Source organism: Flavobacterium sp. 1355 (genome assembly GCF_017833415.1).
Lineage (GTDB): Bacteria > Bacteroidota > Bacteroidia > Flavobacteriales > Flavobacteriaceae > Flavobacterium.
On the sequence record NZ_JAFICC010000001.1, the window covers coordinates 403,701 to 461,371 of the forward strand.

General features: G+C 35.6%; 47 protein-coding genes and 1 pseudogene (2 of these 48 cut by a window edge). 26 read left to right on the plus strand and 22 right to left on the minus strand.

Going from position 1 to position 57,671, the window contains the following annotated elements; genetic code table 11:
* Positions 1 to 107 carry the beginning of a catalase gene (locus tag JOD96_RS01840; RefSeq protein WP_209562566.1) on the minus strand. It extends 2,035 nt beyond the left edge of the window, so the window shows 107 of its 2,142 coding nt (coding positions 1-107); its start codon is at positions 105 to 107; its stop codon lies off the left edge, out of view.
* A gap of 297 nt (positions 108 to 404) precedes the next feature.
* Between JOD96_RS01840 and JOD96_RS01845 the strand changes: the two genes are divergently transcribed.
* Positions 405 to 1,010 carry a DNA-3-methyladenine glycosylase gene (locus tag JOD96_RS01845; protein WP_209562567.1) on the plus strand — a complete coding sequence of 202 codons (606 nt, stop codon included), beginning with the start codon at positions 405 to 407 and terminating at the stop codon, positions 1,008 to 1,010.
* Here the strand turns inward: JOD96_RS01845 and JOD96_RS01850 are convergent.
* Entirely contained in the window at positions 1,007 to 1,519 is a 513-nt protein-coding gene (locus JOD96_RS01850) for a GNAT family N-acetyltransferase (RefSeq protein WP_209562568.1), read from the minus strand. The two genes, JOD96_RS01845 and JOD96_RS01850, sit on opposite strands and share 4 nt — an antisense overlap.
* Before the next feature lie 401 nt (positions 1,520 to 1,920).
* Between JOD96_RS01850 and JOD96_RS22585 the strand changes: the two are divergent.
* Positions 1,921 to 2,031: pseudogene (locus JOD96_RS22585) on the plus strand (c-type cytochrome); the annotation flags it as partial.
* Between the two features lie 255 nt (positions 2,032 to 2,286).
* Here JOD96_RS22585 and JOD96_RS01860 read toward each other — a convergent pair.
* Entirely contained in the window at positions 2,287 to 6,264 is a 3,978-nt protein-coding gene (locus JOD96_RS01860; RefSeq protein WP_245188319.1) for a hybrid sensor histidine kinase/response regulator transcription factor, read from the minus strand.
* A 383-nt stretch (positions 6,265 to 6,647) separates the two neighbouring features.
* Between JOD96_RS01860 and JOD96_RS01865 the strand changes: the two genes are divergently transcribed.
* The 10 genes from JOD96_RS01865 (at position 6,648) to JOD96_RS01910 (ending at position 28,523) form a co-directional block, all read left to right on the plus strand.
* The gene (locus tag JOD96_RS01865) at positions 6,648 to 7,697 is read left to right on the plus strand and encodes a family 43 glycosylhydrolase (protein WP_209562570.1); all 1,050 of its coding nucleotides are present in this window, start codon (positions 6,648 to 6,650) and stop codon (positions 7,695 to 7,697) included.
* A 186-nt stretch (positions 7,698 to 7,883) separates the two neighbouring features.
* Entirely contained in the window at positions 7,884 to 10,046 is a 2,163-nt protein-coding gene (locus JOD96_RS01870; protein ID WP_209562571.1) for a TIM-barrel domain-containing protein, read from the plus strand.
* A 29-nt stretch (positions 10,047 to 10,075) separates the two neighbouring features.
* Positions 10,076 to 12,433, plus strand: a complete 2,358-nt coding sequence (locus JOD96_RS01875) for a GH92 family glycosyl hydrolase (RefSeq protein WP_209562572.1) — start codon at positions 10,076 to 10,078, stop codon at positions 12,431 to 12,433.
* Between the two features lie 111 nt (positions 12,434 to 12,544).
* Positions 12,545 to 13,525, plus strand: a complete 981-nt coding sequence (locus tag JOD96_RS01880; protein WP_209562573.1) for a glycoside hydrolase family 43 protein — start codon at positions 12,545 to 12,547, stop codon at positions 13,523 to 13,525.
* A 718-nt stretch (positions 13,526 to 14,243) separates the two neighbouring features.
* On the plus strand, positions 14,244 to 17,363 hold the full coding sequence (locus JOD96_RS01885) for a SusC/RagA family TonB-linked outer membrane protein (RefSeq protein WP_245188320.1): 3,120 nt from the start codon (positions 14,244 to 14,246) through the stop codon (positions 17,361 to 17,363).
* Between the two features lie 18 nt (positions 17,364 to 17,381).
* The gene (locus JOD96_RS01890; RefSeq protein WP_209562574.1) at positions 17,382 to 19,274 is read left to right on the plus strand and encodes a RagB/SusD family nutrient uptake outer membrane protein; all 1,893 of its coding nucleotides are present in this window, start codon (positions 17,382 to 17,384) and stop codon (positions 19,272 to 19,274) included.
* Between the two features lie 15 nt (positions 19,275 to 19,289).
* Complete coding sequence (locus JOD96_RS01895; RefSeq protein WP_209562575.1) at positions 19,290 to 20,453, plus strand: SusF/SusE family outer membrane protein; 1,164 nt, start codon at positions 19,290 to 19,292, stop codon at positions 20,451 to 20,453.
* A 275-nt stretch (positions 20,454 to 20,728) separates the two neighbouring features.
* Positions 20,729 to 23,035 carry an RICIN domain-containing protein gene (locus JOD96_RS01900; RefSeq protein WP_209562576.1) on the plus strand — a complete coding sequence of 769 codons (2,307 nt, stop codon included), beginning with the start codon at positions 20,729 to 20,731 and terminating at the stop codon, positions 23,033 to 23,035.
* Between the two features lie 18 nt (positions 23,036 to 23,053).
* Entirely contained in the window at positions 23,054 to 25,180 is a 2,127-nt protein-coding gene (locus JOD96_RS01905) for an RICIN domain-containing protein (RefSeq protein WP_209562577.1), read from the plus strand.
* Positions 25,181 to 25,280: 100 nt separating this feature from the next.
* Positions 25,281 to 28,523: a TIM-barrel domain-containing protein gene (locus tag JOD96_RS01910; RefSeq protein WP_209562578.1), complete on the plus strand. Its 3,243-nt coding sequence runs from the start codon at positions 25,281 to 25,283 to the stop codon at positions 28,521 to 28,523.
* 126 nt (positions 28,524 to 28,649) lie between these two features.
* Here the strand turns inward: JOD96_RS01910 and JOD96_RS01915 are convergent, their stop codons facing one another.
* The 7 genes from JOD96_RS01915 to JOD96_RS01945 all read right to left on the minus strand — a co-directional run bounded on the left by JOD96_RS01915 (position 28,650) and on the right by JOD96_RS01945 (position 33,764).
* A complete protein-coding gene (locus JOD96_RS01915) occupies positions 28,650 to 29,138 on the minus strand; it encodes a hypothetical protein (RefSeq protein ID WP_209562579.1) in 489 nt (162 codons plus the stop codon).
* A 114-nt stretch (positions 29,139 to 29,252) separates the two neighbouring features.
* Complete coding sequence (locus tag JOD96_RS01920; RefSeq protein WP_209562580.1) at positions 29,253 to 30,449, minus strand: alginate export family protein; 1,197 nt, start codon at positions 30,447 to 30,449, stop codon at positions 29,253 to 29,255.
* A 182-nt stretch (positions 30,450 to 30,631) separates the two neighbouring features.
* A complete protein-coding gene (arsB, locus tag JOD96_RS01925; protein ID WP_209562581.1) occupies positions 30,632 to 31,711 on the minus strand; it encodes an ACR3 family arsenite efflux transporter in 1,080 nt (359 codons plus the stop codon).
* Between the two features lie 3 nt (positions 31,712 to 31,714).
* Positions 31,715 to 32,329 (minus strand): protein-tyrosine-phosphatase, encoded by a 615-nt coding sequence (locus JOD96_RS01930; RefSeq protein WP_209562582.1) that lies wholly within the window; start codon positions 32,327 to 32,329, stop codon positions 31,715 to 31,717.
* Between the two features lie 41 nt (positions 32,330 to 32,370).
* Positions 32,371 to 32,844: a DUF6428 family protein gene (locus JOD96_RS01935; RefSeq protein ID WP_209562583.1), complete on the minus strand. Its 474-nt coding sequence runs from the start codon at positions 32,842 to 32,844 to the stop codon at positions 32,371 to 32,373.
* 91 nt (positions 32,845 to 32,935) lie between these two features.
* The gene (locus tag JOD96_RS01940) at positions 32,936 to 33,421 is read right to left on the minus strand and encodes a GNAT family N-acetyltransferase (protein WP_209562584.1); all 486 of its coding nucleotides are present in this window, start codon (positions 33,419 to 33,421) and stop codon (positions 32,936 to 32,938) included.
* 10 nt (positions 33,422 to 33,431) lie between these two features.
* Entirely contained in the window at positions 33,432 to 33,764 is a 333-nt protein-coding gene (locus tag JOD96_RS01945) for an ArsR/SmtB family transcription factor (RefSeq protein ID WP_209562585.1), read from the minus strand.
* A 300-nt stretch (positions 33,765 to 34,064) separates the two neighbouring features.
* On the opposite strand from JOD96_RS01945, the gene JOD96_RS01950 reads away from it, so the two are divergent.
* Positions 34,065 to 35,561 (plus strand): DUF1254 domain-containing protein, encoded by a 1,497-nt coding sequence (locus tag JOD96_RS01950; protein WP_209562586.1) that lies wholly within the window; start codon positions 34,065 to 34,067, stop codon positions 35,559 to 35,561.
* Positions 35,562 to 35,683: 122 nt separating this feature from the next.
* Positions 35,684 to 37,135, plus strand: coding sequence for a DUF1254 domain-containing protein (locus tag JOD96_RS01955; protein ID WP_209562587.1), 1,452 nt, complete (start codon positions 35,684 to 35,686; stop codon positions 37,133 to 37,135).
* A 61-nt stretch (positions 37,136 to 37,196) separates the two neighbouring features.
* Here the strand turns inward: JOD96_RS01955 and JOD96_RS01960 are convergent, their stop codons facing one another.
* The 3 genes from JOD96_RS01960 to JOD96_RS01970 form a co-directional block, all read right to left on the minus strand.
* Positions 37,197 to 37,973 (minus strand): hypothetical protein, encoded by a 777-nt coding sequence (locus tag JOD96_RS01960; RefSeq protein ID WP_209562588.1) that lies wholly within the window; start codon positions 37,971 to 37,973, stop codon positions 37,197 to 37,199.
* Positions 37,974 to 38,078: 105 nt separating this feature from the next.
* Positions 38,079 to 38,870 (minus strand): SDR family NAD(P)-dependent oxidoreductase, encoded by a 792-nt coding sequence (locus tag JOD96_RS01965; protein WP_209562589.1) that lies wholly within the window; start codon positions 38,868 to 38,870, stop codon positions 38,079 to 38,081.
* 47 nt (positions 38,871 to 38,917) lie between these two features.
* On the minus strand, positions 38,918 to 39,499 hold the full coding sequence (locus tag JOD96_RS01970; protein WP_209562590.1) for a TetR/AcrR family transcriptional regulator: 582 nt from the start codon (positions 39,497 to 39,499) through the stop codon (positions 38,918 to 38,920).
* A gap of 187 nt (positions 39,500 to 39,686) precedes the next feature.
* Here JOD96_RS01970 and JOD96_RS01975 point away from each other — a divergent pair, with 187 nt between their 5' ends.
* From JOD96_RS01975 to JOD96_RS01985, 3 genes are all read left to right on the plus strand, one after another.
* Positions 39,687 to 40,256, plus strand: a complete 570-nt coding sequence (locus JOD96_RS01975; RefSeq protein WP_209562591.1) for a Crp/Fnr family transcriptional regulator — start codon at positions 39,687 to 39,689, stop codon at positions 40,254 to 40,256.
* 129 nt (positions 40,257 to 40,385) lie between these two features.
* Positions 40,386 to 41,180: a type 1 glutamine amidotransferase domain-containing protein gene (locus tag JOD96_RS01980; RefSeq protein WP_209562592.1), complete on the plus strand. Its 795-nt coding sequence runs from the start codon at positions 40,386 to 40,388 to the stop codon at positions 41,178 to 41,180.
* A gap of 89 nt (positions 41,181 to 41,269) precedes the next feature.
* Positions 41,270 to 41,575 carry a putative quinol monooxygenase gene (locus tag JOD96_RS01985; RefSeq protein WP_209562593.1) on the plus strand — a complete coding sequence of 102 codons (306 nt, stop codon included), beginning with the start codon at positions 41,270 to 41,272 and terminating at the stop codon, positions 41,573 to 41,575.
* A 46-nt stretch (positions 41,576 to 41,621) separates the two neighbouring features.
* Here the strand turns inward: JOD96_RS01985 and JOD96_RS01990 are convergent, their stop codons facing one another.
* From JOD96_RS01990 to JOD96_RS02025, 8 genes are all read right to left on the minus strand, one after another.
* On the minus strand, positions 41,622 to 42,020 hold the full coding sequence (locus JOD96_RS01990) for a hypothetical protein (protein ID WP_209562594.1): 399 nt from the start codon (positions 42,018 to 42,020) through the stop codon (positions 41,622 to 41,624).
* 155 nt (positions 42,021 to 42,175) lie between these two features.
* Positions 42,176 to 42,730 carry a YceI family protein gene (locus tag JOD96_RS01995; protein ID WP_209562595.1) on the minus strand — a complete coding sequence of 185 codons (555 nt, stop codon included), beginning with the start codon at positions 42,728 to 42,730 and terminating at the stop codon, positions 42,176 to 42,178.
* Positions 42,731 to 42,735: 5 nt separating this feature from the next.
* Complete coding sequence (locus tag JOD96_RS02000) at positions 42,736 to 43,110, minus strand: c-type cytochrome (RefSeq protein WP_209562596.1); 375 nt, start codon at positions 43,108 to 43,110, stop codon at positions 42,736 to 42,738.
* A gap of 21 nt (positions 43,111 to 43,131) precedes the next feature.
* Complete coding sequence (locus tag JOD96_RS02005; RefSeq protein WP_209562597.1) at positions 43,132 to 43,974, minus strand: DUF5777 family beta-barrel protein; 843 nt, start codon at positions 43,972 to 43,974, stop codon at positions 43,132 to 43,134.
* A 7-nt stretch (positions 43,975 to 43,981) separates the two neighbouring features.
* A complete protein-coding gene (locus JOD96_RS02010; RefSeq protein ID WP_209562598.1) occupies positions 43,982 to 44,389 on the minus strand; it encodes an OB-fold protein in 408 nt (135 codons plus the stop codon).
* A gap of 151 nt (positions 44,390 to 44,540) precedes the next feature.
* Positions 44,541 to 47,075 (minus strand): TonB-dependent receptor, encoded by a 2,535-nt coding sequence (locus JOD96_RS02015; protein WP_209562599.1) that lies wholly within the window; start codon positions 47,073 to 47,075, stop codon positions 44,541 to 44,543.
* Positions 47,076 to 47,975: a FecR family protein gene (locus tag JOD96_RS02020; protein ID WP_209562600.1), complete on the minus strand. Its 900-nt coding sequence runs from the start codon at positions 47,973 to 47,975 to the stop codon at positions 47,076 to 47,078.
* A gap of 49 nt (positions 47,976 to 48,024) precedes the next feature.
* Complete coding sequence (locus JOD96_RS02025; protein ID WP_209562601.1) at positions 48,025 to 48,540, minus strand: RNA polymerase sigma factor; 516 nt, start codon at positions 48,538 to 48,540, stop codon at positions 48,025 to 48,027.
* A 196-nt stretch (positions 48,541 to 48,736) separates the two neighbouring features.
* Here JOD96_RS02025 and JOD96_RS02030 point away from each other — a divergent pair, with 196 nt between their 5' ends.
* The gene (locus JOD96_RS02030) at positions 48,737 to 49,759 is read left to right on the plus strand and encodes a hypothetical protein (protein ID WP_209562602.1); all 1,023 of its coding nucleotides are present in this window, start codon (positions 48,737 to 48,739) and stop codon (positions 49,757 to 49,759) included.
* Between the two features lie 37 nt (positions 49,760 to 49,796).
* Here JOD96_RS02030 and JOD96_RS02035 read toward each other — a convergent pair whose 3' ends face one another.
* Positions 49,797 to 50,771, minus strand: a complete 975-nt coding sequence (locus tag JOD96_RS02035; protein WP_209562603.1) for an AraC family transcriptional regulator — start codon at positions 50,769 to 50,771, stop codon at positions 49,797 to 49,799.
* Between the two features lie 99 nt (positions 50,772 to 50,870).
* Here JOD96_RS02035 and JOD96_RS02040 point away from each other — a divergent pair, with 99 nt between their 5' ends.
* From JOD96_RS02040 to JOD96_RS02075, 8 genes are all read left to right on the plus strand, one after another.
* Positions 50,871 to 52,169 carry an amidohydrolase family protein gene (locus JOD96_RS02040; RefSeq protein ID WP_209562604.1) on the plus strand — a complete coding sequence of 433 codons (1,299 nt, stop codon included), beginning with the start codon at positions 50,871 to 50,873 and terminating at the stop codon, positions 52,167 to 52,169.
* A 128-nt stretch (positions 52,170 to 52,297) separates the two neighbouring features.
* Complete coding sequence (locus tag JOD96_RS02045; RefSeq protein ID WP_209562605.1) at positions 52,298 to 52,708, plus strand: cupin domain-containing protein; 411 nt, start codon at positions 52,298 to 52,300, stop codon at positions 52,706 to 52,708.
* 155 nt (positions 52,709 to 52,863) lie between these two features.
* Positions 52,864 to 53,781: an alpha/beta fold hydrolase gene (locus JOD96_RS02050; RefSeq protein ID WP_209562606.1), complete on the plus strand. Its 918-nt coding sequence runs from the start codon at positions 52,864 to 52,866 to the stop codon at positions 53,779 to 53,781.
* Positions 53,782 to 53,838: 57 nt separating this feature from the next.
* Positions 53,839 to 54,351: a RidA family protein gene (locus JOD96_RS02055; RefSeq protein WP_209562607.1), complete on the plus strand. Its 513-nt coding sequence runs from the start codon at positions 53,839 to 53,841 to the stop codon at positions 54,349 to 54,351.
* A gap of 156 nt (positions 54,352 to 54,507) precedes the next feature.
* Complete coding sequence (locus tag JOD96_RS02060; protein ID WP_209562608.1) at positions 54,508 to 55,206, plus strand: DUF1826 domain-containing protein; 699 nt, start codon at positions 54,508 to 54,510, stop codon at positions 55,204 to 55,206.
* A 112-nt stretch (positions 55,207 to 55,318) separates the two neighbouring features.
* On the plus strand, positions 55,319 to 55,801 hold the full coding sequence (locus tag JOD96_RS02065; protein WP_209562609.1) for a hypothetical protein: 483 nt from the start codon (positions 55,319 to 55,321) through the stop codon (positions 55,799 to 55,801).
* 209 nt (positions 55,802 to 56,010) lie between these two features.
* Positions 56,011 to 56,952, plus strand: coding sequence for a hypothetical protein (locus tag JOD96_RS02070; protein WP_209562610.1), 942 nt, complete (start codon positions 56,011 to 56,013; stop codon positions 56,950 to 56,952).
* Positions 56,953 to 57,102: 150 nt separating this feature from the next.
* On the plus strand, positions 57,103 to 57,671 hold the 5' portion of the coding sequence (locus tag JOD96_RS02075) for a hypothetical protein (RefSeq protein ID WP_209562611.1). Its footprint extends 1,327 nt past the window's final position; 569 of the gene's 1,896 nt are visible here — the first part of the coding sequence; the start codon lies at positions 57,103 to 57,105; the stop codon falls past the right edge of the window.

Below are 57,671 nucleotides of genomic sequence, written 5' to 3' on the forward strand. Positions count from 1 at the left end.
TTGTCGTCGTTTATTTTTACACCCTGATCGGTTGTTAAATACTTATTGGTTCCATCTGATCTGTTTAATGACAAATCACGCTGTTTACCATCCTGCAAATTTTCCATATATGTTAGTGTTAGTGATTACAAAGTTTTCCTGATAAACCGCAGAGAAGTGCCTGCAAAAGCCCAAATTATTATAGGCTCATTAAATATCAAGAATCCCAAATTTAGCCATAAGGAAAATGCTTATCTTACAAAATTAAGTGTCGATTATTATACAATTAACAGTATAGTAATGCTTTACAGGAATTGATCTTATAAAATCTATTCAATTAAAATAACTGTAAGTAAGAAAATAGTATTTTGAAAGAAAAAATTAAATTGTAATTTTGAGTAAGTGTTCCATAAAAATTACCTGATTTGAAATTACCATTCTCTTATTATCTTAATCCTGACGTCCTTTTTTTAGCAAAGGATCTTCTTGGAAAAGTTCTTTATACACAAATAAACGGAGAAATCACAGCCGGAATAATTGTCGAAACCGAAGCTTATTTTGGTATAGGTGATAAAGCATCTCATGCCTACGGTGACAGGCGTACAAACCGAACTGAAATAATGTATAGCCAGGGAGGCGTTTCTTATGTTTATTTATGTTATGGAATTCATTACATGTTTAATGTGGTAACTTCTGTTGAAAACGAGCCTCATGCAATCCTGATAAGAGCAGTTGAACCTCTGGAAGGTAAAGAGATTATGGAACGCAGACGAAATATGTCAGCTGAAAAAGCAGCAATTTCATCTGGTCCGGGTTCTGCTGCAAAAGCGTTGGGAATTACCATTTCATTAAATGCAAAAGATCTTGATGGTGAAGAAATCTGGATCGAAGACCATAACATTAGATATACCCCAGAAGACATTGCCGAAGTCCCACGTGTGGGTATCGCTTATGCAGAAGAGCATGCACTGCTCCCGTGGCGTTTTTTCGTAAAAGGGAATAAGTATGTTAGTAAACCAAATAAATTTTAAATCTTTCGCACCATAGTAATTATAGAAGCGTATTTTTCTACTATTTCAGGATAGTCAAGATTGTTTATCTGAATTTGTTCAAAACCGGCTTTCTCATAACTAAATCGTGCCGGACTGCTGTCCATTACTTTCAACCAAAGTACAGAGCGTTTTTTCTCTTTTGCCAGGGAAATTATAAAGTTCATGATAATTTTGCCAATTCCCTTACCGATATATTCTTTCAGAAGATAGAGTTTATCCAGTTCCATACATTCAGATGCAGGGTAAGAAGCAATAGCGTTTTCTCTTACTTTAAAAAAGCCTGCCGCATTGTTGTTTTCATACACCAAAAAATAATGGATGTCAGTTGCAGAAAGTTCTTTCCTGAAAGTTTCTTTTTGATAGAATTTTTCCAGGTAAGAAGTCCCGCCATCTTTCCAAAGATATTGATAGGTATCGTTATAAGATTCCACGGCGATTTTATGTAATAAATCGAGGTCGCCTGTGTCACATTTTTTTATAGTAACCAATTGAAGTTTTTATTAAAGTTTGTTAGTACAAAAATATAATAATAAGCATTTCAATACTAAATTCTTAAATAGTATATTGTAATAGCGGGACATAAATCTGTTCTAAGCTAATCATTTTGCTGTCGTGTTATAAAAGACATTTAATTCCTTATGTTTGTTTACAGAAGATTCCATAAAAGCTTCTTCAGAAAAGCAAAACTATTCCGGATGCCTGATAAAATAAATGCAAACCTTAAGAAAAGAATCAGATCAATTTTACTATACAGTACAGGATTTTTGGTTTTTACAATAGCAGTCTTTTATTTTATATATCGAAATAATAAACCTGAGCAGTTTGTTTGTCGAATACCAGTTCCACAATATTTTTGCGGTACAAATGCATTGAAGATTCTCCTAATGCTATTGAAGGAAAAGAAGTGTTTAATAGTTTTTGCGCAGCCTGTCATAAATTAGATGCAAAATCAACCGGACCTGCCTTAAGAAATATGGATTCAATTACTTATGTGAAATGGATTGTGAAAAGAAATACTAAAATTGATACCACAAAGTTTGAAAAGTTGGGAATAGATTATCATCGTCACTTGTCCCGAGAAGCGCTGGATTCCTTAGATATAAAATATCTTTTTGAGTACACTAACAGAGAGCCTGCTTATTAAAATCTGTTTATAAGAATTTTATAAGGAAAGGTTACGCAATTATTCTTTTCTAAATAATTAAGCAAAAAGTCCTGATGAAAATCAGGACTTTTTTGAAATGTATCTGAACAATTATTTTATTTCCTGATTTCCGTTATTAATGAAATCCGAAGGGGACATTGAAAAGCTTTTTTGAAAATTTCGGCTGAAGCTGGATTGCGAATTATAGCCCACGATTTCTGCAATTTCATAGACTTTGTATTTCCCTGAAAGCAATAATTCTGCTGCTTTTTTTAAACGCGCATTATTAATAAGTTCATTTGGACTCAAATTGGAGATGTCTTTTATTTTGCGGTACAAAGTGGAGCGGCTCATGTGCAGAATATCGGCCAATGATTCGACACTTAGATTGGTATCTGCCATGTTCTGGTCTATAATATCATCCAGTTTTTTAATAAACTCTTCATCAACTTTATTGTGTGCAACAGATTTTAAATGAGATAATGGAGAACTTGCATAATACTCCATAACATGGCGTCTGTTGGACAATAAGTTATCAATTTGGGCCAATATAAAATCCATCGAAAAAGGTTTGGAGATATAGGCATCGGCTCCGGATTCTAAGCCTTTAATTCGGGATTGCACCGCACTTAAGGCCGTGAGCAAAATTACCGGAATATGACTGGTTTCGATATTCGATTTAATACGATCGCATAACTCAATTCCGTCCATTACAGGCATTGTAATATCGCTGATAACAATATGTATCGTTTGATTGTGAATTACTTTTAAGGCTTCTTCGCCGTTTGCCGCTTTAAAAACTTTGTATTCTTTTCCAAGCTCCTTGCTCATAAAATTGAGCAGTTCCAGATTATCCTCAACGATAAGGATTTGTGTTTTGATATTTTTAGCAATAATTTCATTTTCAAAATCTTCGTTGCTTTCTTTTCCAGCAGCATCAGAAGCATCTTTGTAAAGATGAAACTCACTTTGCTGACGCAGTGGTAATTGCAAAACAAAAGTATTCATAGAAGCATCCAAAAACTGCAATTTTAAAGTTCCGTTATGCAATTCGGTCAGCGAATGGGCGAGGGAAAGCCCGATTCCCGTCCCGGTTTGCGTTTCAGAACCTAATATTCTAAAAAACGGCTCAAAAATTTTACTCTTAAGTCCTTTCGGAATTAAATTCCCATCATTTTTAACGATAAATTCCAAAGAGTTTTCATCTCTGAACAAGGTGATAATAATCTCACTTTTAGCATATTTTACAGCATTACTGATTAAATTGCTCAGGATTTTTCTAATAGCTTCTTCATCGACAAAAGCATAGACATTTTTTTCGCCCAGTTCCAATTCCACATGAATGTTTTTTTCTTCAATCAGAGGAGTAAACTGTGATAATAATTGCCTTACCAGTACAGAAATATTTGTTTCGACAAAAGTTAAACCCAAACCCTCTATTTCTGTTTTTCTAAAGTCAAGCAGTTCATTAACCAAATTTAAGAGGCGGGAGGTATTTTTCTCCATTATTGATAAATTGGGTATAATATCCGGAGACTCGTATGTTTTTTTGAGCAGACTTTCAAGAGGGCTTTTAATTAAAGTTAAAGGCGTTCTGATTTCATGGGCAACATTGGTAAAAAACTCAATTTTAGCATGATAGATTTCCTTTTCTTTTTCATTATTAAGATTTGCAATTTTCTGGTTGCTCTCCCTGATGTTCATATTATGATACCAGCGCAAAAGCCAGTAAAGGCATCCTGATATTAACAAAAAGTAAAAGAAAAAAGCATAGCTGCTCGCCCAGAACGGAGGCAAAATTGTAATGCCAACAACCGCTTCTTTACTCCATATTCCGCTGGCACTTAATGATTTTACCCTAAATTTATAATCACCCGACGGAAGCTCTGTAAAAAACACCTTATTGTTTTTATTCAAATAAACCCAGTCATCGCTGATGCCGTCCAGTTTATACCAATATTGAGTAAGTTCGGGAGCCGTATAGCTTAACGAAGCAAAATCGATATTAAAATTAGACTGATGATTTTTTAAAGTAATTTTTTTTATATACGAAACAGATTCATCCAGCGGAGAATCTTCATCATTAACCACTACATCCTGGTTATTTATCTGAAGGCCGGTAATAAATATTGGCGGATTGTATTTATAAGTGCTAAAGTTTTTAGGGTTAAAACTAATCATGCCATTCAGGTTTCCAAAATACATATCACCATTAGAATCCTTAAAAGCCGAACTGTAATTAAACTGGTCACTCAACAAGCCGTTTGCGGTAGTAAAAATTTTAACCGACTTTGTTTTGTAATTAAATTTAACCAGTCCCTTAGAAGTTGTAATACATAAATTTTGTTTTTCATCCTGCAGAATAGAATAAATTACATTGCTTGGAAATCCATCTTTGGTAGTAAATTTTTTGAATTCTTTTTTTCGAAGGTCAAATAAATTCAAACCGTTTTCTGTTGCTATCCACAGATTGTTTTGCTTATCCTGAAAAATGGACGTTATAAAATCATTGCTGATACTTTTCTCATTATTAAAATCGTGTCTGTAAACCGCTTTTTCCTTCGTTTTTGGATTGTAATAAAAGAGTCCGTCACGATAAGATCCTGCCCATAAATTACCGTCTTTGTCTTTAAACATACAGGTGTAATGGGTGGTTTCTGAGAAATAATCGCAAATTTTAAAATTATCATTTTCCTCATCATACAAATAGATTCCGACAGAAGTAACTACATATAATTGCTTTTCAGGAGTTTCATAAAACGTCACTATAAAATCACTTTTAAAGTTGCTCGTAGTGTGGTCGTAATGTTTTATGACATTTCCGGTATTAGCATCCATAATATCCAATCCATGCTCAAAAGTTCCGATCCAGATTTTATTGCCTCTCGGCAAAACGGCATGTATATTATAAAAAGAAAGTTTTGATTTTGTTCCGTCAGGCTGAAAATTGACAAACTTTTTTGTCTTAAGATTAAATTTATTGATTCCCGCGTCTTCGGTACCAATCCATAGATTTCCCTGATCGTCTTTGTGAATCTCACGAACAGCACTTCCGACAATAGCATTTTCACTTTTTCGGGGAAAATATTTCTTAAACTGATCGTATTGCTTCTGATGGTAATTGACCCCGCCAAAATAAGTTCCGATCCAAACCCCATTTTCCTTATCAATTGTAATGCAATATGCTGCATTGTCTGAAATGGCATAAGGATCACTAGGGCTTTTGCGTAAATTTCTGATCGTTTTATGCTGTAGATTGTAAATGTACACGCCAGTTTCACTGGCAATCCACAATTCATTTTTGTTTCTTTTAAATTGACGGACAAAAATAGGTTTTTCGGCGCCATTCATAAATGGAGTTGTTTTTCCACTGGAAACATCATATTTGTAAATGCCATGATCACGCGTTCCGATTAAAATCGAATTGGCATCCAGAGCATAAATAACAGATATCGAAAAGGTAGTATTGGGTAATTGTACCTTGATTTTATCAAAACTTTGTGTAGCTTCAGAATAACGGTAAAGATCATCATAAGAAGATACCCAGATTACACCGTTTTTGTCACAAGCTATAGAAGTGGCATAAAAAGAATTTCGGCCATCAAACATCGTGGTTTGTTTGGTGTCAACATTATATTTAATCAATGTTCCGATAGAGATAAACCACAAATTATTTTTTAAATCATTGTCGATATCATTAATACGATTATTAATCGCTTCATTTATAAAACTAAATTTTTCTAATTTTTTATCATACGAATACAGTCCTTTATCTGTTCCGACCCAAATGTAATTTTTGAATTCATGCAGTGACTGGATATAATTTATTCCTAAGGATGTTTTAGGATCTTTCCCGCTTCGAAATGTTTTGAAATGATATCCGTCAAAACGATTCAAACCATCTTTAGTGCCAAACCATAAAAATCCGTCTTTGTCCTGAATAGATGCCAAAACAGTATTGTTTGACATCCCATTTTCTACTTTGTAATGTTTGAAATAATATTCCTGACTAAAAATTGGGGTTGATAAAAACAAAAGGCAGATTAGTGCCCTTATTCTAAAAAAACTTTGCATGTAAATGTTTTTCATTAATTTTTTTTATAAAAATAACGTATTCAACTGTGTCATATGTATACATTTTGGGTTGAAATGAGTAATGACTATGCTGTAAGGTATGATTTGAACCATTTAAACATAATTGTGAAACAAAATGAGATTACAATTATGTTATCAATAGTCTACTTTGGCCGAAAATTAAATTGATATTTTTTTAGCATATAAATTTTATTATTAATAAAAAAAAATAAGATATTTAGCAAGAATCAAGGTTTTCGCCCTAAATCACTTGCAATATTACTTATATTTTTATTAATACAAATAAAATGCTAAAAAGTTGTCTTTTAGTCACAACAAAACAATCTAATCTCAAATCAAAATAAACCTGACCAACTTGACCCAAAACAATTAATTCTATGAAGAAAAATTATTACATATTAAAACAAACATTATTTCTGATTTTATTTTGCATTGCAGGTTATACAGTATCTGCACAACAAACATTTACAAATCCGCTTTTAGAATATGGAGCAGATCCATACAGCACTTATTACAATGGCTATTACTATTATACCCATACCATGCAGGATCGTTTGGTTCTTTTTAAAACCAAAAATTTGGCAGACTTAAAAAATGCAGAGAAGAAAACCATCTGGATTGCACCAAAAAACACCGAATATGCTGCTGAAATCTGGGCACCGGAATTTCATTTTATTAACGGAAAGTGGTATGTCTATTTCGCGGCAGATAATGGCTCAAATAACACACACAGAATGTATGTTTTAGAAAATAATTCAAAAAATCCGATGGAAGGCGAATGGGTTTTTAAAGGTAAAATTGCAGCAAAAACAGATAAATGGGCAATTGACGGAAACGTATTTACCTATAAAAAACAATTGTATATGATTTGGTCCGGCTGGGAAGGAGATACCAACGGACAGCAAAATATCTATATTGCCAAAATGAAATCTCCAACTGAAATTGACGGAGAAAGGGTTCGAATCTCCAGTCCGACAAATCCCTGGGAACTTCATGGAGCACTGCATGATGATGTAAACCCGGCACAGGTCAACGTAAATGAAGGGCCTCAGTTTCTGGCCAATAAAAAGAAAGCATTTATTGTATTCTCAGCTAGCGGCTGCTGGACAGATAATTATAGTTTAGGTTTATTGACCTTTACAGGGAAAGATAATCTATTAGATCCGTTGGCCTGGGCAAAATCTGAGAAACCAATTCTGCAGCAATCAGATAAAACCAAAGTGTATGCGCCGGGACACAACTCGTTTTTTAAATCTCCAAATGGCAGAGAAGACTGGATTCTGTATCATGCAAATTCAAATCCGGGAGAAGGCTGCGGTCAGCAAAGATCTCCAAGAATGCAGCAAATCAAGTGGGATAAAAATGGAAATCCGGTTATTGGAGACCCAATCTCAGAAGGAACTGTCCTGGCTATTCCGGCTATGTAGAAAAGACACTATTTAGTATGTATGATGAAGCAATAGATAACAAATTAACAGATTTATTGCCATATACAAATTAATATTAATCAACTTACAATAAAAAAATATTGAAAATTTTCAATATTTTTTATAATTATACTAAAACGTTTTAGTAGATTTGTAATTACACTTTACTAACCACACAATATAACCATGAAATTGAAAATCCTATTTTTCACTATTATTTTATTTGGAATAACCACATCCAAAGCTCAGGAAGTTCCCATACTCAAAACCTCATTGGTAGGCGACAGAATAGTAGAATTTATTCCAAAAGGTTTTGATAAAAACAAAACGCCGTCACTAATACTTAAAACCGAACCAAAACCCAAAGGGAAAGTACCATCAGACTGGTCGTTAACTCCAGAATTTACATTCAGAAATAATAAGGCTGGTGCTGTTCTCAATCTTAAAGGAGATATTAGTTTGTATGGAGGAGGAGAAGTTACAGGACCGCTTTTGCGTAACGGACAATCTATAAAATTATGGAACACTGATACCGGTGCTTATAGCGTAGAGGGCGGAAAAAGACTGTATCAGACACATCCATGGGTTATGGGCGTTCGTCCCGACGGTTCTGCTTTTGGAATTATCTTTGACAGTACCTGGAAAGCCGAGTTGATAACAAACTCAGATCAGATAATTTATAACTCAGAAGGAGCTTTGTTCAGGGTGTACATCATTGACAGAAAATCTCCGCAGGAAGTCATAAAAGGACTTTCTGAATTAACGGGAACAATAAAATTACCCCCACGCTGGGCTTTAGGATATCATCAGTGCAGATTTTCTTATGACAGCGAAAAACGCGTTATGGAAATCGCAGATACTTTTAGAGAAAAGAAAATTCCATGCGACGTTATCTGGATGGATATTGATTACATGCAGGGCTACAGAGTTTTTACTTTTGACAGTATCCGATTTAAAAGTCCAAAAGCCTTAAACGACAATTTGCATAAAAAAGGTTTTCGTGCCGTTTATATGATCGATCCCGGAGTAAAAGTAGATAACAACTACAGCGTTTATAAATCGGGGTCAAAAAATGATGTCTGGGTAAAGAAAAGCAACGGAGAAGAATATCACGGCAAAGTCTGGCCGGGTGATTGCGCTTTTCCTGACTTTACAGATTCTAAAACCAGAAATTGGTGGGCAGGACTTTACAAAGATTTTTTGAGCACAGGTATCGATGGTGTATGGAATGATATGAATGAGCCCGCTGTAAACGATAATGATTTTCCGGAAGATAAACGTCTGGGTACAATGCCTTATGATACACCTCATAAAGGAGACAAAAATTTACCGCAGGGTTCGCATTTACTTTATCACAATGCATACGGCCGATTAATGGTTGAGGCGTCTTATGACGGAATTTTGAAAGCAAACCCAGCCAAACGCCCGTTTCTGCTTACCCGATCTAATTTACTGGGAGGACAGCGTTATGCAGCAACCTGGACAGGTGATAATTATGCAGGTTGGGACCATTTAAAACTTTCAGTGCCAATGTCGCTGACATTAGGATTATCTGGCCAGCCTTTTAACGGACCGGATATAGGAGGTTTTCTTGGAGATACAAGCGGCGATTTGTGGGCAAACTGGTTGGGCTTCGGAGCATTTATGCCTTTTGCACGTGGTCATGCCTGCGCAGGTACAAACAATAAAGAACCTTGGGCATACGGTGTAGAAATTGAGAAAACTTCACGTATTGCCTTAGAGAGACGTTATCGTTTACTGCCGTATTTGTATACACTTTTTTATGAGTCTTCTAATAGCGGACTTCCGGTAATGGCACCGGTATTTTTTGCAGACAGTAAAGATTCACGTCTGAGAAATGAGGAGCAGGCATTTTTACTCGGAGAAAATCTTTTGGTAGTTCCCGCTTTCGCTAAAGATCCAATACTTCCTTCAGGAATCTGGGAAGAATTAAATTTGGTAGAAGGAGAGAAACAGGATAAATATCAGGCAAAACTAAGTTTAAAAGGCGGAAGCATTATTCCTGCCGGTAAGATTATCCAAAATGCAGGAGAAAACTCATTCGATCCTTTGACTCTTTTTGTTTGTTTAGATAAAAACGGAAAAGCTATTGGAGAACTTTACATTGACTCTGGTGATGGATTTGGATACGAGAAACAAGATTATGCTCTGGTGACTTTTACCGCTGTAAAAAAAGATAATTCTGTTATGGTACGGGTTTCTGATGTAGTAGGTAAAAGAAATATCAAAGAAGAAGTAAAAGAAATCAACGTAAATTTATTACTTGACGGTAAAACATATACAGGTTCCGGAACGCTTAAGGATGGAATATCAATTGTTTTAAAGTAAAATTTCAGTACAAATAATTAGATTTAGATATGAAAAATATTCTGTTAAAATTATTCATTATAACGGCTGTCAATTTAGTTACTAATACAGCTTTGGGTCAACAATCAGGAAAGAAATTATCAGATTACGTGAACCCAAATATAGGAACAGCGCACAGCCGTTGGTTTTTTTATACGCCGGGCGCAATGCCTTTTGGACTTGCAAAACTGGGACCTTCGACCAATGGGCATTTGGGTAATGAGCAGGGATGGGAAGCCACAGGTTATGATGACAGGGATACTTCTATAGAAGGATTTGCCTGTTTACATGAGTTTCAGGTTGGTGGTATCGTTCTGGCACCTTCTGTTGGTAAATTGCAGACCATACCCGGAAGTCTTGATAATCCCGAAGAAGGTTACAGATCAAGATTTGATCGAAAAGATGAATATGCCACATCTGGTTATTATTCGGTACTTCTTAAAGATTATAATATCAAGGCAGAACTTACAGCCACAAAAAGAGTAGGTTTCCAGCGGTATACATTTCCAAAATCGTCTCAGTCCAATATAATTTTTGATATAGGCAACAGACAGGGCGAGAGCGGGGCAGTTAAGGAATCTAAAGTTACTATTACTGAAGATGGAAGAATTGAAGGTTATGTAATAACAATTCCTGAATATGTAAAAAAATACCAGGCTGGTGCTGATGTGGCTATGTATTTCTCGGCCGTTTTAGATAAAAAGCCCGTTAGTTTTGGCGCATTTAATAAAAAAGGAATTCAGGCAGGAAGCAAAGAAATTGATGGAGAAGGCGCCGGAATCTATCTCACTTTTGACACAAAAGAGAATGAAACCATCACGGTAAAAATTGGTTTATCGTATACATCTGTAGCCAATGCAAGACTTAATCTTGATACAGAGGCTAAAAAACTAAATTTTGACGCAGCCAAAGAACAAAATCTTGCTGTCTGGAATGATTATCTGGGCAGGATTACGGTAGAAGGCAAAAATGAAAATGATAAAATTAAATTTTATACAGGATTATATCACGCTTTATCAGGACGCGGACTGGGCAGCGATGTAAACGGTGCTTATCCTATGAATAATGGAAAAGTAGGTCAGATTCCTTTGGATGCTAAAGGCCAGCCTCAGTTTAACTATTATAATACGGATGCCATTTGGGGAGGATTCTGGAATCTGACTCAGTTATGGGCATTGGCTTATCCTGAATATTATGCAGACTGGGTACAGGGACAGCTGCTTGTTTACAAAGATGCTGGCTGGCTGGGTGATGGTATTGCAAATAGCAAATATGTGTCTGGCGTGGGTACCAACTTTACCGGGCTTGCTATTGCGTCGGCTTATAATTCGGGAATTCGAAATTTTGATATTGAAAAAGGATATGAAGCTGCTTTAAAAAACGAATTGGAATGGAGAGACCGAATAGAAGGTGCCGGCAAAATGGATGTAAAGCAATTTGTAACGCTGGGTTATTCGCCGTATTTAGATAATATGGATTATAAAACCAATATAGAAGGTTCCGGCTTTTCGGCTTCGCATACACTCGAATATTCCTATAGCGCTTATGCAGTAGCACAATTTGCCAAAGCACTGGGCAAAACGGCAGATTATGAAAAACTTATAAAATTGGCAGACGGCTGGAAATTGCTTTACGACAAGGAAACAATGTTTATAAGGCCAAAATATGCAAACGGAGCATTTATTCAGAACTTTAATCCATCAGAACCATGGAGAGGGTTTCAGGAAGGCAATGCCTGGCAATATACATTTTACGTGCCTCACAATGTCAGCGAGTTAGTAGCAACTCTTGGAAAAGATACTTTTAACGATCGTCTGGATACTATATTTACAAAATCTCAAAAAAATGTGTTTGGCGGCGGAACTAAAATTGATGCGTTTGCCGGATTATCTGGTTTTTATAATCACGGAAATCAGCCCAACCTGCACATTTCATGGCTCTTTAACTTCTCAGGAAAACCTTATTTAACACAAAAATGGGTGCATGCAATCTGTGACGAATTTTATGGAACCGAAGGTATACATGGATATGGCTATGGTCAGGATGAGGATCAGGGACAATTGGGGGCATGGTACGTAATGTCTTCTATTGGATTGTTTGATGTTAAAGGATTGACGGATATTAATCCGTCATTTCAAATAGGAAGCCCATTGTTTGATAAAGTTACCATTAAAAACTTAGGAGAAAAACGGGATAAAAAATTTGTAATCGACGTACAAAACAATTCAAAAACCAATATTTATTTACAGGAAGTAAAACTAAATGATGTCAGTTTAAAACAGCTTTCAATTGACTTAGCTGCCGTTAAAAAAGGAGGAAATCTAAAAATAAAAGTAGATGCAAAACCGGCAGCTGCCTGGTCCAATTAGACAAAAATTATAATTGTCCGTCGACTTAAACACATCGTGTTTTAAAGTTGGCGGACTTGGTTTTTACATTGCCAATCAAACTTATTATTTACTACTATTAAATAAAAGGCTATGAAAAGAGTTTTATATTTTCTTCTTATTTTTTGTTTCAAAACAATCGCACAAACGACAGTTTCCGGTCAGGCAATAAACAATAATCCAATATTTAAAGGCTGGTATGCCGATCCCGAAGCAATTATTTTTGATAAGACCTATTGGGTTTATCCCACTTTTTCTGCTCCGTACGAGGATCAGGTATTTATGGATGCTTTTTCTTCAAAAGATTTAACCCACTGGAAAAAACATCCCAGAGTTTTAGATACTTCGGCCGTCAAATGGGCAAAAAAAGCACTTTGGGCACCTTCAATCATTAAAAATAAAAATAAATATTTTTTGTTTTTTGGGGCAAATGATATTCAGAACGATAATGAGCCGGGAGGAATTGGTGTAGCCGTAGCTTCAAAACCGGAAGGGCCTTACAAAGATTACTTAGGAAAACCATTAGTTGATAAATTCTATAATGGAGCGCAGCCTATTGATCAATTTGTATTTAAGGATAAAGACGGGCAGTTTTATTTAATTTACGGCGGATGGAGACATTGCAATATCGCAAAATTAAAACCTGATTTTACCGGTTTTGTGCCTTTTGAAGACAAAACGGTTTTCAAAGAAATCACTCCCGAAAACTATGTTGAAGGGCCTTTTATGTTTATTAAGGATAACAAGTATTATTTTATGTGGTCTGAAGGAGGCTGGACAGGCCCTGATTATTGTGTGGCTTATGCAATTGCAGATTCTCCGATGGGACCATTTAAAAGAATTGGCAAAATCTTAGAGCAGGACAATAAAATTGCTACCGGAGCAGGTCATCACTCGGTTATAAAAACACCTGATTCTGATGCTTACTATATTGTTTATCACAGAAGGCCGCTTACTGAAACAAACGGAAATTCCAGAGAAACCTGTATAGAAGAAATGCATTTTGATGAAAATAGTTTTATAAAACCTGTTGTCATAACTAAAGAAGGGGTAAAACCGCATTTGATAAAATAAAAATGATAGCCGTAGGTCGTTAAAAAAGTATTGTGTTTTATATTGTTCAGATAAAATTTGTGTCCCGCTTTCAAATGGTAACTTTTATTCCTCTTGAAATCAGGACATTTTTTTACAATTAAAATATAATTCTGATTCCGGTTTATGATCATAAAATGAAACGATACTTCAAAAAATGATTAATATTTCATATAAAAAACACCTCTTTTTAGGATCACGTAATAAAAACCTTTTTAAATACCGATTTATAATTCATAAGAACGAATCCCGGTTTCGTTACCAAAATTAGTATAGAAAACGAGTATAAATTCGATACCACAATCTTAAAAAAAATCACGATTTAATCTTTTGCCAAAAAGTGTTTTTGATTCGGCATTCATAAAGCAAGTGTTTTCTGTCATATTGCTTATTTACAGAGTTTTCGGAGGCTCAATGAACGATTTCAACATAATTTTGAAACAAAATGAGATTAAGATTATGTTATCATTCACCTAATTTGGTCAGAAATTAAAATGACATTTTTGGGATATAAATTATTATATCAATAAAAAAGAACAGGATTTATTATCATGTACAAAAAAATAAGGCTTATAAATTGTTTAATTGTATTTGTGGTATTATTCTGTTTGTGATGTATAGAGGAAATTTTCAGGAATTCATTTAAATTAAAAAACTAACTGATAACCAACCAAAAAAAACTAACCAAATGGAAATTAAAATGACTTGGAAAATGTCATCCAATCATTTGAGCTTATTTACCTGGAGTAAATTAAAGTTCAGCAGGACTGGATTGATTTGTTTACTATTTCTAATGCTCTGTGCAGGCAATACATATGCACAAAATCAGAACTCCGTAAAAATAACCGGAAACGTAGTCGATTCAAAAGGACTGTCACTGCCCAGTGCTACAGTAATTGAGAAAGGCACAAAAAACGCAGTAAATACAGATTTTGACGGAACTTTTATTATTACCGTATCTTCTCCTCAGGCCATACTGGTATTTAGGTTTATCGGAATGAAGGAGGTCGAAAAACCTTTGAACAATAATAAAAAAATAACGGTAACAATGGTAGAAGAAACCAGTGATCTTCAGACCGTTGTAGTGGTTGGTTTTGGTACTCAGAAAAAAGCATCGGTTGTAGGTGCTATCAGTACTATAAAACCTTCCTTATTACAGGTAGGTACGGCCAGAACTTTGGGAAACAACCTCGCAGGTCAGATTACCGGGATTATGGCGGTACAGCGTTCTGGTGAGCCGGGCTATGACCAGTCGGATATCAAGATTCGTGGAATCTCTACTTTTACAGGAGGAACAAATCCGCTTGTGCTGGTAGATGGAATTGAGCGAAACCTAAACGATCTTGATCCTTCAGAAATTGAATCTTTCTCTGTTTTAAAAGATGCCGCCGCCAGTGCCGTATACGGAGTAAGAGGTGCAAACGGAGTTATCCTGATCAATACCAAAAGAGGTTTTGTGGGTGCACCGAGAATACAGGTGAGAACAGAATATTCTGTTCAGGAGCCTACAAAATTACCAGAGTTTATACGTGCAGCGCCTTACATGACACTTTTAAATCAATTGGCTGCAGAGAAAGGTATACCAGAACTATATTCACAAGATCGTATTGCCAAAACAGCTAATAGTTATGACCCTGATTTATATCCTGATGTAAATTGGGTAGATGCCATAACCAAAGATTACGCTTTTACGTCAAGATCTAATTTGAATGTTGCCGGAGGATCAGAAATTTTGAGGTATGCACTGACCGCTTCTTATTATAGTGAAAAAGGCATTATGGCCAGAGATCCAAAACAAACATACGATTCAGAGACGAGGCTGAACAGAGCCAATGTGCGTACAAACGTAGATGTAAACGTATCAAAAACAACTTTATTGAGAGTAAATATCGGAGGGTTTTTGCAGAACCTTAATAAAGGAAACAGCAGTACGGATGATTTGTTTAATAAAGCTTTTGAAACAACTCCTTTTGTACATCCGGCGATATACTCTGACGGAACTATTCCAAGGGTTTTTGCACGTGAAAATCCATGGGCGATGAGCACACAACAAGGGTATTACAAACAAGGCGGAAGCAAGATTGAAAGTCTGGTGTCTTTAGAACAGGATTTAAAAGGGATTACACCGGGATTAAAAGCCAAATTTACATACTCGTTTGACTCCTATTCTGAGAATAAAGTAATACGTGGCAAATCACCGGATTATTATAATGTAGCTACTCAAAGAGATTTGGATGGGAGCTTAATACACGGAACGGTTCAGGCGTACGGTCAGGAATACCTGGGGTATAGAACCGAAGCTTCATTTGGAAACAGACGTATTTATCTGGAGGCAAATACCACTTATAACCGCGCTTTCGGGAAACATGATTTTAGCGGTTTGTTTTTATATAATCAGGATAGTTATCAGGATGACAGGCCTCCGCAGGCTTTTAAACATCAGGGTATTGCAGGAAGAACATCTTATACATTTGACAGAAAATATATTGGAGAATTTAACTTCGGGTACAACGGATCTGAAAATTTTGCAAAAGGAAACCGATACGGATTTTTTCCTTCTGTAGCGATGGGGTGGATTGCATCTGAAGAAAAATTTATGGAGCCTCTTAAAGATGTTTTTAATAAAATCAAATTTCGTGGTTCTTATGGTTTAGTAGGAAATGATAACATTGGGTCCAATAGACGATTTGCCTACTTAACAACTATTAATGACAACAACAATTCTGATTATACTTTTGGTACAGGAAATGGGGTAAAATTTGAAGGAATTGAAGAAGGGGAAATCGGAGTAAGCAATCTGACCTGGGAAAAAGTAGCAAAACTAGATTTTGGTCTGGAATTAGGATTGTGGAATATGATTGACCTGACTGTAGATATATTTCAGGAAAAAAGGAAAGACATTTTTATTTCAAGAAACACAGTTCCAACTCAGGCAGGGTTTATTAATGCGCCCTGGGCCAATTATGGAAAAATGGAAAATAAAGGTATCGAGGTTGCCTTTAATTTAAATAAACAAGTAACTCCCGATTTCTTTATGAGCTGGCGTGCCAATTTTACTTTTGTTGAAAATAAAGTAACAGAAAGAGACGAAGCCGATGCTGTAAAAGGTACTTACCGTTCTGCAACAGGGATTCAGAATAATACTTTATGGGGATATACCGCAAAAGGCTTATATACCAATGAAGATTTTAGTTCGCCTGGTGTATTGGCTCCCGGCTTGCCTGTACCAACATTTGGCACATCATTGCGTCCCGGAGATATTAAATATGAAGACCGAAATAATGATGGAATCATAAGCGGATTAGACGAAGGTTTTATTGGCGGTACAACGGATCCTCAGATTGTATATGGTTTTGGAACTAACTTGAAATACAAGCAATTTGATTTGAGCTTTTTCTTTCAGGGTGTGGCAAAATCAGAGCGTATAATAGGAGGTTCTAATTTTATTCCGGGAAGCGGTCAGGGAACTTTAGGGAATATTTATACCAACTATAACGATCGTTGGACAGAACAAAATCCAAGTCAGGATGTTTTCTATCCGAGATTGAGCTATGGTCCTAATCTTAATAATTCTATTGCCTCTACCTGGTGGAAAAAAGATATGAGTTTTGGCCGTTTAAAAACAATGGAAGTCGGATACTCATTTGATAAAAAATTAGTAGAGAAATTTTATTTGCAAGGGCTAAGAATGTATGTAAGCGGAAATAATCTGTGGTACGCCTCTAAGTTTAAACTATGGGATCCGGAATTAGACACAGGAAATGGTTTAAAATACCCATCAACAAGATCTATTCTTTTTGGATTATCAGTAGGACTATAATTTTAAAAATCTATTAAAATGAAAAAAATATACATTAGAACAATATTCCTTTTTTTAGGATTATTATTATCGTCATCCTGTTCTGATTACTTAGACAAAGAGAGCGATACCGAACTTACCCTGGATGGTGTTTTTGAGAGTAAAACAAAAACAGAAAATTGGCTGGCAAGCTGTTATTCAAGAATTCCTGATCCTACCTGGGGCTATACCCGCAGTTTGGGATGGGAAATTTTAGGAGATGACATGACCCCTTCAGAAAGATGGCGCCAGTATGACTGGCAGGTAATACCATTTGCTGTCGGTGACTGGTCGGTAGGCTCACAATGGAGCCCGGGGTATTGGAATGGACTTCAGCAAAGAATAAGAGAATGCAACATTCTTATACAAAATATTAAGCCAATACCAGAACAAAACTTAACCGATAGCGAAGTTAGGCTAATGATTGCAGAGTGTCGTTTTTTAAAAGCCTATTATTACTCATTATTAATAAATACATACGGTCCGGTGCCTTTTAATCCCAATGAAATTACACCTGTAGACTATAACCTTCCAGACCTGCAAGTGGGGCAGACTCCATATGATGAAATTGTAAAATGGATCGATAATGAATTGAGAGAAGTAGAACTTATTTTGCCAGCGTCTTATTCAGATGGCAGAAAATTTGGCCGTGCCACCTCTATTATGAGTAAAGCTGTCAGAGCAAGAATGTTACTGTTTGCAGCAAGTCCGTTAGTAAATGGAAATCCGGAATATGCGAGTCATATTACTAAAGACGGAAAAGTACTGTTTAACTCTACGTATGATGCCAATAAATGGAAAATTGCTGCAGATGCCAGCAAAGATCTGATCCTAAGTGCACAAGCGGCAGGTCATAAATTGTATACCGAAATGAATGCTGCCGGAAAAATTGATCCCTTTTTATCCTGCCAAAACTTACATCTTATAGAAGCCAGCAAAGGAAACGGAGAAGTACTTTTTGCCCGTGTAGCCGTAGAATCCAAAGAATATGACAGACATACAGCGCCTACTGGTGCGGGGGGTGCCGGCGGATATGGAGTTACGCAATCATTGGTAGATGCTTTTTTTACCGCAAATGGTTTACCAATAACCGATTCAAATTCAGGATATGTAGAAACAGGTTTCTCTGTTCAGGACGGATACTGGACAAACGGAATAACAAAATTCAATGAAGTAAAAAGTCCGGGACTTGTAACCCTTGCAGGAACGTATAATATGTATTGTAACCGTGAACCAAGATTTTATCTGGCGGTTAATTTTGATGGTGCATGGTATACTGATGGAGATAATGCCGGAAAAGATAAAGGAAGAAAACTCGAGTTCTTTAATGGAAAAAAAGACAATAATGGTACACATGATGCACCACAAAATGGCTATTTAGCAAGAAAAAGAACAGATCCGACAAGAAATCCTATTATCGATTATTTTGCCCCGCGTCACGGAATTTTATACCGATTAGGAGAAGCTTATCTAAACTATGCAGAAGCACTTAATGAGTCAGATCCAAACAATCCTGATATCTTACTTTACCTTAATAAAATTAGAGAAAGAGCAGGAGTGAGAACGTATACAACAGGAGCTACAGACGATCAAAATATACACGTAGACAGTGATCAGGCCAGTATCAGAAAGATAATCAGAATGGAGCGCAGGGTAGAACTTTGTACAGAAGGAATACGCTATGATGATTTAAGAAGATGGAAACTGGCAGAAACAGTTTTGAACGGGCCTTTTTACGGAATGAATTTTAATGGTAAAAACGCATCCGAGTTCTATAAAAGAACACCTTATCAAACAAGAGTGTACAGAAAATCTTTTTACTGGTTTCCTATCTATCTGGCAGAGATCGAAAAGAACCCTAATTTAATCCAGGCGCCTTTCTGGGACAAATAATTAAATCAGACAAAAATGAAAAATATAAAAAATATTATCTCATTTATAATAATGAGTTTGGTTCTTGTCTCATGTGAAGACAAAGGGCTTGAGAATGCAGGCTGGTTACAGGATCCTGATTTTCCGAATCCGTTAACTATAAATCTTTCCAATAAAGAAATTATACTGGTTAAAGGTAATGAAGACGCAAATGCCATCACTTTTACCTGGACAGAAGGAAACGACCGGGGAGAAGGAACCAGTCTGACATACTTTTTCCGTATGGATATTCAGGGGAAAAATTTCAGTGAAGGCCTTATTCCCGAAGAAAGTACTGTAATTACAGAAGAAATTCCGGCAGGTGTTTTTACAAAATCCTATACAGTAGGAGAGTTAAACTCTTTATTGTTGAAAAACTTTAAACGTCCCGGAGGCGTTATCACAAATCTCGAAGCACAAATAATAGCAAGAGTAAATAATAGTCCGCAGTATCAGAAACCAGAAGTTTCTACATCTGGTTTTGCCGTTACGAGTTTCAGTCCGGGACCTTTGCCGCTTTTTATGGTTGGTGATGCTATAAGTGGAGGCTGGGATTACGCAGCTGGTAAAATCCTGCCTGAAAAAACAGAAAGAACAATTTACAATTTTACAGGAGATTTTTCAATCGGCTCATTCAAGGTTATTGAAAAACCAGGAAGCGAATTACCTTCTTATGATCCTATTGCAGGAAATAAAATTGTTTATAATGAAACTGATCCAAGAACAGAAGATAATGTCTTTAAAGTAACCCAGGCAGGCCGTCATTCATTCTATTTGGATATTGAACAGAAAATCTATGCTTTTGGATATGTACCTTATGAAAACGTATATATGGTAGGAAATGCCATAAACGGAATAGGCTGGGATATTGGAAAAGCAAAACCAATGGTTTGGGATCCTAAGAATCCTGAGGTCTTTACTTTTACCGGACAATTTGATGCGGGTGAATTTAAACTTCCTTTGGATCTGGGCAACTGGGGCGGAAGGTTTCTGATGCCTCAGGTAGGCGGTACCGTACTCAAAGGAGATGCAAACGACATTACAACAATGTCTCTGATGCCAAATGGCCAGCCGGATAATAAATGGGTTATAGAAACTTCGGGACAATATCAGCTTACCGTAAATCCTGCAAAAATGACTATTGTGTTGAAAAAGCTATAATTATTAAAGAAAGAAAACAAAACTTTTCAGTCAGACAAGACGGGAGAGTTTTGGGTTTCTTTTTTACATTTCAATTAATCATAAGATTGCCTGCGCATTTTTTTATTCTTACTTAAATACAAATTTTTATATACACTTTTTTACAGATTATCTACATGCCGAATTAGAATTAAAATAATGGGTACAGATATAATGAATGCACTATATCGCTTAGTGTATTTTACTTTTTTAGATAAAAAAATAATATTTAAAGTGAACACAAAATTTAAAAGTATATGAAAATTAGAAACATAATTATTGTGATGCTCTTTTTGATAACAACAGCTAACACATTTGCACAAACAGCTGATCAACGGGCAGAAAATCTACAGAATGGTACCAATACTATTTATATGTCTGCAGATAAAAGTTATTACAAGCATAACAGTGCCTCAGATAATGATCCGTATGGTTATGGGTACTGGATACAGGCGCACACATTAGAAACATTGGCAGATGCCTACCAAAGAACCCGTAATTCGGTTTACAAAGACCGAATGAAAAGTATTATCGCAGGAATCCGCAAATACAATTCGTATGGTGCCGGAACATATCATAATGATTTTTACGATGATCTGGAGTGGCTTTGCCTCGCAAGTTTTAACTGTTACAATGCTACAAAAGATCCCGAGTTTTTAGATGCCGTACATCAAATGTGGACAGAAATTAAAACAGGATATACAAACGGTGCCATGTCCTGGAAAAAAGGCTGTACCACTCCTTGTAAAAACTCTATTGCAAACAGTCCGGCAATTGTTATTGCAGTCAAATTATATCAATTAGAAGGAGACAATGCCAACCTGCAAATGGCAAAAGATATTCATACCTGGATGAAAGCAAATGTACTGAATGCTCAGGGCGGTATCTGGGATTCGCCAACAAATTTTGATCCCGAATGGCAGTTTTCGTATAATTCAGGTATGTTCATAGCCGCCAGTTTAGAGCTTTATCTTGTTACGGGCACACAATCGTATATGGATGATGGGGTTAAGGCTGCAGAATTTATGATGAATTACAGAAACTACAACGGAGGTGTATTTTTCCTGAATGAAAACGGACAAGGCGACGGAGGTTTATTCAAAGGAATTTTTGCCAAATGGTTTATAGAATTTATTCGCTTAGGAAATCTGACTCAGGCGCAGAAAGACCGATATTTAAGTGTAGTTAATTATACCAGCAATTATGTATGGGCCAAGGCTGTCAATAAATCTAATTTTTTAATTAGCCCCGATTGGAATTCACAGCCAAATGGTACAATTGATTTATCCACACAAACAACAGGCCTGCATTTATTTGAATCCGCAGCGAGTTTAAACAAAGTGCATGTCTATCAAAATATCAATTATGCCGGATTTTATTCTCAGCTTTCAACAGGAGACTATACTTTGGCACAGCTTCAGGCAAGAGGTGTTTCTGATAATGATATCACTTCTCTGAGCATTCCTCAGGGATATGTTCTTACGGTTTATGAGAATGATAATTTTTCAGGCGCATCAAAGACATTCACGGCAAATTCAGCATGGCTTGCAGATTGGAACGATAGAATTTCTTCGCTTAAAATCACAAATACCAATACTTCATTAGTAAATGTATATCAGGATGTAACTTTTGGAGGTTATGAAGCTGGTCTTAATGTGGGAGATTATACGCTTGCCCAACTTCAGGCCAGGGGAATATTGGACAATGATATCACATCCCTAAAAATAACAGAAGGCTACAAAGTAATAGTTTACGACGGTGATAATTTTACAGGAGCTTCTAGAGAATTTACCGCTACAACAGACTGGACAGGCGACTGGAATGACAGAACAACCTCTTTGCGCGTTCGTACCAATGGTACTCCAAACTTAGGGAACATAACCTATTATCTTCAAAATCGACATAGCGGTTTATATATGGATGTCTGGGCATCCAACACTGCAGATGGCGGCAACATTGCACAAGGAAATTACACAGGTGCAAACAATCAAAAATTCAAATTTATAGATGCAGGAGACGGAGCTTATCAAATTCAGGCAGTTAATAGCGGAAAAGCAGTAGACATAGCAGGCGTAAGTACAGACAACGGAGCCAATGTACATCAATGGTCTTATGTGGGTGCAGCCAATCAACAGTTTATCGCAGTATCAACAGGTGACGGATATTATAAACTAATAGCCAAACACAGCGGAAAACTGATAGAAACAGCCGGTTTCAGCACTGTAAGCGGAGGAAATGTCCAGCAATGGGAAAATGCAAACCAGGCCAGTGGCCAATGGAAATTGATTTCAGCCGGTACGGCCAAATTAGCAAAATCCGAAGTAAAAACCCAGGATGATAGTACAACGGCAATTAATGTATATCCAAATCCGGTAGAAAACACTTTGTTTTTTACTACAGAAATGACAGGAAATCAGGTAAGTATTTTTAGCCCGACAGGAAGTTTGGTTTCACAGCAAAAAGTTACCGATCACATCAATGTTTCGGGATTAACTTCTGGAATCTATTTTATAGTTTTTGAAAAAGAGGGAACAAAAATCACAAAGCGATTTATTAAAAAATAAGATCAAACACGACAAATTATGATACAAAACAAAATACATCGTTATAATCCGGTTAGCAAATTAAGATTGCATTTTGCAATACTTTTAATGTTTATAGGTGCTGTAATTCCTGCAAAGGCACAGCTTAGCGGCAACCCTTTGTTTACAGGAGCAGACCCGGAAATTCATTACTTTAATAATAAGTATTATATCTATACTACTGCCATTTACGGTACACAATTTCATGCCTATTCATCAACCGATTTAACCAACTGGATTGATGAAGGTCTTATTTTCGACCTTTTTCCCGATAGTCCATGGGCACAATATAATGGCTGGGCGCCCGCAGTTGTTTTTCGCAATAACAAATATTATTTTTATTACACAGCCGAAACCAAGATAGGCCTGGCGGTAGGAAATACACCCATTGGCCCTTTTACCGATATAGGCGCACCGCTCATTGCGACAGATCCTTACACAGATGATATTATTGATGCCAACGTTTTTATTGATGATGACGGACAAGCGTATATCTATTACGGAGGATCCGGCAAAAGCAGAATGGTAGTACGCAAATTAAATGCAGATATGGTTTCTCTCGCCACAGGCCCTACCGATATAACACCACAAAATTATACCGAAGGGCCATATATGGTAAAGCGAAAAGGAATTTATTATATGATGTATTCTAATGGTGCATGGTATAATGATACGTATAACGTTCAATACTCAACATCTAATTCACCTATGGGACCCTGGACTTATAGAGGAAAAGTGTTAAGTTCTAATGTAGAAGACAAAGGCCCGGGGCATCATGGTGTATTAAAAATAGGAAACTGTGATGAATATTACATGATTTACCATAGGTATGAAAACGGAAGTTCGGGCGACAGGAAAATTGCCATCGACAGAATGTATTTCAATTCTGCCGATTTAATCGAACCGGTAAACATGACCAATTATGGTGTTGCAGCCAGAATACCAGATCAATCCTGTCCTACACAAAATATCGTTTCGGGAGGTATTTATAAATTAACACACAAAGGAACCAATCAATGTCTGGATGTTGTTAATAACGGAAGCCAGTCCGGAACCAATGTGCAGCAAAGTACAGACAATGGCAGTGATGCGCAGCGTTGGGTAATTACCCTTGAGGCTGATGGCTTTTATAAATTAACGCACAAAGGAACAAACCAATGTCTGGATGTATCTCAAAACAGTAATGTACAAGGCGCAAACGTACAGCAATGGCTTGAAGGCAATACCGATGCACAACGCTGGAAAATGGAATTAATGTCAGACGGGTATTTTAAACTGACACACAAAGGCACCAATCAGTGTCTGGATGTAGACAACAACAGCAGTCAGTCCGGTGCCAATGTACAGCAATGGACAGATTTGGGTACCGATGCCCAAAGATGGAAATTGGATCTCATAGAAGTTCCAATTGTTTCCGGAGGAGTTTACAGGCTCACTCACAAAGGAACAACCCAAAGCCTTGATGTAAGCGGAGGAAGTACACAGCAAGGCGCAAACGTGCAGCAGTATACCAGTAATGAAAGTGATGCACAGCGCTGGGTTATCACAAAAGAATCAGACGGATTTTACAAATTAACGCATAGAGGAACCAATCAATGTCTGGATGTCGATAACAACAGCAGTCAGCCTGGTGCCAATGTGCAGCAATGGTCAGATCTGGGAACTGATGCACAGCGCTGGAAAATAGAATTGATGAGTGACGGCTATTTTAAACTGACTCATAAAAACACTAATTTATGCCTGGACGTAGTAAACAATCTTGCTGAACCCGGAACAAATGTACACCAGTGGACAGATAATAACAACGATGCCCAACGCTGGAAACTGGATTTAATAAAACCTCTGACCACTCTTGGAACAGCGCAATTTTCTAAACCGGTTAAAAATGAAAATGAGACTCTGGCAGCGACTTTAAATGTATATCCAAATCCGGTAAAAAACACACTCTTTTTTAGTTCTGAAATGAACGGGATTAAGGTTCATGTTTTTTCTGAAACAGGAAGCGTAGTTTCACAACAAACAGCAAAAGATAATAGTATAGATGTTTCAGGTTTAGCAACAGGAATTTATTTTGCTGTTTTTGAAAAAGAAGGCACAAAATTTACAAAACGATTTATTAAAAAATAAACGCAGAAAGAAAGTAAATACTTCAAATGAATCCATTAAAAATGATAGCTTTAAGGAAATGATTTGAAGTATTTATTTAAGATTAATTTTAAAATAAAATATGAAAACAAAACAAATTTTAGTTACAATTTTTTGTCTTGCTTCAGCAGCTTTATCGGCACAGGAATATAAACCTGAAGCCAATCCACAAGCAGTTGTAGTTTCAGGCAATACCAGATTTACAGTACTTTCACCACGTGTAATACGAATGGAATGGAGCGCAGATGGCAAGTTTACAGACAATGCCTCGCTGACATTTGTAAACCGAAACCTTCCGGTGCCATCGTTTACCAAAAAAGAGAGTAATGGAGTGCTGCAAATTGTAACCGATGCCGTCAAACTTAAATACAAAACAGGTTCAGGTAAATTTAATGAAACAAATCTAAGTGTAGATTTTATCGTCAATGGACAGCCGACAACATGGAAACCAGGTTTGGCTAACACTAAAAATTTATTGGGAACAACCCGAACATTAGACGGAGTTGACGGCCCGGCCAAGGAACTTGAAAAAGGAATAATCTCGCGTGACGGATGGTACTTAATAGACGACAGTGAGCGCCCTCTTTTTGATAATTCTGAGTGGCCGTGGGTTATGGCGCGTCCGGGAGATAAACCTCAGGATTTATATCTTTTTGCTTATGATACAGACTATAAAACAGCCTTAAAAGACTACACCAATATAGCAGGTAAAATAGCCATGCCGCCACGATTTGCCTTTGGTGCATGGTGGTCACGATACAGAGAATATTCAGATACTGAATTTCGTGATCTTGTGAGCGAGTTTAAAATGCATGATGTTCCACTGGATGTATTTGTAATCGACATGGACTGGCACGTAAAATCATTACCGGAATTTTTCAAAAACGGGCAGAGACAAAGAGATCAGGCCGGAGAAGATTCGGGATGGACTGGTTTTACCTGGAATAAAAATTTGTTTCCTTCTCCTGAAAAGTTCTTAAAATGGACAAACGAGCAGCATCTTAAAACATGTCTCAACCTGCATCCGGCATCAGGCATTCAGCCTTTTGAAGAAGCATATCCGGAAATGGCCAAAGCAATGGGAATTGATCCCGCTACAAAGAAATATGTCCCTTTTGACATTACCGATAAAAAATTTGCAACCAATTACATGAACCTTGTTTTGCGTCCTATTGAAAAAGCAGGGGTAGATTTCTGGTGGCTGGACTGGCAGCAATGGGGAAGTACCAACATTCCCGGCGTTAATCCAACCATATACTTAAATTATGTTCATTATAGCGATATGGAACGCCAAAACAAAGTGCGTCCCCTTATATTTCACCGCTGGGGCGGACTTGGAAATCACAGGTATCAAATCGGATTCTCCGGCGATACGCACGTAACCTGGGAATCACTAAATTATCAGCCTTATTTTACCGCAACCGCAGCCAATGTTGGATTTGGTTACTGGAGCCATGATATTGGCGGGCATCAGGGTGATGCCGGTACAGCTGAACTTTATACAAGATGGATTCAATGGGGTGTTTTTAGTCCGATTTTCAGAACGCATGCTACGGCTGCACCACAACACGAAAGACGTATTTGGGCTTATCCGCTCGAAAACTTTCTTATCATGAGAGAAGCTTATCAGATGCGATATGCTCTGGTGCCTTATTTATACAACGAAGCAAGAAATACTTATGAAACAGGTGTTTCTACAGTTCACCCCATGTATTACGATTATCCAAAAGAAGAGAATGCCTATTCGATACCCAATCAGTATATGTTTGGACGTGATATGATCGTGAATCCTGTTACAAAACCTATTGATAAGGGAAATGTATTTTTATTTCAGGAAACCTGGCTTCCCGAAGGTAAATGGTACGAATGCAGTACAGGAAGCATACTAAAAGGAGGCAAAAAGATGACGATGCCTTTTACCTTAGGCGATATTCCTGTTTTTGTAAAAGAAGGCGCTATTATCCCGATGCAGTCAAAAGTAGAAAGAACAGACGAAAAACCATTAAATCCACTAATTCTTTCTTTTTATCCGGGCAAAAAAGGAGCTCTGAAACTGTATGAAGATGAAGGCAATAACAACAATTTTAAGAAAAATGCTTTTACATACACCTCCGTAACCTCAGAACAAAAAGGAAATAAAACCAATATTGTGATAGGAGCAGTAGAAGGCTCATTTCCGGGAATGCTGCCTTCCAGAGGGTACGAACTTCGTTTTCCATGTTCATTTCCCCCAACAACTGTATCAGTAAACGGACAAAATATTCCATACAGTGAAGAAGCAAAAGCAGGAAGCTGGTCTTATGCCGGAAACGATTTTGAAACACGTGTTTATTTACCGGAATCACCAACCAATAAAACAGTTTCGGTTGAGGTTCAGTTCCCTGATTACGACCAACAGCTTCTTTCGGGTAAAAAAGGACAAATTAAATACATGAAAAATTTCGAAGCATTTCGTTTGTTAAATGATTGGAATGATGGATTATACAGTCCTTTCGAAATTATGTCACTTTCTCAGTTTGGCCAAAATATTGAATACAACATTGCAGATATCAAAAAACAAATCGATGGATTTGACAATCGCTGGAACAGCGCATTATTAACCATTCAATCTATTAGTGAAAATAATAAGGCATACAAACCTTATTATGATTTACTTAAAATCTATGGAAAAATTGCCGAAAGACCCGAATTTGCCAACAATTCGGAGGAATCTGACACAAAAGCAAAGGTTGAATTTGTTCAAAAAAGTACCGATAAAATATACTTTACCACAGATGGTTCTGTACCAACACGTAATGCTAAGTCCTATACAAAAGCTTTTGATGTTGCAGTTCCGGCACGTGTAAATGCGATTGCATGCCCTGCCGGTGATGGCTCCTGCAGTTCTGTTATCTCAAAAATATTTTATAATAAAAAAACAGGCTTAAATTATAGTTTGTATAAAGGAAAATGGAGCAAAATGCCGGATTTCAGTAAACTAACCCCGATTAAAAAAGGATTTGCTCCCGATTTTGATCTGAATAAAATCAAACATGAATCTAATAATTATGGCTTGGTTTATAATGGATTTGTAAACATTCCTGAAGACGGAAAATATACTTTTTATATTTCTTCTGATGATGGAAGCAAACTTTATATAAACGACCAGCTGCTTATTGATAATGACGGATTGCATGGTTTTAATGAAAAAAGTGCTGAGGTAATTCTCAAAAAAGGACTTCAGCCAATTCGTTTAGAATATTTTCAGGAAAGCTATGGCGAGGGATTATCTGTTGAGTTTTCATCAGACAAAATTGCCAAAACAAGTCTTTTTCCTTCTATTTAGATAAAAAGATATAAGAGTTGCTGATTGAGGGCTTTACAAAAATGGATGAACATTACTGTTCATCCATTTTTTATTGAATTATGGTGGCAAGAAAATAAACAGCCTGAAATATTTAAATACAATTTATTATTCTTTTTTCTTCTCAAGCTGTACTTTAAATGTGCCAAAAAAGGGATTATCAGCCATTTGAGAATGTCCAATTACCAAAATGTAATTTCCTTTTTGTTTAAGATAGATTTTTAAATCCATTCCAAAAGGTCCGTCAGAGGATTTGTCAGGAAAGATAATTTGATTAAAACGGATGTTTCCTTTGCCGGTTGCGGGAACAATGTTTCCCTTTAATTCGCCTAAATCTTCATTTTTAAATTTGACGTATACTTTTGAATGAATAGAATCTAAGGTCCCTTCAGCCACAAACAAACCTTTTTCATCACCGAAATTCATGAAGATAGTGTCACCAATTTGTTGGTTTTCTTTTTTGTTTTGTTCTTTGTCTTCTTCCTTGTTTTTCTCTGTAACAACTGAATCTGTAGCGGTAACGGGCATTTTGTTATTTTCTTTTTGCTGACATGAGAAAAAGAAAATTGATATTAAAAGCATTGAAAAAATTTTCATAACAGTATTTTTAAGTGAAATCAAAAATTGACTTAAGTCATTACAATTAAATTTAAGCTTTATTATTTTATTCCTGTTATAAAATTTTTAAAAATCACAAAAGGAATTGACAGTTTAATGTTTGTAATGTTTTGAATTGACAGCATTAAAAGAGTATGAAACCATAAGATAGCTCCAAAGCGCGAGCTTGTTTTCGTCCTGAATTTTTGGAAGATATTTCATAGTGTCTGTTGACTTATAAAAAGAAAACGCATAATTTATTTCCAATTCTTTGACAGGTGTATATTTTAATGAAATATCATTTTCAAACCCAAGAAATTTTGTTGTTTCCTGTCCCAAATTATTTAGCAATGGATATTGGGTATAGAAAAGATGAAAATCAGAACGAAGAGAAAGCTTAGAGCTAACGGGAATTACAGTAAATAAGTAAGGATTTACTAAGCCTTTGCCCTTAACGTCATTTGGAAAACGCGTAAATACATTCATATTCCCATTAAACTTCCATGTTACCCCATACAAAACATCAAAATCTCCAGAGTTATCACTCGACAGGTTAGAACTGCTGCCGCTTATTATTTCTGCGCCTAAACGCCAGGTCGATTTTAGCAATGACAATTTAATTTCCGGCTGAAAATAGTAAGCAAATAGTTTCTGGCCTTTTTGGTTGCGCCCAAACTGTACATAACTGTTTAAAGTATAGTACCATTGTTTCTTTTTAAACTCTATCCTTCCGCCAGTAGTTGCGCGAGTGTATAGCGCTCCTGAACTCACATCTTCTAAAAAATCAATGGCGTTTAATGAGTTAAAAGAAAAATATTTGTTTGAATTATAACTAAAGTTATTTACGAACAGGTATTTGTATTTATTTGATGCTACCGGAGAATAAGTCGGTTCAAATTCCTGATTATAGTTTCGGGTAAATAAAAAGAAAAAATCATTAGAAAAATATGTCGCAGATTTCATTATCCGAATTCCTTCATGAGCCCTTCCTTGCTGCGCCCACGGAGCATCAGAAAATAATCTGCCATTATCTAATAAAACACTCTGTCTTCCCAGACGTATATTAAATGATTTAAGCCTGGTTTCAACAAATAACTGATAAAAATTGATACTTCCTACCTTAGAAAATTCATTATTTTGATCCCAGAGATGTATTTCCTGTAAGTCCGATTTTATAAACCATTTTTTTCTGGAATATTGCATCGAAATTCTATTTCTCTGCGTAATATAAAAATAAGGGTCTATGGAGTCATTTGGTGAAAGTACATAATTGGAAGTATATTCAGCTCTTGGACGTATTTCTATATTCATTAAGAACTGGTGAGATAAACTATCAGATTGTTGTGCACTTAATTGAATGATACATCCAAGAAAAAAAAATACTGAAAGATTTTTTCTTACTAACGCCTTTAATGCCATACTTATTTTATCCTATAGATTTACTGTGTAAATGTAATCATAGTGCTTCAATTTTCATAAAAAAGTAAAAACGATTATGAGCCGGCAACTGATTTGGAATAATACTTTTTTCTGAACCAGAAAGCAACATTGACTAGTGCAATAAGCGCCGGCACTTCTACCAAAGGGCCTATAACGCCTGCAAATGCCTGCCCGCTGTTTATGCCAAAGACACCAATCGCTACTGCAATCGCAAGTTCAAAATTGTTTCCTGTAGCTGTAAAAGCTATCGCTGTTGCTTTTGAATAGTCTGCACCGAAATATTTTCCAACGAAAAAGCTGATGATAAACATTATAGTAAAATAAATCACAAGAGGTATTGCTATGCGTACAACATCCATAGGAATTTGAACAATCAGTCCGCCTTTAAGGCTAAACATCACAATGATGGTAAAAAGCAATGATATTAGAGTGATGGGAGAAATAAAAGGGACATATTTAGTTTCAAACCATTCAGATCCTTTGATTGTAATAAGGGCATAACGGCTTATAATTCCGAGAGCAAAAGGAATTCCCAAATATATCCCTACACTCTCAGCAATCTGACCAATACTGATGCTTACTTCAAAACCATTGTAACCGAAAAAGGGTGGGAGAATAGTAATAAAAAGATACGCATAAACACTATAAAGCAATACCTGAAAAATACTGTTTAGGGCAATAAGACCCGCCGCATATTCTCTGTTGCCATCCGCAAGATCGTTCCAAACCACTACCATGGCAATACAGCGTGCCAAACCAATTAGGATTACACCAATCATGTATTCCGGATAACCATTTAAAAAAAGCAAGGCTAGTAAGAACATTAAAATTGGTCCAACAACCCAATTTAAAAATAGAGAAGCACCCAGAATTTTAATGTTTTTAAAAACCTGTCCCATCTGCTCGTATTTCACTTTTGCCAACGGCGGATACATCATAAGAATTAATCCAATTGCAAGCGGAATATTGGTTGTTCCGCTTGAAAAAGAATTGATAAAATTACTGCTGGAGGGAATAAAATAACCAATTGCTACACCAAGAACCATAGCCAGGAAAATCCAAAGCGTTAAAAATTGATCCAGAAAACCTAATTTTTTGCGTCCTGCAGCAGGCGCACAGTTATTTGCTGACATTTTTTATTGTTTAATTTGTGAGAATACATAAAACATTTCAGTTCCAATTTGAAGACTGCGCTTCAGATATACGTCTTTTTGCTCTGGTGTACCATCTGAAACCTTTGGATCTTCAAAGGTTATCGGAATACGTTTTTCTGCACCTGCAATAAAAGGACATCCTCCGTCTGCCTGTGAACAGGTCATGATAGCAGCAAATTCACTCTCCGGATTAAAATCATCATCATAGGTTTTGGAAAAACCGATAACAGGAAGTTCATTCGATGCAAATTTTATGGAATAAACAGGGTTTTGGCCTTCGGATATCGTTTTAACTTTAAATCCTGAGTGCTTCAGCGTTTCGCCCACCATAGGGAATAGGGCAGTAGCTTCTGTGCCTCCAGAATAACAGGAAACATTTTGGATATTATAATTTGCAGCCGCGGTCTGTGCCCAAACCTGAGACAAATGGCTTCTTCTGGAATTGTGTGTACAGATTAAATTTAGTCTTATGCTCTCTTTGTTGTCAACTTTGTTTTGAATGTAATCAACCAACGGCTGCAGAATGGTTTTACGTTCGTTTGAAATCTGATTAAAATCAAAAGAATCAATGGTGTTTTTTATTTCAGTAAATAACATAGTTTTCGTGGTATTTATAATTGGTTTTGGTTATTTAAAAATTAACAACATCCAGATCCGGGTGCACATGAATTTGAGCTATCAGCATTTAACTGAGATAATTTTACCTTAGATTTATCAGAAGGTATTCCGCATTGTTCCTGAGCAAGACAGGCAGTTTGTTTATTAAGTAAAATGAAGTTTTCGCCATTAAAACCTAAATCATATTTACCAATTGTAGTGTCCTGATATTCAACTTCTATTTCGTGATCTTCAATACCTAAAACTTTTTGTGAAAGTTCGATAATATGAATCAGTTTTTGCGGTTTAAGCCTGTGCTCATAATCATTAGCATCCCAAAGCTGAAAGTTTACAACAGTTTCTTTTCTTACTGTTCCTCCGCAGTCAATAAAGTTTTTTGTGATTAAGCCCACTTCTGTTACATGGAAATATTCCGGAACAAAATTTCCGTTAGGCAATTCAAAATTTACAGCCTCAACTGTTTTTAGTACTTCTTTAATTTCTGAAAGTTTCATAATGTATGTGTTTTAAAAGTTTTTTTATTTTTTTTAAACTGCAGTCATAAGTTAAGTTATTACTGTAGCAATCATTTTGTAGTTAAAATATTTAATTGATGAGACGGCTTCTTCTTTCCAACAGAACTGTATCTCTCCAGATTCCATTTTGTTTTCCAATTTTTTCCCGAATACCCAATGTTCTGAAACCGGCTTTTTCATGGATACGCAGACTAGCTATGTTTTCCGGAAATATCCCGGCCTGCAGTGTCCATATGCCTTCTGTTTCACTCAAATGCACCAGTTCTTCCAGAAGTGCAAGACCGATTCCTTTACCAGAATATTCAGGATCGACATAAACACTTACCTCAGCTACGCCTGCATAAACACACCTTGAAGAAACAGGTGTTAGTGCTCCCCAGCCTATAATTACACCATTGCTTTCTGCTACAATCCTGCAAGTATTAAGATGTGATTCATCCCAATCCTGCCAGGAAGGAGCACTGGTCTGAAAAGTCGCGTTACCGGTATTAATACCTTTTTCATAGATTAATTTAACCTGTTGCCAATCGGCCTCTAATAGCTTTCTGATTTCCATATTGATTAATTTAACAGCATTCGTTTCTCTTTTTTTCTAAGTGAACAGTGATATGTTCAAAAAAACCTTTTATTTTTTCTAATCCGGGTTCATTAATGCAATAACAAATAGAATTACCGTCAATGCTGCCTTTTATCAATCCGGCATTTTTGAGTTCCTTAAGGTGTTGTGATACCGTTGGCTGAGAAAGAGGCAGTTCATTGACTATATCTCCACATATACATGTATCTACTTTTAATAGATATTCCATAATAGCGATTCGGGCCGGATGTCCTAAAGCCTTTGCCAAAACTGCAAGTTCGTTTTGTTTTTCTGTAAAATGATCTGTTTTTGTAGCTCCCATCGTTTTATATTTATATTGCAATATTACGATATAAAAATTAACTGACAAAAAAAACAAAAAATATATAATAAAATATTTTTAAAGCAGTTATTAAGTCTGTAAGAATTGGTTTCATATTATAACTTGAAACCTATTGAGCGTAAGAAGAATGAGCTCAAAAAAAAAATACTTTTAATTTTGTTTATATTCATCGTCAAGCCAATAAATATTTTCCTCTGTACCTATTTCTTACAACCAAAAGCTGCAATAGACCGATTAGAAAAATAATAATAAGTAACCAATAATTTATTCTATAAAAAAATGAAAAAAATACTTATTTTGCTCATGGCAATATTTGTTTTAGGAGCGTGCAATCAGAACAAAAATGCAAATAATGATCCGTCAGATTCTACAGAAACTGACACTACTGCATCAGGTCAATCGTCATATGTACTGCCGCCAGGACCAGATATCAAGGTAAAAATTACAGAATCTTATGCAAGACAGGTCGCTAGAGATGCATATTTTTGGGCATGGCCAATGGAAAACATTTATAATCGCCGCCTGGCTTTTAAACAAGCTCCAAAAGTTGGATTGATGAATGGAGTTTTGCCATTTGCACCGCTTAATAATTTAGCAATGCTTAGCGACTATATTCAGCCCGAACAGCGCTGGGTAGCCTGTCCAAATCAGGATGTAGTATATGGTGCTGCCATTGCTTCATTAGATGAAACCCCCGTTGTTGTACAAGTCCCGGATTTTGGTGATCGTTTTTGGGTGTATCAGGTGGTTGATTTAAGAACCGATTCTTTTGCACAAATAGGTAAAATGTACGGCACAAAACCAGGTTTTTACCTGCTCGTAGGTCCCGACTGGAAAGGTGAAGTGCCCAAAGGAATTACAAAAACGTTCAGAAGCAAAACCGGTACCGCATTTATTGTCCCTAGAGTGTTTCAGGATGATACTGCCGAGGACAAAAAAGCAATTCAAGGCATTATTAGTGGTATCGACGTGTATGCCCTGGATAAATTTGACGGCAAAACAAAAAAACAGGATTGGAGCAAACTCCCTTCTTTGGGATCACCCACAAAAGACGGGGGATCTGGCGAAACAAAATGGGTATTTCCTGATAAATTTTTTGATGAACTGCCGGCAGTACTCAAAGATGCACCACCTTTGCCGGGAGAAGAATCGCGTTATGCGCAAATACTCGCTGTAATTGAAGCAGCAAAAAAAGATCCTGCATTAAAAAAAGCAATGATAGAAGAGGCCTATAAGGCTGATAAGGAATTAATAGATCCGTTACTGCAATTCTCCAATTGGGGAATACCTCTGGCCGATAATTGGACAACTGCCAATAATTGTGCAGCCTTTGGTACAGATTATTTTACGCGAACTGCGATTGCAAAATCAAACATATTGGTAAACGCCGGTATAGAAACAAAATATTTTTATCAGGATTTTGATTCAAAACGGGCACGATTAAATGGTGCAAACCAATATACCGTAACTTTTGCAAAAGATAAAATGCCTCCGGTAGATGGTTTTTGGTCGCTCACCCTTTATGATGAGCATCATTTTTTCTCGCCAAATTCTATAAAACGTTATTCTATTGGTACAAAAAACAAGAATTTAAAATATAATGCTGATGGCTCTCTAACCTTGTATGTGCAAAATGCAGAACCAAAAGGTGATCTGAAAGCCAACTGGCTTCCTTGTCCTAAGGCTATATTTTGCTTGTATTTTAGATGTTATGGCCCGAAAGAAATAACAATCAAAAATGAATGGACACCGCCTGCAGTTGTGCTGACCAAATAATTTTGAATGAACCAGATTCGAAAAAAAGGAGTCGTTTTTTCTGGTGTTAGTACACGACAGTACCTTCAAAAATGATTGAATAGCTTAATGAGAAATTTATAATTACTAATAAAACCAAAATTATGAAAAAAAGTCTCTTTGTTTTTTTACTTATGTTGTCATTGACGGCATGTAATAAAACTTCACCAACAAACTCTACCGAAAAAAATAATAGTAAAGACACTTTAGCGGGTGCATTTAAACCTGCCAATATCAGGGAACAAATTCTGTATCAACGCGGAGTAGAAACTGCTATCTGGGGAATGCCGGCGGTTAATTTTCAGCTCATGTATGATGCTTTTGCCAAAATAAACGGTAATTATAATCAGGTTGTTATCTGGCCAAAGCTATTAGACTGGAAAAACCAGACACTAACGCCAAACCCGGATGTAATTTATTTAATGCCCTTTTTTAATACCGAAAAAGTGGGCCCTGTAGTATTAGAAATTCCACCAGCTGATAACGGAGTTTTTAATGGCAGTGTAATGACGTACTGGCAAAATGCTATAGAAGATGTAGGTCCTGGAGGGGTTGATAAAGGCAAAGGAGGTAAATATCTTTTTCTTCCGCCCGGTTACGATAAGACAAAAATACCCGCGGGTTACATTCCGCTGCAATCTGATACGTATCGTGGTTATGCCTTATTGCGCTCCGTACTTAAAAGCGGAAGTGATGCCGATGTTGCCACGGCTGTTGCCTATTCTAAACGAATTAAGGTTTATCCTCTAAGTGAAGCTTCAAAAAATCCATCTACAGTTTTTGTAGATGCCAGCGAAAAGATATACGATTCAGCCATACCTTACGATGTTAGTTTTTATGAAGCCTTAAACAAAATAGTACAGGCAGAACCATGGTTAGAAAGAGACAGAGCTATCATTGATCCGTTAAGGTCAATTGGTATAGAAAGAGGTAAAACGTTTAGCCCGGATGCAAGAACAAAAGAAATTCTGACTGCTGCCGTTAATACAGCAAAAGAATATCTTGATTTTAATTATGAATCATTTGCCCCGTTTTTTAAAGATACACATTGGGTTTTTCCTGCTACTCCCGAATTTGGAAAAAGCATAAAAGAGAATTATAAGGTAGCTGATTCTTATCCGACCGATAACAGAGGGATGCTTTATACGGTGATCTTTTTTAGCGCCAAACATATTGGAGAATCACAATATTATTTAATGCAGATTGTTGATAAAGATGGAAATGCATTAGACGGAAATTCATCTTATAAGCTTAAAGTTCCTGCCAATGTTCCCGTGAAGCAATACTGGTCAATGACGGTTTATAATCGTGACACACATACTTTTATCCGTAATATGAAGTGGGCAGGCAGATCCTCGCAAACACCCGGGCTTAAAACAAATAGTGATGGTACTGTAGATCTTTATTTTGGCCCGAAGCCACCTGAAAGCGGTGAATCTAACTGGGTACCGACAGATCCTAAAGGAAAGTTTGAAATATTGGCCCGATTCTATGGTCCAACACCAAACTTATACAATCAGAGCTGGAAATTGAATGATATTGAAAAAGTGAATTAATATATTTAAGCCTCTTACTATACGGTAAGAGGCTTAAGTTTTGTTTCTGTTTTTTGTTTACTTATTCAAAATTTTTTCGCAAATCTATTATAGTTTTATTTGGTATGTCTAAATTGACAAATCCTCTTCGGGGCCTGTCCAGATCCATTGTAAATAAAACAACAAGCGAGACCAAAAGACAAAATCCGATTTGAACTAACCAGTCCACCTTTCCTTTACGGCCTTCAGAATAACCTCCATAGAATGCGATTATTATGGCCAGAAAAAACAACATTACTAAAATGCTTTGAGGAACTTTTGCTTTTTCCCCCGCGAGACGGGAAGTTGTTATATCAATCATATCGTTCAAAGCCGGAATCATCTGTTGGGTTGCAGCCAGATTAGCAGGATCTTTTGAAAGGCTGCTCGCATGTTTCCATAATTGTGAGGAAATTACCTGAGACAGGCTGTCAGCTTTTAAAATAGCTTTTGCATTAGGACCAGCTTCATAATAATCGATTCTAGCTTCTACATAATCTTTAAAACCGTTGCGGAACACAGCTCTTGTTGAATCAGCATATAAATCACTGCGCAATATAGCAGTCCCGATGCTATTCGCTTCTTCAATAACAACTTTTCTTCGCGAATCATAACGTTCGCCGCTCATTCCAAATGTAAATGCCAATAAAAAAAATAACAATGCAGTGAGTGAGGTAGTTTCACTCGGCTTTTCGCTTTCATTTGTATTATGAACACGATTTGCTAGCAGTTTTCCCAGAAAGGTAGATATAAGCATTAATGTAAAAAGAAGCAGCGCAATTATCCATGCTTCGGTGTGCTCTAAAGTATTTACATCCATTTTTTTTATTGTTTTAAGTATCTCAATATTAGTGATTTAATTTTAAATAATAAAATTTTCACTACTTATTAATTAAGATATAATAACCCTGTAACATCTTATAAATTAAATTGTTTTTAAAAGCCCTCCATCAGCTCTAAGACAAGAACCGTTAGTTGCAATAGAAAGCGGACTTGCAAGATAAACAGCCAACGAAGCAATTTCTTCAGGATCTATAAAACGCTGTAATAAAGAATGAGGATTAGTCTGCTGAATAATCATGCTTTTCATTTGTTCGGTTTCTATGTTCTGCAAAGAAGCAATATGTTCAATTGTACTGGCAACGCCATCAGAATAAGTCGGCCCGCCCAAAATGGTATTTACCGTAACTTCAGTTCCTGTTGTTAGTTTAGACAAACCATTACTTACAGCCGCCATTGCTGCTTTTGTCATTCCGTAATGAATCATATTTGCGGGAATATTTACACCAGATTCACTGCTGATAAAAACAATTCTTCCTGATTTCTTCTCAAGCATTTGTGATAAAAGCTTTTTAGAAAGCCTAATACTGCTCATTACATTCACTTCAAAAATTCTATACCAATCTTCATCTTCCAGATTATCAAAATCTTTTAATTCAAAAATACCGACGTTGTTAATCAAAATATCAATATGGTTTAAGTTGTTGAGCAGAGCGGCTACTTCATCTTTTTTTTCAAAATCGCAGGCCATTCCTGAAACTAAGGCATCGGGAAATTCATCTTTTAATTTTTTCACTGCGAGACTTGTCTTTTCTTCATGCCTGCCATTAATAATCACTTCGGCTTTTTCATTCAATAATTGTTTGGCAATTGCATAACCAATTCCTTGTGTTGAACCGCTTATAAAAGCTCTTTTTCCTTCTAATTTTAAATTCATTTTTATTGTTTTTTTTGTAATGATTGATACATAAATAGTCAAAAAAATTAGCTGATAACAGCTAATTGCATTTCTATTTGGTTTTTTAAGATATTTTTGTCCGGAAACATTCGTCTCAGTGTATTGAGTCCGCACCAAAATGTTATTAAATACCTGCCCAGTATTTCCGGATCTGTTTGTGTTTTTAAGTTTCCTTTCGATTGTTCCTCCTTAATAGCCTGAGTAAACATTTGTTCAACTTCTTTTAAAATTTGAACGGCATTTGCTTCCAGATTTTCATCTATAAAAGTCATTTCTACGACTGTATTGGCAATAATACAGCCTTTAAGATGTTCGTTTTCTTCCGCAGAAGCGATACTTCTAAAAAAGTCTTTAATTAATTCTAATGGAGATTCGCTTTTGCCTAATTCAATTTTAAAAGCATCAAAAGTTAAGCGTCGTTCTTCAATTGCTTTTTTAAAAACCTCTTTTTTGCCTCCTTTAAAAGTATTGTAAAAACTCCCGGCTCCGGCACCGGTGGCCTTTTGCAAATCGGTCAGTGAAGTGGCACTGTAACCTTTTTGCCAAAAAACTTCTTGTGCTTTTTTTACAATATTAGCGTCATCATATATGGTAGGTCTTCCTCTCATTTTGGATTTTTTATTTTGTAATGATTGATACAAAATTATATAAAAATAAGTTTGCTCCAAATTTTAAAGCCTTTTTATTTTGCAGTCTTTTTCAAATAAAATTTGAGTAAAAAGATATTCCCGACTTTTATTCTCATTTTTGGTTGGATATTAAAATCTTCTATCTTTGAAAAGGTAAATACTAACTATGGAAAAACTCAGAAAACATATTGAAGAAATTATTCCGATTACTGATGAAGAGTTCGAATCGATAAAACCCTTTTTTACAATAAGACGAGTATTGAAAAATCAATACCTCATTCAGCAGGGTGATGATGCAAAATATGAATACATCATTATGAGTGGTATTTTTAGAGTTTTTTATCTTGATGAAGATGGTAAAGAACACATCGTGCAATTCGCCACAGAAAACTGGTGGATGTCTGATTATATAGCCTATTTCAATCAAAAGCCTGCAAACATGTATGTAGTGTGTATGGAGGCCGGAGAAGTTTTATGCCTGACACTTGAAGGAAGGGAACAGCTCTCACTTACGCTTCATAAAATGGAGCATTTTTTTAGAGTAAAACTAACCAAAGGATATATGGCTCTACAGCAGCGGGTAATTTCATTACTTTCTAATAATTCGCAACAGCGGTATAAAGAATTTGCCGATCTCTATCCGAATTTAATGCAAAAAATTCCTAAAAGATACATAGCAGAATATCTTGGAGTTAGCCGAGAAACCCTCAGCAGGCTTTACTCCAGCAATAAATAACAGAACGATTAATGCTTAAAGTGTGATTTACATCACACTTTTTTTGTGACTTATCTCCTCGTTTTAAGCGGTGGAGCAGGCATAAATTTGCCTTATAAATAATTCATAACAACTTAAAAAATTATAAAAATGAAAAGACTTATCCTTCTGACTTTGGCAATTGCCTTTTTTTCTTCTAATGCTCAAAACAAAAAAGAAAACACATCATCAAAACAAAAAACAACTTTTAAAAACGAAACAAACGTGGAAAAGAAAATTTTAATTATCGTATCCAATGCTAATGCAATTGGACCGAATAACAGACGAACCGGAACTTTTCTTCCTGAAGTAGCACATCCTTATGCCGAATTCGACAAAGCAAATTACCAGATTGATTTTGCAAGTTTAACCGGAGACACACCTTATTTAGATGCACTTAGTCTGGCTAACGATCCTGATAACCTTGCCTTTTTGACAGGAAAAGGATGGGAAGCGATGCAGAAAGCGGTTAAACTATCAACTGTCGATGTAAGTAAATACGATGCCGTTTTTGTACCCGGCGGATTAGCACCAATGGTTGATATGCCGGAAAATGAATTACTGAAAAAAGTGATTAAGGAAACTTACGAACGCAATGCTGTAGTAGGAGCGGTCTGTCATGGTCCGGTATCGTTATTAAATGTAAAATTAAGCAACGGAACTTATCTGGTAAATGGTAAAAATATTACCTCTTTTACAGATGAAGAAGAAAGAGGCTATGCCATTGCAGATGTACCTTTCTTATTAGAAACTGCATTGACAAAACAGGGAGCAAAATTTCATGCGGCAGCAGTGTGGTCGGCTCATAGTATTGCAGATGGTAATTTGGTTACAGGACAAAATCCGGCTTCTGCAAAAGGTATGGCTGAAAAGATGATTGTTATTTTAGAATCTCCTAAAAAGTAATTTCTAATTGTGCTGACCTTTTTCAAAAATAGATTAAGGTCAGTATAATTTTAGTATTAAAACTGAAAAATAATTATAAAAATATCCAAATGAAAAATCATAATCCGGTTCATGTTTTTGCTACATGGAAAGTAAAAGAAGGTCAGGCTGAACACGTATTAAATATACTAAAAACAGTACATGACGAAACTATCAAGGAAAAAGAAAACCTGTTTTATAAAATTCATCAAGCTAATTCAGATGCAAATACCATCATTTTATTTGAAGGATACAGTAATGAAGCAGCTGTTACCGAACACCGAAATGCATCTTATTTTCAAGAATTAGTTTTAGGGAAAATAGTTCCTTTATTAGAAGATAGAGAAATTGTTCTAACAACCCCTGTAAATTATTAGCTTCTAAGCGGCCGGTAGAATTGTCATCAATAAAATGATATTTCAATTAGGGTGCTGTATGGCTAAAATGCTTTAGAATTTGTTTGGGTGCCCCAATAACTTCTCCTCTAAGGGAGTCAAACCATTCTATTTCTTTGGTAACTTCTGCACAGCATTCGTTTTTGGAGTTAAAAAAACTACTTTTAATACTGATTTTATCCGCTATATAGCAATGTTTGAGCTCAATAAAAAAATGTTCTGTAAACATAAGGTCTTTATGGCAGACGAATACATGATTTCCTTCCTGCAAATCGAGATTTAAAATATTGAGCTTCTCTTTTGAAAATCCATTTTGAAACAAAAAATGATACAATAACCTGACGGTATATGAAATGTATGAAGCGTTTTCCATGACCATAAAATCATTAACATCTTCTCCGGTAACAACATAATTTTTGCAGATCATTTATTTCAGGGTTTAAGTTAAAAAAAAGAGGTCAGCCTAAAACTGACCTCAAAACATTAGTCATGTTTAATGATCTTCCAAATCAAAAAAACCTTTATTTAGATAATATTCGGCGGGTAACTTCTATTATCTAAATATTTGTCTTTTTGGAACGATCATTTGGTTAATAAAAAATTGTAATTAATCTTTACTTTGTCTGCAACTTTCTTTCTCACAAGATTTGGTATTTCTATATCATAATCTTCCGGTTTTACTTCAAAGCTGCCAGTTGCATTAACGCCGCCGTTGATCTTCGAAATTTTTACTATTACTGTCACAGGTTTTGTTTTTCCGTGAATAGTAAGATCCCCTTTTAAAGTAAAATTTTTAGGCGTGTTTGTAATTTTAGAAACATCAAAATCTTCTATTTTTCCTTTTAAAGTTGCTTTTGAAAATTTTTCAGATTCCATGTAATTTTCATTGAAATGTTCTTCCATTAATGCTACTTTAAAACGGAAACCTTTTATTAAAACCAAAGCGGCAAAATCACCTGTTGACTGTTCTAAAACTGCCGATACTGATTTGTTTTCGGCAGCAACTTCTTCGTAAGAAGGCGTAGAAGCCTGAAATTTTATACTGCCTGTTTTTGTAATTAATTTTTGCGCAGATCCATTTGCAGCCACAGCAATAAGTAACAGCAGCGTAAAGAAATTAATGGATAATTTTTTCATAATAATTAATTTTCTTTTAATCCGTCAGTATTCCATTTTACGATTAAATCAATATTTGCCTGAGACATTCTTCCTCCCTGAGGCATAAGTCCCTGCTCACCGTTCTGCAATTGAATTCGGGTTAATAATCCGGCACTTTCAACTGCTGCTTTTACCTGGGCATAAGTAGTAAGAGGTCTGAAAGCCGCAGATCTTCCGCTCTGATGACAGCCTATACAATTAGCATCTATAATTGATTTTACGTTTTTAGTGTAAGTGATAGCAGTTGTCGGATCCGGTGGATTGGGAGTTGGCGGTGTTTCGATATCCTGAACAGTGTCAGAATCACTGCAGCTTGCAAATGCAGCTAATAAAAGTGTAAGTACGATTGTTTTTTTCATGATTTTATTGTTTATAGTTATTTAAAATACTCTGTATAAGTTAAATCCAAAGAAGAAATCTCCTTTTCCCCAGTCACCGCTCGCATTGGTAAGGTATCCGCTCTCACTCATCGATTGTGAATTGGTAAATATTAATTGGAAAACGTGTCCGCCTGTTTCTATATCAAGACCTACAGATAATGGGTTTTTATAAAAATCGGGCTTGTCAAAATTGTGCATGTACTCTAAATTGACAGATAATCTTTTAGTGATTTTATAACGTCCGCCTCCGCCAAAAGAGAACTGATTATCTCTTTCGATATCAGGATTATAAAGGTTTTTGTGTAAAAATGATGGTACCAATTCCAGTGAGAGTTTTTCACTAACCTTTCTGGAAATTAAAAGCTGCTGCACATACGTCATACGATGCTTAAATTCTAAGCCGGGATACTGGTCTTTTTCTAAAAACGTATTTATGTCTGCAACACTGTAACCAACAATATCCAGAGGGAAACTTTCTCCCTGTCTCGTCAGTCGGTACTTAAGACCTGTCTCGTACATTTTGTTTAAGGTGTGTCTGGAAAGGCTTACGGACAACCAGTCTGTAACGCCGTAAATACCGCCCAGTTTTGTAGTAGCATTATCAAGACCAAAAAAACTGTCTAAACCGTCTTTAACAGTCCCAAATCGATGTGAAACCACAAAATAAAATTCTTTTTTTGCAGGCATTTTTGTTGTCTGCAGGGTTACCAGCTGTAAAGCCTTGAAAGTAGCGCTGGAATAATTTTCTTCTACCTGAGTAGAATCAAGACTATTCAGTAACTCATCTTGCGAATATGACATGGTCGCCAGAAAAAGGCAGATTGTAACTAAAAATTTCTTCATAAATTGATTAATTGATTTGATTGTTTATTAATGTGCACTGATCTAATTTGACTTCCTGAAATAATTCATCATAGCCAATACATTTGCCTTTAACCGTTACTTTAGTTTTTACCGGCAGGGCTTTTACTTTTTGAGTGAAGAGACAAAAAACAGTACCTTCAAGTGTGAGCACAGAGTCTGTTTCTTTGGTTATCCCGCCAGTAATTTCAATAGTTTTATTAAGGTATAAAGAATCTGCTTTTTTAGGATTTGTGGTGTAATCTTCAAGCAGTTTGGTCGCAGTTATACTGTAATCTGGTGCTTCTGATTCTATATTGCGTGCTTCTTTAAACAGAAATCCGTAATAAAAGTAGATACAGACAGAAACCACTACCAGTATAGACGCAGTTACAATTGCTGTTTTTTTTCTTTTCATATTTCACTTTTTTGGTACGTTTTAAAATCAATCCAATTATGATTCTATAGTGAAACAGCTATGGTGCAGATTACCCTACCAAAAAAATGTTATTTTGTGAAAAAAAATTAAAAAAGAAGAATAAGAGTTTTAAACTCTTGCAGAAATAAGGTTAAAGTGAAACTCTAAAACTCACATTTGGAGTTCTTTGCAGTGCGAATGTTTCAACTTCTTCTATAGAGTTTGTTAAGGAACTTAATCTATAATATTCGCCGATTTCATTTTTCCTGTTTAGGAGATTTAAGATGGATATGCCCAATTTGTATTGAATTCCATTTGCAGTTTCCCACTTATAAGTAGAGGAGATATTAACCTGCGAAAAAATATGCAGGTTGGTATTGTTTGGTTTGTTGTAAACCAATACAGGATCTGAAAGATCAAATTGAGAAAGGTCGGGAGAGGTTTTTGGCCTTCCGGAAGACCATTTTGTTCCCAGAGCAATTTTAAAATTGTTTTTCTCGTAAATTCCCGCCCAGGATACTGTATGCATTAACTGAAAATTGTTGGGAAAAGTTGGGTATTCATAATTAGCAAAATGATAATTATTATGGTTATAAGTATAACTCAGCCAGGTAAGAAAGTGATTCAGTTTTTTCTGAATCAGCATTTCTGCTCCCCAAACTTCATAATCGCCGGTCGTTCTCACAAACTCTAACTGGTTCTGAAAACCCTGGCTCGAAGTGGTAATCCCGGTTATTTTTTTATAAAAATTTTCGATATCCAGCAGCCAGTCATTCTTTTGATAGAATAAATTTAAGGAAACCTGCCTGCTTCTCTGAATAGGGATTGTAGTATTATTTGAGATAATCCAGCGCCTTTTTTCTATGCCGAAATAATCTTTTTGCAAATCAATTATTTGTTGTGAGTTCTGGCTCTTCATCTCGCCCAGCAATTCTAAATTAAGATTTTTATTAATCCCATAACTAAACTGAACGCGGGGTTCTACAATATATTTTTTAAATTTTTCAATATAATTAATTCGCGTTCCTGCCTTAAAATATATTCGCGAAAGCGTGTCGTTGTATTTTCCTTCTGCAATGAAAGCATGTGTTCTAAGAACATCTTTAACTTTACGATAGAAATCAGGATTAGTTACCTGCTCCAGATTAGTAACACCAATTTCGTTAAACTGATAGCCGTCGTTTATACTAAATTTAGAATTAATTATATGGTTGTTTTCTAAATTGATTCCGTTATTGTTAACGGCGTTTTCCTGAATAACGACTTGATCAGCAAGCGTAGTTTTTTGGTTGGCCAAAAGTTCATAAGAAGAGTTGTACACATTAATTTTAGTGGTATTGAAGTCGTTCCAATTTCTTTTCCATGACAAATTCCCGCCATAATTCTGCTGGCGCAAAACATTGTTTTCAGATTTGTTTATGTCATATACAGTTGCACTCTGAAAAACCTGCAGATTATCTTTTATGGTAATCAAATCTAAAATTAACTGATCTTTTAGTCCTATTTTTTGAGCATATTTGAGCGTTGCATCATAGAAATCAAATTTTTTGTCACTCTTATAGTCAATATCCTGGTTTTGTGAAAAATCTGTAATGGTTGTATTTTGAAATATTTTGTCAAAATATTCCTTGTAAGTAGGCGTTTCTACAAAATCAGTAATTGATTTACGTGCCGAAATCTCGATATAACTCTTTTTCGTAACATTGTACTTCGCATAAACATCGGCATTAATCATGTTGATTCCTGCGCTAAAAGCATTTCTTTCAGCCGTTTCAGGAGTAGAAGAAATAGCTACAACGCTTGAAACGCTTTCTCCGTAAAAAGCAGAACTGCCATTTTTGTATATAGAAATGGTATGCGCCAGATTTGGGTTGAAAACCGATATTAAACCAAAAAAATGCCCCGTTTGAAACATTCGTATTCCATTCCACAAAAACAGGTTTTGGTCGTGCGTTCCTCCGCGCACATTGATGCTCGACACGCTTTCATCCAGACTGTTTACACCTGGAATCTGCTGCATGGCCTGCAAAGCATCTGGTTCTATAAGTCCCGGCAGAATACCAAATTTCTTGGGCTTAATTTGGATGGAGCCATCGGCATTTTTTGAAATACCCGAAGCCAGAATGGCAGTTGTTTTGATCTCATGAAGTTCTGTAATTTCGGGCTCTAACAGTATCTGAAGACAATTTTTAGAATCTGAATTTCCTGCTGTAATTCTCTTAGATACATAGCCAACATGACTAATCAGAAAAGTATTCTTATTCTCTTTACTCAACTCAAAGTAACCTTCTGAGTCGGTTGTAATTTGAGTTTTGTCAGGTAAACTGATATTTGCGTTTTCAATGGGTTTTTTATCAAAGGCAGAAAAAACATATCCACAGATTGTTCTTTGTTCACTACCTTTTTTATAGATATTAATGAATTGGTTGCCTATGTTTTCAAAAGACAAATTGGTTTTTTTAGCCAGATATTCCAGTTTTTGATCCAAAGAAAGCGATTGCTGAGGGGGATTTAATTCCAGGCCGGCAATATTGTCTTCGGTATAATTAAAACTAACACCATGCTTGTTCTCAATATCAATTATTATTTTTTTAAAAGGCACGACTTTGCCTTTGTCCTGACCAAAAAGGTTCAGGACAAGGAAGAACAGAAAAAACAAAAAATGAAATTGTCTGGGGCACAGCATTTATTTTTCGTCAAAAATTACTTTATTTTCAGAGACTTTTTTTGCCTCTAAGTGATAGGTTGTACTGATAATCTGCAAAGCAGTATCTAAGTCTTTTGCTGGTAATTTTCCAGTAAAAAGCGAGATAGTATCCTTAGCATTTAATTCAATTTTAATATTATATTGTCTTTCAACTTCATCTAAAAGGCTTCTTATATTTTCTTTATAAAAACATATTTGACTGTTCATCCATTCCGGCTGCAATGAATTTGTCGTCGTCTTAATTTCTTTTCCGTTTTCAAAACTCACACTTTGTCCGTGGGTTAATAAAATTTGGGTGCCGGCATAATTTACTTTGACACGGCCTTCATAACACACAACATCAAACCTGTTTTTTCTGGCTTTAACGTTAAATTGCGTTCCCAAAACGGTTACTTTTCCAAGAGGCGTTTGTACTTCAAATTTTTTGCCTTTAGCGACCCTGAAATACGCTTCTCCGTTAAGTTTCAGATCTCTGTTGTTGTCCCAGTTCCATTTGCTGTAGTTTATTTCAGAGCCTGAGTTTAGCACTACTTCAGAGTTATCGGGTAACAAAAAAGTGTTTTTTTCTCCAAAATCTGCTATTTGCGTCTGAGATGTAAAAAACTTCAAAGCAAAAGTAACCCCAAGCGCTAAAACAAATATTGCGGCGGCTCTAAACAGCCTTTTTTTGTATAAAGGAATTACTTTTGGAGCCGTTTTTTTCTGGCTCATAATGTTAGACAGCATTGCATTTTCATCAAAATCATCTACCTCAAGATGATTCGTATAATTTTTTATCTTTTGATATTTTTCAAAATCGGGAGATGCCTCAAATTCAGCTAATTCATCCGGAGATAAATCATCATTGAGCCATTTTGCCAATAAGCGATTTTTTTTCATTTTACCGTATTATTTAATTAAAACAATTAGAACTAAATTTACCCTACTTTTATAGATCAATTTCTTTGCGTAAGCTTAACAATGCCAAATGGATGCGTTTTTCTACCGCTTTCACGCTGATGTTTAAATCCAAGGCAATTTCACTGTATTTTTTACCGTCAATCCGATGCATCAAAAAGGCGGTGCGTTGTTTTTCGTTTAAGTTTTCGATGGCTTTCAAAAGTTTGGCCTGAAATTGTTTTTCCTCCAAAAGATATTCCGGACTTTCATTTGTTTTATCCAGACCCGTAAAGTTTTTTTCATACCTCAAAACAACTTTCTGGTGCGCAATTTCATTAAGACTGCTGTTGTTCGCAATCGTGTAAATATATGATTTTGCTTTTTCTAATGGTACAGAAGCGCAGTTCTGCCAAAGTTTTACAAAAGCTTCCTGGGCAACATCTTCTGCATGGGCGGTGTTGCCAAATTTGTAAAAAAGAAAATTCCGAAGCGCTTTTATATGGCTTTTGAAGAAAGATGAAAAAATTATTTCATCACAAGTATTTAATTCGTTTTTAGGTGGCATTTAAATTTTCTATTTGTACGAAGCAAAAGTATTTGTTTTTAATTTAAGTAGGGTAAAAGCAAAGCTGATTGTTTCATAGAAAATAAAATGTTACCGGCTTTTGATAATTTAGTATTGAAGAAGATACTGAAAGCCTTGATGTTAATTTATAAAAACCACGTTTCTTAAATTTTATTACCTTTGTAAAAATATAGATATGTTCCTTTTGAAAAAATATTTATCAATCGCAGCTTTCCTGTTCTTACTGTTTTCATGTCAGAGTGAAACAGATGAGCAACCTAATAATGCGCAGGGAACAATTACCAGCGTTTCTCCGCTTACTACTTATCTGCAAAGAGTTGCGATGGTAAAAACAGTCCAGGACAATGTAATTGACGGGTCCAGTTATTGTACCATAAAACTCCCTTATACCGTTACTGTAAATAATGAGCAGATTGCCGTTAATACCACCGCAGATTATCAAAAAGTAATAGATAACATCAACGCAAATGCAAATGATGATGATATTGTAAAAATAGATTTTCCTGTAACAATGGTTTACTATAATTACATCGAAAAAGCAATTCCAAACCAGGCAGATTTTGATTCTTTAATCGATTACTGGAATCTTTATCCGGATCTTTTATCCAAAATAAACGGATTAAACATCAATTATCCCATAACAATTAATATCTATAACAGCGCTAATCAGGTAGCAAGTTCACAATCGATAATAAGTGATCAGGCCTTTTTTAATTTTATTAAAAATTTAAATGAAAGTCAGTATATTTCTTTAAGATATCCAATTTTGATAGCAGACTACAATAATCAGACAAAGTCAATTACAAGTAATTTGGAGTTCGAAAACGCTATTAAATATGCTATTGATTATTGTCCGGAAAATAATATTGTAACACTTGATTTTACAGAAATTATAACAAACGGTTCCTGGGAAATACCGTATTTTTTTGATGGTTCTGTAAAGACTTCAAATTACAGCGGCTACTCATTCGTTTTTAAAAGTGACAAAACTGTAGTGGCCAGCAATGGGTCAGCAACAGAAACAGGGCAGTGGGAAAGTACCGTTTATTACGGTGTTAGAGAATTGAAACTGAATTTTTCAACAGAACTGCTTGGAAAATTGAATTTTAATTGGAAGTTATTTGAGTTTAATAATTCTCAGATACGATTAAGGGATGTGGGTACTACAACTAATTATCTTTACTTTCAAAAAGAATAAATTCTTCGATAAGAATTCCTGACGCAGATTTTAATTGTTATTTGCTCTTTAATTCTGTTTGATTTTTTTTGAACGATTTTGGCTTGGTTCCGATATGTTCTTCAAAAACTTTGGCAAAGTGGCTTAAATTAGAAAATCCCATCTTAAAACCAACCTCAGAAACAGTCATTTTATTTTCTTTTAGTAATCGTGCAGCTTCCTTCATTCTAAACTTTTGGTAATAGCTAAACAAACTGTCCCCAAAAATTTGTTTGAATAATCTTTTAAACTTTGATTCGCTCATTCCTATTTGCGAAGCCAGGTCTTTTATAACCGGAGGCAAAGCAATGTCACTCAAAATGGTATCCCTTACTTTATAAATCTTTTGAACATCGATTTGGTTTAGTGCGTGTGTAGTTGGATTTTCTCTTTTAAAAAGCTCTTTTAAAGCCTGGCATATTAATTCTTCTGCCTTGATTTTAAAAAAGAAATCAGCCAGGGAATCGGGAATGTCAGCCTGAATAATTTCCATTGCAACCTGATGAATTTTTGGCGAGAGCAATTCTTCAAATAAAATTGACTGTTCACTGGTAATAATATTTCTGAAAATTTCATTGTCAATATTCAAACCCAATGTTTTTGCTAATTTATCTGAATCAATTCCAATAAAAATAGAATTGAACTTAGTTCTGCCCGGATAAAACGTTTCAATATTAAGCTTTCCTTTAAAAATCTGCATTGAAGGAAGATCACCTGAGTATTTGTTTTTTAAATCAGCATCCGGAAAAATATTATTAAAAGAAAACAGTATTCGATTCAGTGTATTTTGTCCTCCCAATCTTTTAGCAAGCACATTGTCATTAAACTCATAAAAACGTACCAGCATATTTATTGAGTTGTCTAATCTAAACCCTCTTAAATATCCTTTGCCTTTATTTTCGGGGATTACTAATATTCCATTTTTTACTTCCGTACCTAATAAATCGGCAAACCCCGCTAAAAAACCGAATTCTTCCTTTAAGTTTAATTTCATTAAATTGACCGTTTAGAGCTATTATTGTGTCAAATGTAGCTATTTTAATCGATATTGGCTAAGTAAATTTGTCGAAAAGATTAATTTAAATAATTCAAAATGAATAATAGCAAAAGCAAAGCGATCATAAATGCCAATGTGTTTGATGGCAAAGATGTAATCGGAAAAAAAACAGTTGTCTTTAGTGGCGGGGTAATTACTTCAATTTCAAATGACTTGCCAGAGAACATAGACGAAGTGATTGACGGAACGGGCTGTACCCTGCTTCCCGGTTTAATAGACGCCCATGTACATACCTCTGTAGAATTTTTAAAAGAGGCATTAAAATTTGGCATAACTACCGAATTAGAAATGATGGGAGGATTTACCAGTAAAGGACGTGAAACGCAATTAAAAGGAGTCACCGGTGCTGCCGATGTGCGCTCTGCCGGTATGGGGCTGACGGCTCCGGGCGGTCATCCTGACGAACTGATTCCGAAAGGAGATGGCATTCCTGAATTTGTTTTAAAAGAAATGGAGAAAATGAGTGAAGATGAAAAGGCCATTTTTATAGCTGCCCACCAGGCTCAAAAGGAAGAGGAAGAAATAAGTGCCGATGTTACTTCGCTTAACGGAGCGATAGATTTTGTACATCGTCAGGTCAATAATGGTGCAGATTACTTCAAGGTAATGATTGAGGAAGGAACAGTAATGAATGCTCCGGGCTTGCCCATTATAGAAACGTCGGTATTAAAAGCAGCGGTAGAAGAAGCCCATAAATTAGATAAAATTGCGATAGCTCACGTTTTAACGGCTGAGGCGGCAAAAACAGCGGTCGAAATTGGTGTTGATGGCCTGGCACACTTATTTATTGACAGACCGGACTGGACTAAGGAGCTTATTGAATCCATCGCAGCCAAAGGAATTTTTGTAACACCCTGCCTGGTATTAAATTCATCAATTATAGGAAATTCTGCCTGTCATGTGGCACACGATCAAAGGGTCGAAAATAAATTAAATGAAGACTGGAAAATCACCATGTGTTCTTGTTTCAATACATTTCCCGAAGGTAATATGAAAGATAACTTTGATAACGTGAGGGATTTACGCGATGCAGGAGTAGATATACTTGTCGGAACAGATGTGTCAGTACCAATGCCTCATTTAGGCGGGCTTGCACACGGCGTTAGTGTTCATCACGAGATGCAGCTTTTGGTCGAAGCCGGATTAACACCTGTTGAGGCATTAAGAGCAGCTACATCAATACCTGCCAGAAGATTTAGCTTATTTGACAGAGGATCAATTGCAGAGGGATTGAGGGCTGATTTGCTTTTGGTTAAAGGTGATCCTACTATTACTATTTCTGATTCTTTATCTATAGTGGGTATATGGAAAGAAGGTGAGTCTTATCATAACTAATCCTGCTTTTGTCCGGTTCACTGCCCAGTTTGTCCATTTGGGCAAAATTATAACTTTAGAGGGGGTGATACCGTGCTACTTTTGGCCAAGAAATTAACAAACCCAATTAATTAAATAAATTAAAAAACATGAAAAATTTAAATTTTGCATCAACAACAGTATTTGCTTTCAGTCTTTTAGCATTGATTATAACAAGTACTGCTTCTGCCCAGCAATCGGGAATAAAACGTACTGATTTGCAACATCACAATCTTTCTGTTCCCGGATATGAAACGGTTCAGGCGCGCATTGATTTTGAAGCCCATACATCATTTGGCAAGCACTCTCACCCAGGAGAGGAACTTATTTATGTCCTTGACGGCGAATTGGAGTATGAAGTAGAGGGGCAGGCTCCTGTTACCTTAAAAGCCGGAGAAGTGCTTTTTATACCGGCAGGCGTAGTGCATTCTGCAAGAAATAAAAGCCATGCAAAAGCTTCGGAACTGGCTACTTATATAGTAGAAAAAGGTAAACCGGTTCTGGTAATGAAAAAAGAATAAATCTCTATTTACAAGAAATATTAAACAATTATAAATAAAATTTATATAATGTAAAAATTATTAATTTGATTTATAAACACAAGTTTCGCAATTTTGTCCTGTCAATAAGAAATGACAAAAACAAAATTTAAAATAATAATTAAAAATCAAAACAAATGAAAACCAATTTAAAAACAATCGTAACAACAAGCTTCGCCATTATTTTATTAGCAGTATCAACTGCATTTTCTCAAAGTCAAAGAAAAGCGGCAAGCTTTGGAAGAGAAGAATACATTGAAGTAGAGAAAAATGTAAAATTGCATGTAACAGATTTAGGAGAAGGAAAACCGGTAGTATTGATTCACGGATGGCCGCTAAGCGATGCCATGTACGAATACCAATATGCAGAACTTATCCAAAAAGGATATCGCGTAATCGGAATTACCTTAAGAGGTTTTGGATTATCAGACAAACCGGGAGGAGCTTATAACTATGATGTGTATGCAGATGATATTAAAGTGATTCTTGATAAACTTAAAATTGAAGGAGCTACAATCGGCGGATTCTCAATGGGAGGTGCAACAGTGATTCATTATGTAGCCAAATACAATGCAGCCCACGTTTCTAAACTGGCTTTGTTTGGTGCAGCGGCCCCACTATGGACAAAGAGAGCCGATTTTAATTACGGTTTCTGGACAAAAGAAGATGTAAATGGTCTTATTGCCCTTAACAATACCAACAGACCACAATTGTTTGAGAATTTCGGAAAAATATTCCCGGCCAATGAAACTAGCGTATCTCCAGGACAAGGCGCATGGTTAGGAACTATTCAGGCACAGGCTTCTCCTTATGCAATGGGAGAATCTATGAAAGCGCTTCGTGATACTGATTTGAGAGAAGATTTGAAAAAAATTAAAATTCCAACTCTTATTCTTCACGGTACACAGGACAAAATCTGTTCTTATGAATTGGCAGAACAAATGCACAAATCAATTGCCAATTCAACTTTGGTACCATTCGAAAAAAGCGGTCATGCTTTGTTTATCGAAGAGCTTCCAAAATTTAATGCAGAATTGATCAAATTCATAAAATAAAACAAAATCAGGAAAGCTGTCTTTTTAAGATGGCTTTCTTTTTTTAAAATATAAACAATGAAAAATATAGTAACGCTTGCATTAATACTATTGAGTTTTAATTTATCAGCACAGACTCCGGAACAAAAATTAAATCAGCTCGGAATTCAGTTACCACAAATACCCGAAGCTTTAGGTAGTTATGTAGATATGGTGAGAGTTGGAAATCTGGTTTTTCTTTCGGGAAGAGGGCCACTGCAGGCAGATGGAAAATATATTACAGGAAAAATAGGAGGTGACCTAACTACCGAAGAAGGATATCAGGCCGCCAAATTAACGGCTATAAACCAGCTGGCGATACTAAAACAGGCTTTTGGAAGTCTGGATAAAATAAAAAGAATAGTCAAAGTAAACGGTTATGTAAATACAGCCGACTCGTTTACAGAGCAGTCAAAAGTAATGAATGGTTTTTCTGATTTATTAATTGAAGTCTTTGGCGAACAGGGCAGACATGCGCGAACTTCTGTGGGTGTTTTTACTCTTCCGCAGAACATGGCAGTAGAAGCAGAGATGATCGTCGAAATGAAATAGCAAGTTACATTCGAAACATAACATATAAAAAGAGGAAATGTTTTTAAAATATTTCCTCTTTTTTTGCCTTTAGATTTTATTATTTGAAATCTCCACAACTGACTAATATTGCCTATTTTTGTGAAGCATGAATTAACTAATGTTTAATATAACAGAATGAAAAATACATTTTCTGACAGCAGCCAAATTGGTGTGGTATCGGGTTTCGCTGAGCTTGTGCATACCGATTTCAAGGGAGAAATGAATGCGCTGTGCTGGTACAGAAATTTAGATGGTGATTTTAATGAGATTGTAGCTCAATTATCTTTAGAAGAAAATATAACAGAAGTTTTTCCTGAAGATCTACTCGCGCTCCAACTCTCAGAAAAGGGAAATATAGCACGGAAAATAATCTTAAATGATTTGCAATTATTAACTGATTTTGGCGCTTCGCCTTCTCTTAATTTACTGAAATGTTATGAACGTGATGATGAATTTGATTTCATTTCGACAGATGTGTATTCGTTTCATGTTGATCGTTCGCCCATTGCCACAGATACTTTTTTATGTACCTATCACGGAGCGGCAAGTGATATTGTTTCGAATGCGCAGGCAGAGCAAAAAATCCTGATTCCGGAAATACGAGCAAAGCTAAAAGAACTGCATGACGGACCAACGGAAGAATTCGAAGATTTTTTGAAGGAAAATTATTTTGATTTGCATTATCAGCTACATGCAGATGCAGAACCTGTTAATTTAGGCTTAGGGCATCTTTGGCGGCTGGCGGTAGATCATCCAAAGCAAAAAGTGCTGCCTTGTATTCATAGAGCACCAATAGAAAAGGAAGGGGAGTATCGGTTGTTGTTGATTTGTTGAGGGGACTTTTGGGATAATGTAGTTGAGGAAAGCTTTTTTAAATCTTTAAAAACCATTAAAATGGAATAAATTTTGTTTTTTTACATATAAATTCTCCACTAAACAAAAACGTATGATAAGAAATTTTTTAATGGCCATTAGTTTTTTATTGTTATTGAGCTGTCAACATACTACTGTTCCGGCAATGGCAGAGCCGGCTTCTAAAAATATCAAAGAAACTGTGCCACAACAAACAATAAAAGTGGAAAAGCTTCACGACAATAAGCCAGAAGATAATGAAGTTTATAATACCTCTCAGGTAGAAATTCGCCCAAATTTTCCGGGAGGTATTGAGAAGTTTCATGCTTTTTTAAAGAAAAACTATGTTAAGCCTCAAGATTTAATGGATGATGAAGCTCCGAAAGGCGGTGTTTTTGCAACTATAAAAATTGAAAAAGACGGCAGTTTGTCTGAAATAAAAATTATTCGTGATTTTGGTTACGGATCAGGAAAAGAATTAGAAAGGGTTTTAAAATTATCCCCAAACTGGATTCCGGCAATGAAAGGTGGAAATCCAGTACGATGTTTATATAGTATTCCGTATTATGTTCAGTAATCATAAATAACAGTTGTTGTTTATGATAGTAGTCTTTAGAATTATTGAAACCATTGCTGCGAAGCAAGGAGGCCTTCGCACAGCTTTTCATAAGAACTCTTCTGGGAGCGGGAGTTATTATTTTTTTTGCGATTATTTGCCAAATTACAATAATGGGCTATTTATTTCTAAACTCGCTATAGTATTAGAACATTAACATCAATTTACAAATGCAGTACTTTTTAGACACAAATATTTATAGAAATCTTGTTCGAAATTTATCGATCCAAGAAGTTTTGGAGTTAGCCATTAATATTAAAAGTGAAGAGAAAAAAGGTAATGATTCAGCAGGCTTTCCCATTACAGTAGCAATGGAACTAATTAGCCATTTAATAAATGGAGATCCTCATTTTGAAGAATGTTTTAAAGCATTAATTTTATTATTTGAACATACAAAAAACTATAATGCAGAAAAAGATATTTATCACGGTACTTTTTTTCCTCCATTAAATGTAGTCCTTCCAAAATATTTTTTTAATGAAGATGGTCCGTTTTTAGAAATATATCTACTCGTTATTAAACTTACAAATGATTTAGTACAAAATCAAGACGAAAATAATGCAGGGCATTTTACAACCCAAATTCAAGCCATCAAAGAACAAATTTTGTTTGAAAAAAAAGAAATTTTTGAAAATTTAGTGCAATATATTATATCTATAAACAACGGAAAATTAGATTGGGAATATTTTAAAAAAAATAAGGTTGCACGTGATAAATGGTTTCTCGATATGAAAACTGGAAAAGCATTTACATTTCTTGCTGAAGGATTTATGATGCGGGCATACTCTTTGGTTGGTATAGCATTTGAAAGAACCGATAAAAATTTTGAATCTTTTAAAAAATTTCATGAAATATTTTTTCCTGCAATAGCCATGGTAAGTATTATTTTAATCCAAGTTGGTCACGGTACAAAAGCAATAGCAGATATAAATGACCACAGATGGAATACAGTAACTGATATTTCAATGATGTTTGGGGCATTATTTAATTCTGATATCAAAGAAAAAATATTCGTAACTGAAGAAAAAAAAATGCACGAGTTGTTTGATTTGAATAATATGTCAAATCGAATCATCAAGTTACAAGAATTCAAGAATAGATTTAGAATATAAAAATGGCAAGTAACCTCTGGGAAAAACGTTGCTTTCAGTTTATAGGTGTAATCATTTTTTAAGTACTTTTACGTTTATCTGTCGCGGTATTTCTCCAGAAGGACATGCCTTTTTAACCGCCCAAGAGTTAGGCGATTTTATAATAACTATATGGATATAAAAAACAAACTAAAAATTAAAAATACATTTGATTCAATTTTAAGGGCTGATTATTTATCACTTGATAAAATTGATGAACTTGGAAACTTAAGTACTTATTATGTGGATTTTTTTAATTCTATAAGTAGCATTTTACAAAAACAAGATAATTATATATCAGGAAGAAGAGGTACTGGTAAAACTTCTGCATTACTTAAAGGATACTATGAATGTCTAAATTCTTTAAAAAATAAATCTGATTATTTAGATAAAAGAATTTTACCGATTTATATTGACCTAAGTAATTGTGGAGATATATTTGATAAAGATAATTTTGAATTATTTGAGATACATTTTGTCAGGCAAATAATTGATTCTTTGAAACGTCAACTAGAATCAATATATGATGAGAAGACATTATTGATTTTTAAGAAAGAAAACCCTGCTTTAGATGATTTAGAATACATTGAAAGAATATTAGTTGAAGGAAAAACAATTTTACATTCTAAAACTACAAAAATTGAAAGTAAAGAATCATCAATTGAATCTTATGAAGACAGTTTAACTTTATCATTGGATAA

Bases quoted from the DNA above. Each gene is read 5' to 3' on its own strand.
- JOD96_RS01860 (WP_245188319.1), bottom strand. From the start codon at position 6,264: ATGAAAAACATTTACATGCAAAGTTTTTTTAGAATAAGGGCACTAATC.
- JOD96_RS01865 (WP_209562570.1), top strand. From the start codon at position 6,648: ATGAAGAAAAATTATTACATATTAAAACAAACATTATTTCTGATTTTA.
- JOD96_RS01870 (WP_209562571.1), top strand. From the start codon at position 7,884: ATGAAATTGAAAATCCTATTTTTCACTATTATTTTATTTGGAATAACC.
- JOD96_RS01875 (WP_209562572.1), top strand. From the start codon at position 10,076: ATGAAAAATATTCTGTTAAAATTATTCATTATAACGGCTGTCAATTTA.
- JOD96_RS01880 (WP_209562573.1), top strand. From the start codon at position 12,545: ATGAAAAGAGTTTTATATTTTCTTCTTATTTTTTGTTTCAAAACAATC.
- JOD96_RS01885 (WP_245188320.1), top strand. From the start codon at position 14,244: ATGACTTGGAAAATGTCATCCAATCATTTGAGCTTATTTACCTGGAGT.
- JOD96_RS01890 (WP_209562574.1), top strand. From the start codon at position 17,382: ATGAAAAAAATATACATTAGAACAATATTCCTTTTTTTAGGATTATTA.
- JOD96_RS01895 (WP_209562575.1), top strand. From the start codon at position 19,290: ATGAAAAATATAAAAAATATTATCTCATTTATAATAATGAGTTTGGTT.
- JOD96_RS01900 (WP_209562576.1), top strand. From the start codon at position 20,729: ATGAAAATTAGAAACATAATTATTGTGATGCTCTTTTTGATAACAACA.
- JOD96_RS01905 (WP_209562577.1), top strand. From the start codon at position 23,054: ATGATACAAAACAAAATACATCGTTATAATCCGGTTAGCAAATTAAGA.
- JOD96_RS01910 (WP_209562578.1), top strand. From the start codon at position 25,281: ATGAAAACAAAACAAATTTTAGTTACAATTTTTTGTCTTGCTTCAGCA.
- JOD96_RS01915 (WP_209562579.1), bottom strand. From the start codon at position 29,138: ATGAAAATTTTTTCAATGCTTTTAATATCAATTTTCTTTTTCTCATGT.
- JOD96_RS01920 (WP_209562580.1), bottom strand. From the start codon at position 30,449: ATGAATATAGAAATACGTCCAAGAGCTGAATATACTTCCAATTATGTA.
- arsB (WP_209562581.1), bottom strand. From the start codon at position 31,711: ATGTCAGCAAATAACTGTGCGCCTGCTGCAGGACGCAAAAAATTAGGT.
- JOD96_RS01930 (WP_209562582.1), bottom strand. From the start codon at position 32,329: ATGTTATTTACTGAAATAAAAAACACCATTGATTCTTTTGATTTTAAT.
- JOD96_RS01935 (WP_209562583.1), bottom strand. From the start codon at position 32,844: ATGAAACTTTCAGAAATTAAAGAAGTACTAAAAACAGTTGAGGCTGTA.
- JOD96_RS01940 (WP_209562584.1), bottom strand. From the start codon at position 33,421: ATGGAAATCAGAAAGCTATTAGAGGCCGATTGGCAACAGGTTAAATTA.
- JOD96_RS01945 (WP_209562585.1), bottom strand. From the start codon at position 33,764: ATGGGAGCTACAAAAACAGATCATTTTACAGAAAAACAAAACGAACTT.
- JOD96_RS01950 (WP_209562586.1), top strand. From the start codon at position 34,065: ATGAAAAAAATACTTATTTTGCTCATGGCAATATTTGTTTTAGGAGCG.
- JOD96_RS01955 (WP_209562587.1), top strand. From the start codon at position 35,684: ATGAAAAAAAGTCTCTTTGTTTTTTTACTTATGTTGTCATTGACGGCA.
- JOD96_RS01960 (WP_209562588.1), bottom strand. From the start codon at position 37,973: ATGGATGTAAATACTTTAGAGCACACCGAAGCATGGATAATTGCGCTG.
- JOD96_RS01965 (WP_209562589.1), bottom strand. From the start codon at position 38,870: ATGAATTTAAAATTAGAAGGAAAAAGAGCTTTTATAAGCGGTTCAACA.
- JOD96_RS01970 (WP_209562590.1), bottom strand. From the start codon at position 39,499: ATGAGAGGAAGACCTACCATATATGATGACGCTAATATTGTAAAAAAA.
- JOD96_RS01975 (WP_209562591.1), top strand. From the start codon at position 39,687: ATGGAAAAACTCAGAAAACATATTGAAGAAATTATTCCGATTACTGAT.
- JOD96_RS01980 (WP_209562592.1), top strand. From the start codon at position 40,386: ATGAAAAGACTTATCCTTCTGACTTTGGCAATTGCCTTTTTTTCTTCT.
- JOD96_RS01985 (WP_209562593.1), top strand. From the start codon at position 41,270: ATGAAAAATCATAATCCGGTTCATGTTTTTGCTACATGGAAAGTAAAA.
- JOD96_RS01990 (WP_209562594.1), bottom strand. From the start codon at position 42,020: ATGATCTGCAAAAATTATGTTGTTACCGGAGAAGATGTTAATGATTTT.
- JOD96_RS01995 (WP_209562595.1), bottom strand. From the start codon at position 42,730: ATGAAAAAATTATCCATTAATTTCTTTACGCTGCTGTTACTTATTGCT.
- JOD96_RS02000 (WP_209562596.1), bottom strand. From the start codon at position 43,110: ATGAAAAAAACAATCGTACTTACACTTTTATTAGCTGCATTTGCAAGC.
- JOD96_RS02005 (WP_209562597.1), bottom strand. From the start codon at position 43,974: ATGAAGAAATTTTTAGTTACAATCTGCCTTTTTCTGGCGACCATGTCA.
- JOD96_RS02010 (WP_209562598.1), bottom strand. From the start codon at position 44,389: ATGAAAAGAAAAAAAACAGCAATTGTAACTGCGTCTATACTGGTAGTG.
- JOD96_RS02015 (WP_209562599.1), bottom strand. From the start codon at position 47,075: ATGCTGTGCCCCAGACAATTTCATTTTTTGTTTTTTCTGTTCTTCCTT.
- JOD96_RS02020 (WP_209562600.1), bottom strand. From the start codon at position 47,975: ATGAAAAAAAATCGCTTATTGGCAAAATGGCTCAATGATGATTTATCT.
- JOD96_RS02025 (WP_209562601.1), bottom strand. From the start codon at position 48,540: ATGCCACCTAAAAACGAATTAAATACTTGTGATGAAATAATTTTTTCA.
- JOD96_RS02030 (WP_209562602.1), top strand. From the start codon at position 48,737: ATGTTCCTTTTGAAAAAATATTTATCAATCGCAGCTTTCCTGTTCTTA.
- JOD96_RS02035 (WP_209562603.1), bottom strand. From the start codon at position 50,771: ATGAAATTAAACTTAAAGGAAGAATTCGGTTTTTTAGCGGGGTTTGCC.
- JOD96_RS02040 (WP_209562604.1), top strand. From the start codon at position 50,871: ATGAATAATAGCAAAAGCAAAGCGATCATAAATGCCAATGTGTTTGAT.
- JOD96_RS02045 (WP_209562605.1), top strand. From the start codon at position 52,298: ATGAAAAATTTAAATTTTGCATCAACAACAGTATTTGCTTTCAGTCTT.
- JOD96_RS02050 (WP_209562606.1), top strand. From the start codon at position 52,864: ATGAAAACCAATTTAAAAACAATCGTAACAACAAGCTTCGCCATTATT.
- JOD96_RS02055 (WP_209562607.1), top strand. From the start codon at position 53,839: ATGAAAAATATAGTAACGCTTGCATTAATACTATTGAGTTTTAATTTA.
- JOD96_RS02060 (WP_209562608.1), top strand. From the start codon at position 54,508: ATGAAAAATACATTTTCTGACAGCAGCCAAATTGGTGTGGTATCGGGT.
- JOD96_RS02065 (WP_209562609.1), top strand. From the start codon at position 55,319: ATGATAAGAAATTTTTTAATGGCCATTAGTTTTTTATTGTTATTGAGC.
- JOD96_RS02070 (WP_209562610.1), top strand. From the start codon at position 56,011: ATGCAGTACTTTTTAGACACAAATATTTATAGAAATCTTGTTCGAAAT.